Source organism: Plectonema cf. radiosum LEGE 06105 (assembly GCF_015207665.1).
Classification (GTDB): Bacteria; Cyanobacteriota; Cyanobacteriia; order Cyanobacteriales; family Nostocaceae; genus Rivularia; species Rivularia radiosa_A.
Genome location: NZ_JADEWL010000048.1, coordinates 1 through 45,692 on the forward strand (window position 1 = coordinate 1; position 45,692 = coordinate 45,692).

Below are 45,692 nucleotides of genomic sequence, written 5' to 3' on the forward strand. Positions count from 1 at the left end.
ACTGTCAACTGTCAACTGTCAACTGTCAACTAACTCCTAACTCCTAACTCCTAACTCCTAACTCCTAACTCCTAACCCCTAACTCCTAACTTTCTATCACCGTCCAAACACCTGTGGCTTTATCCTGTTTGTAAGAGGATAAATAATGTTCAACTTTGTTGCGAGCTATCTGTGAAATTGCATCTAAAAAGCGATCGCAATCTGTAAAAGTATTGTAGACGGCAAAGCTGGCTCGAATAATGGTAGGAATGTTGCGGGTAATTCCGTTTTCTACTTCGGCAGCAATTTCTAAATCTCGTTGATCGGAAATATTTTTCAGTTTGCGGATGTATTCGTAAGTGCAGAAAGCTCCGGCTCTAACTCCAATTCCGTATTCTTGAGCGAGAATTTCTGCTACTAAACGTCCATCAAATCCATCAATATCAAAAGGAATAACATGGGCTATATCCTCTCCGGTAATATGTACCCTGACACCTGGAATCTGCCGCAGTCGTGAGAATGTGTAATCAACCAAAGAATGCTCGTACTCAGCAATTCGTTTACGTCCGATTGATTCGATAATTTCAATCGCTTTCGCAATGGCGATCGCACCCATGGCGTTGGGTGTTCCGGGGTCGTGCGCTCTTTCGGTATAAAAACGCTTAATTTCTAAATTCCTAGTGATGTATGGTAAGTTACCACCACCAATTTGATAGGGATAGCAATCATCAAAAAATTCTTTTGGTCCTAATAAAACTCCGGTACCGTAGGGAGCATACATTTTGTGTCCGGAAAAAGCCACGAAATCCAAATGACTTGGGTCATCATCCGCACGCATATCTACTTGTTCGTGCTGAATTAATTGACACACATCAGCAAACATCTTCACTCCGTAACGATGTGCTAAAGCTGCTAGCTCATAAATCGGTGGTCTGTACCCGGTGATTGTAGAAGCTCCCGTCATGGTCAGCAACTTAATTCGCTCAGTTTGTGATCGCGATTGGTGTGCTTGCAGAATATTTTCAATTTCGGCTAAATCAACACTTCCATCCGGTCGGGTTCTGTATTGAACTACCTCGTCTCTAGTTACCCAAGGCAGCAAATTTGAAGAATGCTCTATATCCGAGACTAATATTTTACCTGGTCTTTTAGCCCAGAGCGTAGCTGCTCCATTAATAGCTTCAGTGGTATTTTTGGAAAAAATTACATAATTATTTGCACTGGAGCCAACAAAATTCCGGATAACGTCTCGACTAGAATCGTATTCTTGCGTCGTAATAATAGACTTTTGCCCGGAGCCTCGATGTACGCTACCGTAAGAATCTAGCTTTTCGTTAACATACTGCTTGAGTTGTGCAAAGGGATTGGTTGTAGCACCATTATCTAAATTAACGTAGTTAACATAGTTTCCATCTAAGGTCTTAACCCTAAAAAACAAAGTCTCTAAATTAAATAACGGTCTAATCTCTCTTTCCCAAAAATTGTCAACATCATTCCGCAATGGCAAACCAACAACTTCTTGCAATACTTTCTCATTCAATGCAAGGACTTCTGCCATTTTTATTACCCCATTAATGACTGTTTATAGCGACATTCACTCTTGTTACCTTTGTTAACAATGGTTAAGGTATTTAAAAGTATTTTGTCGTTAATTTAACTATTTGAATCTGCAATGATTCTTTAATAAAAAATTAACATTTTAAACAGGAATCATACTGAACTATATCAAGTTAACAAATTAACTTATACAACGTATCTAAAATTACAAATATTAAATTAAATTTTTTGCAAATCTGAAACTAGCTGACTTGGAAAAATTTTAGTAAAAGTAAAATAAAATTTGTTGATTACAAATAGTTTATAGATAAGTTATTCTTTCTAATTAATTATATAACTTTATAATCAAAAATCAAAAATGCAACTTATTAGTACTTAATAAGCTTAAGAATTATCCGTTAAATTTAAGCATTATTTACTAAGTTATTTCACGGAAATATATTGAATTATTGACTTTTTCTGCTCATAAAAACAGTGTTTTATCTGTTGAATAAAAGTAGCAAACAACCTGAAAGTTTTACAGAGTAAATTATTTTGCAGATACGAATACAAACAAAACATCAAGTAGTAAATAAAACACTAGATGCTTATCAACATAGATTGACATTTAAATACTTCTTAAGGAGGATGTAATTTTAACATTTTTATATTTTAAGTAAAAACCGATAGAAATAGAGACTTGTATTTGTTTCCTTCTGTAGAATTACTTATCTCTATCTCTTTCCTAGGTGTTAATAGCTTCTAATTAATCCTTAAAAGTAAAAAATAAGCAGCCTGGGTGTCACACAGCAACGCCCCCCAGAAGACAATCGCGTAAACCCTACAAGCAGCTTCCTAAACGTAGAAAAAAATAAATTTTCTTTTTCCAGAGTGTGAGTTGACGGGGAAAATTGGGAATCATTGAATAATCTTGAAAATTATTAACTCAAGCGCTTCCCCAAACTATGTATTATTCAGATTCAATCAATTTACAAAACTTATAATACAAATGTTATTCTCAAAACATTTTTGGGAATTATAAAACCAAATAAGCTTAAAAAGTATTGTCATTACACAAAAACGTAATTATTGAGAGAACTTTCCGATTTTTCTTAATGACGTTAATTGCGTGAGTTGTTGTTTAGAAAAAAGAAAATACAAGCAATTATGAATCAATCTACAGTTACAGAAACCCCAATCAATGCTTTAGAGCTTCCATTAGAGCGTGAAGGATTTTTCGGTACCTTAATCCGAGAATTATCTGGTACGTTACAGGATTTAGTTGGGTTAGAAGAAGCTTCTGGATTTATTAGCGTAGTAGGTCAAACAATGAGTAGACAGATAGGTAAAGAATATAAATCTGCTCTCAAAGTATCTAATCTTTCTCGCAAGCAAGTTGCTGAAGTTTTAGTTGATTTAAAAAAACGGATTAAAGGTGATTTTTATATCATCGAAGAGAGCGATAAAAAAATTGTTTTTGGGAACCGTGTTTGTCCCTTTGGTGAAAAAGTGATTGGTCGTCCTTCAATGTGTATGATCACCTCCAATGTATTTGGTTCCATAGCTGCTGATAATCTTGGTTATGCAAAAGTCGAATTACAAGAAACTATTGCCAATGGAGATTATGGATGCAGAGTTGTAGTTTATTTAGAACATAGTGAGGAAGGAGAAGAAGCTGTTGGGAGAGAGTATTTTAAAGGATAACAAGCTTTAATCAGAAAACAGGAAACAGGGAACAGGGAACAGGGAACAATAAATACTAGTAAAGGGTAGTAAAAAGTAAATGTTTTCATGAAATTAAATAAACTATTTAGCTTGATGAAAATGTCGCATCACGGTTTTAACTTATTTTGAATTCCGTGATGTAATCTCTTTTAAAAACCTACTGAATACTAGATAAAAATAAATGTTAAAAGAAAAGTCTTTAATAACTATCGACAAATTTATTGAGATTGCCAGTGTTTTACCAGAACCGATGTTGCTTGTTGATAGTGAAGGGGAAATTATAGCTATTAATAAAGCCGTAACAAAACTGCTGGGTATAGTTAGCAAAAACCTACAAAACACAAAAATATTTGATTTAGTCTCCGAGTCATTTGATAAAGTTATTCAATATTTGAAAGCTTGTTCGAGAAGTCGGCAAATGGTTCTTGGTTGTTTAACTTTTTATCAACATGATGGAGAAAAAAAAATAATTTGTCGTAGTGAAGGTGCGCTGATTCAACCATCTTCTTCCTCTGCTAAGGCTCTGATTCTTTTACGTTTAAAAAATCGCGCTTTAGCAAGTAATAATTTTGTTTTACTCAATCAAAAAATAGAGGAGTCGATGGCAGAAATTGCCTTGCGACAATCGGAAGCTTTATTAAAACAAAAAGCAAAAGATTTGGAAGTAACTCTTGACGAACTTCGATCCACTCAATCAAAACTAATCCAAAGCGAAAAAATGTCTGCTCTCGGTAAAATGGTTGCAGGTATAGCTCATGAAATCAATAATCCAGTTAGCTTTATTTATGGTAATATAATTCCTGCCAGTATCTACGCTCAAGACTTAGTTAGAATCATCGAACTTTATCAAAAACACTATCCTTATCCAGTAAAGGAAATAGAAACAGAAATCGAAGCCGTTGAACTAGAGTTCTTAAAAGAAGACTTTGTTAAATTACTTAGTTCCATGCAAAATGGAACTCAAAGAATTAAGGAAATCGTTTTATCACTACGGAATTTTTCTCGGCTCGATGAATCAGAATTTAAAAAAGTAGATATTCATCAAGGAATTGATAGTACCTTACTGATATTACACAATCGCTTAAAATTGAAACCTAATCATCTTGAAATTGAAGTAATTAAGGAATATTCTTCATTACCAAAAGTTGATTGTTATCCGGGACAATTGAATCAAGTATTTATGAATATTCTCGCTAATGCTATTGATGCTTTAGAAGATGAAGTCAAAAAAAATCAGGATTTTATTCCCCAAATTCGTATTTCTACAGAATTATCTGGTAATAATAATATTGCCATTCGTATCGCTGATAATGGTTCGGGAATTCCACCATCAATTCAGTCTAAAATATTTGACCCTTTCTTTACAACTAAAGATGTTGGAAGAGGAACAGGATTGGGTTTATCTATCAGCTATCAAATTATAGTTGATAAACATCATGGTAAGTTATTCTGTAATTCTTCATCAACTCAAGGTACAGAGTTTATTATTGAAATTCCGATTAATTGGGGCTGCTGAAAATCAGTTATCAGTTATCAGTTTAGGTTTAGAAGTCGGGTTTTTTATTATAGATATCTGTAACACTCTTAACATATTTGTAAAAACCCGACTTCTCAGCTAAATAAACATCTAAACTATCAAAGCTTGTTTCCGCAAACTTTCAACTGTGGAAATAAAATGTTCTGCAACCCTGTTAATTTCCTCAAATGTATTGAATCTTCCTATACCAAATCGCACGGAAGCATGAGCTAGTTTTTCGGAATGACCTAGTGCTGTTAAAACGTGAGAAGGTGCGGTACTTATTGATGAACAAGCTGAACCAGAAGAAACTGCCATTACTTGCTGTAATCCTAATAGTAATGCTGAACCGTCTATTCCCTCAACACTAACATTCAGGTTCCCTGCTAATCTTCGGGTAGGATGTCCGTTAAGATGAATTCCTCCTAATTGGGAAAGCTGTTCCCACAAGCTTTGTCTGAGTTGGGTAAGATGTGCGTTTTCTGTAACTTGGGTTTCTAGTGCGATTTCTATTGCTTTACCGAATCCAACGATTTGCGGTGTATATAATGTACCCGAACGTATACCCCGTTCTTGTCCGCCACCATGTTGCTGGGAAGCTATGCTAACTCTGGGGTTTCGACGACGTACATATAAAGCACCAATGCCTTTCGGTCCGTAGATTTTATGTGCTGTTAATGACATTAAATCAATATTCATTTTTTGCACATCCAAAGCAATTTTACCAATTGCTTGAGCGCTATCTGAATGAAAAATAATATTATGTTCGCGACACATTGCACCAATTTCTGTTAGCGGTTGCAAAACGCCAATTTCGTTATTAGCTGCCATGATTGAGACTAAAATAGTATCATCGCGAAAGGCTTTTTCTAAATCTTTGAGATTAATAATTCCATCTTTTTGTACAGGAATAAAAGTAATTTCAAAGCCAAGAGTTTTTAAATAATTACAAGGATCAATAATTGCATTATGTTCCGTTTGTACAGTAATAATATGTTGACCTTTGGAAAAATAAGCTTCTGCAACACCTTTAATAGCTAAATTATTCGCTTCTGTTGCACCACTTGTAAAAATGATTTCTTCGGGAGTTGCATTAATAGCTTGTGCAATGATTTCCCGCGCTTTTCTAACAGCAGCTTCCGCTTCCCAACCATAAATATGACCGATACTTGAAGGATTACCAAAATGTTCGGTGAAGTAAGGTAGCATTGCATTTACTACTCTTTTATCAACGGGTGTCGTAGAGTGACAATCAAGGTAGATGGGACGTTCAGACATGATCAAAAAATGTAACTATCGTTGTCAACAAAAAACAAGGGAAATAATATTCTATCCCCTCAACTCTATTATTAACTGATTATGCTACCTAAATTTTTCAGAATACTCAAAACCCGATACAATTCGTTTTGTCTTCTAAATAATGTAAATTCATCAGACGTTGCGTACACAGGTTTATCTTGAATCGTTAGTTTCAAGAAAGTAAAATGGCTACCATTCGTCACTAATCCAAATACAAGTTTCTGTTTATCGGAATTATTCAACATATAAGTTAGCGCTTGGGGTATGGCTTCTAATAAAGAAAAACTTGCTTTTTTCGATTCAACTACCAATAACCATAATTGTTGTTGAACTACTAAAATATCGATTCTACCCCGAACAATTTCATCTTTATCTTGGACAGCAAGTTCGATAGCTTTTTCAGTTGCGAGATAGAATGGATTGTTATAAAAACCGGCTAAATCTAATAAAGGGGATAGAACTACCATTTTTAACGCATTTTCTAAAAACGGTGGTTGCATAATTAGATGTAAAAAATTTGCTTTAACTCTATCTAAAATTGTTTTTTCTGAATCAGTTATTTCAGGTAAATTTAGTAACCATTCGCTGAAAAAATCTTCGCTATCGGATTTTTTTAATTTAAAATTTTCTTGGAGATAAGCAAGATTTATATTTTGAGCTTGGATAACTTGAACCATAGTTTATTCAACCCAGCGATATTAACCATAGTAATTTAATAGTAACGTATAAATTACTTTTTAATCACTATGGTTTTCGCTAACATATCGTGAACACCCTGTTTTTTGGGAGTAAACATAATCGTCATAAAACCAATCATTAAAATTAGAATTGAAATCAATTTGCTCCAATATCTCAAGTTAGCTTGGATGAAGGAGATTTTTTGATTATTTAAATCGGCAACTTTGATACCTAAGAGCAACTTTCCTAAAGTAGCTTTGAGTTGAGAACTTTCTAAAACTGTGAAGTAAAGCCAATTAAAAATTAAATTTATCACTAAAGAAATTTTAGCTATAACTGACATATCAGGAACAAATAAAAATAGACCACCAGGAATCCAACCCGATGCACCAAACCATCCTGCTGCAATACTTTCCCCAATCAAATCAGAGTTGAAACTTAGAATAGAACTCAGAAAACCACCGATAAAACTACTTGTAATTAATAAAAATATCAAATCAATTTGATAAGCATAAAACCTTTTAATAAAACTTACATAATGATGAGAATTTGTGATGACTCCATAATTGGTTGTAATAATTGTAGATGCAATTTTTGCTTGTGATTGATTAACTGGTTTATAATTATTAAGTTCTGCGATTTTGTCTAAAATTTCTTGAGTATTTTTAGGTCTTTTATTCGGTAAATGTTCCATCATTTGGTCGAGGAGCGATGCAAATTCTGGTTTGACATCAATTGTCGATTCTTGCCATATTAATTCTCCAGTTTGTGCATTATAAAAATCACCCGGTTCCCTTCCAGTCAGGAGAAAAACAAAAGTACGTCCTAAAGCAAAAAAATCTGATTGTTGAATTGCTTGTCCATGCATTTGTTCCGAAGGACTATAACCAGCACTCATAATTCCCGTAATTTGTCCTTGAACTTGTTTAGCAATATAAGTTTGTGTAACTTGTCTGGCGCTACCAAAATCAATTAATGACAAACGACCATTTGGCCTTAACATAATATTTGATGGCTTAATATCGCGATGAAAAAAGTTTTGACTGTGGACTTGTTGTAAAATATTTACAATTTCAGTTAACCATTGAATTGCTAATTTTTGATCAATAGGTCGCTGCTCTCGCTGTTTAATATATTCCCATAAATCCAACCCTTCAATTTTTTCCATTACCAAACAATGAAGGGGTTCGGTACTACTTCTAGAAAAATAGGCAAAATAGCTGTCAGATTCGACTTTGGGAATACCGGGATGATTCAACGACTTTAAAACTTCCGCTTCCCGTTGAAACAATTCCACAGCTTTAGGATGATTGTTAATCAGAACTTTCAAAACTTTGTTAGTATTGCTTCGTGTTTCAATAACCTCATAGGTTTTACCGAAACCACCACCGCCAAGTTCCTTAATTACCCGATAACGCCCTTCTAAGAGTAATTCCGAACCGCAGCCAAAACAAAATAGAGTATTATCGGGATTTATTGGCTTTTGACACAGAGGATTAATACAGAGGCTCATTTTTACCCATGGAGTTATGGTTTTACGTGCTAGTTTAACTCCACTGCGATGTCAAGTAGGAGTAAATTTGTACAAGAAGCATGAGGAAATTGTGAAGAGGATAGGGATAAGGAGACAATTGTTAGACTTGAAACGTTACCCAAACCATAGTTTTTTTTTACACTTTAATCTAAAATAAAAAAGTCTATGCTAAAGACTGATGTCATTATTTATCAATGCTTTTAAGATATATCAGATTATTATTTTATCTAAACATTGTTACGCAATAAATTGTATTGCTTATTACTTTTTGCCTTTAAATACCATCAGTAAATATGAAAAATAAGCTAAAATTACGTAGTTATAAATATCTTAAAGCAGTAAAAGCAGCAATAATAATTTTGATGCTTGTATTTAGCTTACAGCTTACACAAGCCTTAGCACAGTCTGATCAACTTGCTCCTGTAGACATCGATGGTAGACAAGTTTTTCAAGTTAGTAGTACTAAAGAAAACTCAGCTAAACAAAGGGCTGAAATTATTAATAACATCCTTCAAGATGCAGTAAACTCGGAAAATATACCCGAAATAAAGGTGAAGGAAGGCAATAATATAGCAGAAATTCAAATTGGAGAAAATGCTCAATTTACCGTTATTCAAAATGATGTAGTTTCTGGCAAAAATCCTAACGAACAAGCTTATATTTGGGCCGAATTAATTCGAGAAAAAATTAATCAAGCTAGAGAAGAAAGAAGTGCAGAGTTTATTCGTAATACATTAATATTAAGCTTGATACTTGTTGTGCTAACAATTGCACTTCATTGGGTTTTAGGTAAAGTATGGGATATATTGCAGCGTCAAATTTCTCCATTAGTAACTTCGGAAAATGCTCCCGACCAAAATCAACAGCAAAAAAGCTTAAATATACTGTTGAAAGCAACTTTAGTTTTAGCAAGAATAGCCCTTTGGGCAATTGTAATACTCTATATCACCAATCTATTTCCCTTAACGCGGCAATGGAGTTTTGATATTGCTAGTAGTATACGATTGAGCCTGACTTCACGAATTTTTAAAGACTTTGCAATCACCGATATTTTAGTTTTAATCGGCTTATTTCTGGGATTAATTATACTTTCGGGTGCTGTTACTAATATATTGCGATCGCGAATTTTACAACTACTGCGAATTAGTCGGGGAGCGCAGGAAGTAATCGCGATTATTTTTAAATATACATTAATAAGTATTGGTTCGATTATCCTTCTACAAATTTTTGGAATTGATTTAAGTTCTTTAGCAATTTTAGCCAGTGCTTTGGGTGTTGGTATTGGTTTTGGTTTCCAAGATATTGCGAAAAACTTTGGTAGCGGACTGGTATTATTATTTGAAAGACCAATTCAAGTAGGTGATTTTATTGAAGTAGGAAAATATATGGGAACTGTAGAGCATATTGGCGCTCGTAGTGTAGTGATTCGTACTTTAGATAGAGTTTCAATAATAGTACCAAACTCGCGTTTTTTAGAAGATGAAGTAATTAATTGGAGTCACCGTAATCCCATTTCTCGGATTCATATACCAGTAGGAGTTTCTTATAATTCTGATGTAAATATTGTCAAAGAAGTACTTTTAGAAGCAGCAAAAAAACATTCAGAAGTACTTTCAATTCCTCAATCTCAAGTATTTTTTACTGGCTTGGGTGATAGTTCTTTAGACTTTGAACTATTAGTATGGATAGATGCACCCAGCCATCAAATATCGATTAGAAGTGATTTGTATTTTCTAATTGAAGCAACTTTGAAAAAACATAATATTGAAATTCCATTCCCTCAAAGAGATTTACATCTACGTAGTGGAGATTTACCTCTCAAGCTATCATCAGAATTAGAGCAAGCTTTACTACGACATTCGCAACAACAAAATGGGAAAAGTTAAGAGTTAGTACCACCGGAGTTAGTACCACCTGAGTTAGGAGTTGTAGAGATGTAGCATTGCTACTTCTCTACGGTTGATAGTAGTTAATTGATGATTAACAGTTATTATTTATTTCACTCCATTGTCCATTACCAATTACCCATTACCCATTACCCATTACCTATTACCAATTTTAAATAGTCACTGGTGCTTCAATATAAATATTAGGCTCTTGCATCACAAATTCAATTCCAAACGTATTTAGTTTGTGAGCAACCTTTTCATTTGCTATATTTAATAATTGTTTTCTTAATTCAAAAGAATTTTGATTTGAACCTAAAAGAAAGAAGGTAATTCTAGCTTTTGTACGTTCTAATTGTGGATTATTGTCCGTAGCGAGTACCGTTGTTGAAGGCTTAATTTCTATCGAGTTAGCATCAGAAGAATTATCATTAATAATGACATCCGGATTTAATATTAAATTTTCAAAAATCACTTTTGTACTATCAGGTTCAACCCCAAAGAGTGATTCCATACTTTCTTCTACTACTTGCCTTACTAAAGCCTGTCCTTTATCAAGTAACTTCTGATTAAAATCAAAATATAACAACACCATGACTTTTTTCCCACGAGTCACATTTTCGATTTCTACATTAGCTAAGATAGAATTAGGTACAATTACCAAAGTACTTTTACCAGAACAACGAATTTTTGTAGAACGAAATCCAATAGATTCAACTCTCCCATAAATACTATCTGTAAATTTTCCTGATGGCGGTAAATGAATATATTCACCTGTTACAAAAGGTCTATCTAAATAGATAACAATAGTACCTAAAAATTGCTCCAAAGTCTTTTGCGCTGCAAAAGCAACTGCTAATCCACCAATTCCTAAACCAGTAATTAAACCAATTAAATTGAATCTCTCATTAGCAAAAACTAGAACAGCAATAAATCCTATAGTCACATTAACGATAGTTTCAAGAATTAACAGTAAATCGTCAGCTTGGTAGCCCAATTTCCGAATAATCGCAACACCATATGTTCTAATTAATTGTCGAAAAATACCAGAAGCTAGTATAGCAATACTGAGGATAACTGCTAATTGTACAACATCATTTAAAAATGAATATAATGCTGTATACTGTCTAATGAATCCTAAAGATAATAAAATCCAGATTGAGGTTCCAGACCATTTTAAAGCTTCGCGGTTTATATAGATTAATTTTTCATAGATATCGATTATTTGTGGAGTAAGGAAACGTTTTATAATTGTTTTAATTAGAATAGGAGTGTATCTTCCAATAACAAAAGATGCAATTACGCATAAGATAAATATTTCTAAGTTACGCATATCTTTTCGCAATATAAATTGAAATATTTCATTCACAATATTCATAATTACCTCTAAATTATAACGGGAGCATCTACGTAAATAGTCGGTTCTTCTATCTCGAAGTCAATACCGTAACCTTTCAGCTTTTTATTAACAGTTTCCGTAGCCATTTCAAGTAGTTGACGACGTAATTCCATGGATACTTTACCAGAGCCTAAAATGAACAAGCTTACCTGAGCTTGACTTTTTAGTTCATTGTCTTTATTTATAGTTTTAAAATCGATGCGAGTGCTACGTGAATCCAAACCGAAAATATCTTTTGTGCTTGTTAAAACTACCTGTTCAATTAATGCTTGTTCTTTAGGATCAACTTGATGATTAAAATTTAAATAAAGAATTGAAATAACCTTTTTTGCTCCAGAAAAGTTTTCAATATTCATTTGAGTTAAAGCATTATTAGGAATTATCATCACAGTTCCTTTGCCAGAAGTACGAATTTTTGTAGAACGCCAACCGATAGATTCTACTCGTCCAAATGTACCATCTGGTAAGCCAATATAGTCATCAATATAAAAAGGATGATCGAGATATAGCACAACACCGCCGAGAACCTGCTCTAAGGTTTTTTGAGCCGCAAAAGCAATTGCTAAACCACCAATTCCCAAACTAGCTAATAAGCTGAAAATATTTATTTTATGAGTTTCGGTAAAAAAGATAATTCCACTAAATATAATTACGAAATAAGCCGTAATCTTCACTAAAACTAATAATTCGCTGTTTGCTTGACGACCACTTTTTAAAGCAGTTTCTAAAATATAATCATCTATATATTTTCCTAATATCCGAGAAAATAACCAGCAAGCTTCTACAGTTAGAATTAAACTAATAATAAATTCTATTGCGGGATAATCATCTAATATGGGGATAAATAAAGCGACAATTTCCAAAAATCCTAGCCCAAAAGCAAGTCCAATAAAAAATCTATAGGGTTTCAATAACCTTTCCGATTTTTCACTGATTTCCGAAGAAAATAATGACTTTGAGCAGTATTTAATGATGTCACAAAAAAAGTAACCGATAAAAAATACTATAAAGCTGAGTATTCCCAAAAAGAATGTCAACTGTATTTTAGGACTTAAGAAAATATTATTTGACAAAAATTCCATAATCAACGAAACTCCTTTTCTTAAGGTATTAATTATTGTGGAAGTATTTAAATTAGCCGTAATCATTTGATTCATTTTGTCTGTAAAATGTCTACGTAGTTAGTCTAAATTTTTTAATTGGAAATCGAAACGATACTAGCTACTTTAATTATTTCGTGTTTTAGACTACATAAAATTATTTATTACTGAAAGTTCTTTACAAGTAAACTATAGTTTAAGTTTATTCTTTAATACACCAATGATACATTCCCCGATTTCTTAGGATTTCACTGTAAACTATCTTCTATGTATAAAGCTTTTTTGTCTGCCAACTATATTACTTACCATTGAATTGATTTATACTTTGACTCCAAAAAATAAAACTCAATCCAAATTCATCGTACTTATTCTGTATAAATCCAGCTTCTATGCAAAATAATTGCTTTTACAACCAGATATCGAACAAAACCACAGGGCAAATAAATTAAATAAATAAATTAAATAAATTAAACAAATTAAATAAATTAATATTAAATAATTAATTAAATGCTAATAAAATTTGCTTAAAATAAAAATTACTAAATTTATTACAGTAATTAGACTATTCTCAAACCAGATTATAATATTAAAATTATGAGTGATGCTTACAATAGACTCGCACCATTTATTCAAGAATACATTTACCATAATAACTGGACAGAATTGAGACCAATCCAAACTGCTGCGTGCGAAATAATATTTGAAACTGATGCTCATTTATTAATAGCTGCTGGTACAGCTTCGGGTAAAACAGAAGCAGCTTTTTTACCAGTTTTAACTCACTTGTACCAAAAACCTGCTAATACTATAGGTACAATTTATATCGGTCCAATAAAAGCATTAATTAACGACCAATTTGAACGCCTTAACGACTTATTAAGAGAAGCCGATATCCCGGTATACCATTGGCATGGAGATGTTTCTCAAACTAGAAAAAAACAACTTTTAAAAACCCCATCAGGTATTCTCCAAATTACACCAGAGTCTTTAGAAAGTTTATTAATTAATAAGCATGAGGAATTAACACGACTTTTCGGTGATGTTCGTTTTGTAGTCATCGATGAAATTCACGCTTTTATGGGTACCGAAAGAGGTTATCAGATTCTTTGTCAATTGGAAAGACTCGCAAATTTAACCAAAAATCAACCCCGCAGAATCGGTTTATCAGCAACTTTAGGTGATTATTCCCTTGCAGAAGATTGGCTGAGTTCTGGTACAAATAAAAGGGTAATTACGCCGAAAATTCAAGCAGGAAAACGACAAATAAAATTAGCTTTAGAACACTTTTATGTTCCTGAAAAAACCAATAATTCAGAAATCACTGATTACGACGAATATATTTTTAATTTAAGTAAATCGAGTAAATGTCTGATCTTTGCCAACAATAAATCCCAAACCGAGTCTATCGTCGCATCCTTGCGTCAAATCGCTGCAACCCAAAATCAACCAGATATTTATCACGTTCATCACGGTAGTATATCAGCTTCCCTGCGCCAAGCTGCGGAAAATGCGATGCGGGAACCAGATAAACCAGCGGTGACTGCGGCAACTTTAACTTTAGAAGTTGGTGTGGATATCGGCTATCTACAGCGAGTCATTCAGTTAGAATCACCTGATTGTATAGCAAGTTTTTTGCAACGTTTAGGGCGTACCGGAAGAAGGGGAGAACCTGCGGATATGCGTTTTGTTTGTTCGGAAAAACAGCCATCTTTAGAAGCATCACTTCCCCAACAAATTCCTTGGCAACTTTTACAATCTATTGCGGTTATTCAACTTTATTTAGAAGAAAAATGGATTGAACCCATTCAACCAATAAAATATCCATTTAGTCTACTTTACCATCAGACTATGAGTACCTTGGCAGCAATCAAACAAATTTCACCAACTGTTCTTGCTCATCAAGTTTTAAATCTATCATCTTTTCAACATATTTCATCAGAAGATTATAAATTATTACTGCGTTATTTAGTTAGTATTGACCATATTCATAAAACCGACGAAAGTAAATTAATTATCGGTTTAGCTGGTGAAAAAATAGTCAATAAATTTCAATTCTATGCAGTATTTCCCGAAACTTTAGAATTTCATGTTAAACAAGATGCAACAGACATTGGTACCATTGTAATGATACCTAACGTCGGTAGTCAATTTGGTTTAGCAGGAAAAACCTGGGAAGTTTTAGACGTAGATTTTGCCAAAAAAACAATCTTTGTTAAACAAGTTGAAGGTAAAGCCGGTATTTTTTGGCGTGGTGGTCGCGGAACCATTCATAGTAAAATATTGCAACGTATGCGCCGCGTTTTATTAGAAGATATAGAGTATGGATATTTACAAACTAATGCGAAAAATCGATTGCAAGCAGCCCGTCAATTAGCAAGAGATTTTGAGTTAGATAAAAGTAATATATTCAAATTAGAAAAAGGTCAATGCTGTATTTTCCCTTGGATGGGTACCATTGCTTATAATACTTTGCAGAGATTGTTAAATAACTTTTGTCGAGAATCTTTAGAAATTAAATCCCTAGGTGGTATTAATCCTTATTTTATGACACTAAAATTAGGAAAAGGTAAATTTGAACAGCTTAAAATAGAAATTTTGTCATTGTGCGAACAACGTATTATCAACGAACATTTAGTTGCAGATGCAGAAGCACCAGAAATACAAAAATACGATAAATTTATTCCTCATCCTTTATTACGAAAAGCTTTTGCAAGCGATTATTTGAACATCGAAGAAGTTAAACAGCAAGTTGAATTATGGTAGATTTTTAACATTATAATAAATGTAGAAATATGGGAAGGAAGAAGTAAGAAGTAAGAAGGAAGAAGTAAGAAATTATTACTCTTAACTCCTACTCCTATCCCGCTGTAAGATTTCCTTTCACCCGTAGGGTGCGGTTCATCTCTTTTTACCTCTTTCCTCTGCGCTCTCGGCGTCTAGTAACGTTTTTTAATCGGTAATCTTCTGCCGGGAAGTGAGTAACTCCTAACTCCTAACTCCTAACTCCTAACTCCTTCAAAAAATTAAGATTTCGCACCCATTTCGATCACAGCACTACGCATAAAATTAATCCGCTGCTCAAAGTCCAATTCTTGAATCGAATTTACAAAATCATTTGTGTTAGATGGCAATTCATAATCTTCTGGTACTTGAATAACACTACCATCTTCCATCGCTTGTGCAAGTCTCAACCACACATCAAGCTTAGCGCTAGAACTTAAAGCTGTGTAAGCACTACTAATATCAGTACTAGCACCAGAAACAATATCCCGTTGTGCTTGTAATTGTTCTTCCTTCGGCATTGCCTGGATTTGATCAAACAAAGCTTTAGCAGTTTGCTGTGCAGAATCTTGATTAACAGGATTTAAATTTTCTTTGATATCTAAATAGCCATACCATAGTAAAGCCAATTGAGTATCAGCATCAAAGCTAAGAAATTGTTCTACAGCTTTTCTATTTTTTTCTTCAGTCGTAAAAGTCATAAATTGATTAATTACTAAATAATTGTCTTCTCCTAATTTTTAATCAATTCATACCATTTAATTAACCCTGCCTTCGACATAAATAGGTATTATGGCTTAAGATAGATGCCAAATATATGCTCTGACCAAAGTAATACTTAATAAGTAGTAATTCTGATAAATTATTTTACTTTATGGTTTAATTGTTCGATTCAATCTAAACTAATTGTGACTAATTGTTCAAAAAAACTTCTGTGAAAAATTGATTAGATATTTTCATCAATCATGAGATATCACTAGTTATTTAATATACTACTACTATAATTTGAATTTGATACGCTAAAAGTATTGATGTGATGAGCTTTATTACTATATGCACTGGTTATTGACCGGACCATTAACTGTAGAAAAAATCACAGTTAAGATTCAAGATTTGCCAGCATCGTTACAAGGTATCCGCATAGTGCAAATGACAGATTTTCATTATGATGGCTTACGTTTGTCAGAGAAAATGTTAGAAAAAGCCATAATTGCCTGCAACAAAGCACAACCAGATTTAGTTGTTCTTACTGGTGATTATGTAACTGATGACCCTAGTCCAATCAATCAACTAGTACTTCGACTCAAACATTTACAAAGTCGTTATGGTACTTATGCGGTACTTGGCAATCATGACATACATTACGCTCATTCAAAAGCAGAAATTACATCCGCTTTCAACAAAATTGGAATTGAAATACTTGACAACAAAATTGCTTATCCATTCGGAAAAGAATTACCATTAGTAGGACTTGCTGAATATTGGTCTCCTCATTTTCATCCTGAATTAGTGATGAACCAATTAGACCCAGCAACACCACGTATAGTACTATCCCATAATCCCGATACCGCTGATATATTACGGCACTGGCGAGTAGATTTACAACTATCCGGTCATACTCACGGGGGTCATATTGTAATTCCCGGTGTCGGTCCAGCCATCGTGACTTACAACAATTTTGTTCGCAGTATACCCAGAAAACTGCGCCGTCGGATGCCATTTATCAAAAAAGAATTCTTCAAAGTCGTGAGAAATTGGCAATGGGCTCAGGGATTTCATCAAATCGGAAGCAATCAACTGTATGTAAATCGGGGTTTGGGAACTTATCTACCAGGACGGTTTTTCTGTACTCCAGAAGTCACTGTCATAACCTTAAAGAAAGGTTAAAGGTTAAAGGTTAAAGGTTAGAGGTCAAAGGTTAGAGCTTTGACTAGTAACCTTTTTTGTAGACAAGCAATGTCAATTCGGGACAATTGTCTATATTTTTTTGATGTATTTTATGCTTCGTTTTTTGCTAAAATCTTAGAAAAGCTTTCTTGATTGATATGCAAAAACCGTAGCTACATCAAGATGTTTAACAATCACGCGGATGGCTTAACCGTGTAAGCTTGTTGAGGGTTAACCGCTCCCATGCCCCCGTTGAAACAAGAAATAAAAGTCTAGACTTGTCTAGTTTTTATATAGCAGTTCAAAGGGAACACGACCATTACCAATCACTCAATGAACTCCTAACTCTTAACTCAAAACTCCTAACTCCCAACTCAAAACTCCTAACTCCTAACTCCCAACTCCCAACTCCAAACTCCCAACTCCAAACTCCCAACTCCTAACTCCTAACTCCTAACTCCTAACTCCTAACTCTTAACTCCTAACTTTTCACTCCTCACCGATCGCCAGTCAGATGATAAACTAAAAGCGCTGGTACAATGAGCAGAGTTAGCGCTATGCATTGGTTGTTATCTGGTCCTTTGAGTGTAGAAAAACTTACAGTAAAAATAGAAAATTTACCAGCATCTACCATTGGTACTCGTATAGTACAGCTTTCAGATTTACATTACGATGGCTTAAGGTTATCGTCAGAAATGCTAGAACAAGCCATTATTACTAGCAATGAAGCTGAACCGGATTTAGTTGTGTTGACTGGGGACTACATAACTGATGACCCCGCACCAATATACAAACTAGTAAAAAAACTTAAGCATTTACAATCTCGTGTGGGTATATATGCTGTACTCGGCAATCATGATATATGCTACCGCAACGCTAAAAAAGAAGTTACAGCGGCTCTGACAAGTATCGATATTAAGGTTCTTTGGAATGAAATTGCTTATCCTTTAGGCAAAAAATTACCATTAGTTGGACTAGCTGATTATTGGTCAAAAGAATTTCATCCCGCATCAGTAATGAATCAGTTAGACGACGCAACACCCCGCATCGTTCTATCCCATAATCCTGATACAGCCCAAATATTGAAAAAATGGCGAGTCGATTTGCAATTATCTGGTCATACCCACGGCGGACAAATTGTACTTCCCGATATTGGACCTTTAGTCGTATATTATAAAAAACTTATTCGTAACGTTCCCAAAGAAATACGGCGATTTATACCATTTTTACGCTCAGACTATATTAAGGTTCTCCGACATTGGGAATGGGCGCAAGGTTATCATCGAGTCGGAAAAAATCAATTATACGTTAATCGCGGTTTAGGTACTTATCTCCCAGGACGTTTGTTTTGTCCCCCGGAAGTCACGGTGATTACTTTAGAGTGAGGAGTTAGGAGTGAGGAGTTTTGAGTTAGGAGTTTTGAGTTAGGAGTTTTGAGTGAGGAGTTAGGAGTTTTGAGTTAGGAGTTTTGAGTTAGGAGTTTTGAGTTAGGAGTGAGGAGTTAGTTGACATTTGACCTTTAACCTTTAATCTTTGACCTTTAACCTCTAAAACCGTCTCTACTTACGACCGTAAATGTCAGTAATTAGAGACGGTTTATTAAATAGTTGGTAAATTGAGAAAAGTTAAAGATTAGAATTATTTTGACTAAAATACAGGGTGAACCGGAATCGCAATTTTACTCTTAAGTTATCACCTTATGTACATCCGTTCTTGCGTGACGTACCAACACGCTTATCAGAGATTATAGTGTTGGCTTCTCAGCGACTCGTATGAAGACGACATAAACTGAGCTTTGAGGGCGTGCGTCCCACGCTCCTTGATGTTTATACTGGCATTCAGGCGCGACACAAAGAAATATGACGAACAGGGCAGTTATGCGTTCTTTGCGATAACTGTTTCTTTACTTTGTGACCACAACCAGAATACTCTATTGAAGTACCATTGGGCGAGATTTCGACTACTAACAAACCAGCATTTTCGGCTTTATTTGTCAGAATATTAATAAATTGTCCCCAACCCGCGTCATCGATACTTTTAGAGAGTTCGGATTCATCCCAACACCTCCTTTTCAGGTAAATGTGGGGCTTCTCCGATTTTAGCTAAAACCTCCAATTTTATTCGTCGATAGAGTGAAGACTAAAACATAACATTTCAAGGATGCAACATTAGAGAAACTATTGCGATTAGATTAGAGCCGGAGACACAAACTCCAATCAGAAGATTTATTGTTAGACTTACAACTCGTCTTGTGCCTTATTTATTAAATTAGCATCCATTTTCTGTAAATTAAACTTGATTTTACTCACTGTAATTATTAGTAACTTTTTGCAACATTTGCCGAACTATTTTTATAAAATTAGTAGCGAATACTCATTTATTCTGTTCACAGCTTTACCATAGTCCATCTATATTTATGATGCTGCATCTTCCGAAAAATTTTCCTTCTTCCACCCAAACACCTCATAGCGGCTACCATTGGGACAATAGCTATCGCCGTTTTTTTGAAGGTTGGTATTACCGTGTAACTTTACCGCAGGAAAACCAAACCTTTGCTTTTATGTACTCAATTGAAGATCCAATGGGTGGAAAACCTTACAGCGGTGGTGCAGCACAAATTCTTGGTCCCAATGATGAATATTTATGGCGTACTTTCCCCGATGTAAATAGGTTTTGGGCTTCTAAGGATAATTTGGCTTTAGGTCATTGGGGTAAAACGAGTATAGAAACCCGACCGCTTTATTTACTTCCAGAAGAATTTGCCAGCTACATTCAATCCGGTTATCAAGCTACAACAACCTTAAATCAAGGAATAATTCACGACCCAGGTAGCGGTAATTACTGTCGTTGGGAGTATGAAATTAAGCCAGTATATTATTGGGGAGACCGAGGCAGTATTCAGCAATCAACCGCAGGTTGGTTATCTTTTTTACAAATATTTGAACCCGGATGGCAAATTTTAGTAGCCCACGGTTTGGCTAGCGGTTGGATAGATTGGAATGGTAAACGCTATGAATTTACCGATGCACCTGCTTACAGCGAGAAGAATTGGGGAGGTGCTTTTCCCCAAAAATGGTTTTGGTTGAACTGTAATAGTTTTGATAATGAACCTGATTTAGCCTTAACCGCTGGTGGTGGTAGACGTGGTGTACTATGGTGGATGGAATCCGTAGCAATGGTTGGCTTACATTATCAAGGAAAATTTTACGAATTCGTACCTTGGAATTCCCAAGTTAATTGGAATATCGAACCTTGGGGGAAATGGCAAATGCACGCTCGCAATTCGCAATATGAAATTGAATTGACGGGAACTACTGATAAACAAGGTACCCAATTGCGTGCGCCTACCGAAAATGGTTTAATATTTGCTTGTCGCGATACCATGCAGGGAAAATTGACTTTAGAATTACGCGAATTAAATGGTATTGAATCCAAAACTATCCTGAAAGCAACCAGCAATCTATGTGGATTAGAAACAGGGGGTAGACCTTGGGACAATTCCTGGCAGAACTACTAGAAATGTTATTATAAAATAATAACCAAATAGCCAATTGGGGCTGTAGCTCAGTTGGATAGAGCGAGCGCCTCCTAAGCGCTAGGTCGCAGGTTCAAGTCTTGCCAGTCCCGTTTTCCAAAAAAAAATAACACAAAATAACACAAAGTAGTTAAACATACTTTTTATTTAACCCCTAAAACAGATAAAATCTTTGATTAAATCTGGTATTCCTTATTGCCACAATCTCATAGAGGCTTCGTGTACACTAAAAACATAACTTAGATGTATACGATTCTCTTAGTAAAACAAAATCATATAACAAAGCATCTGCCGTTAAAATAAAAATCTTTAGTGCTATAGGATACATTGCATTTAGCTAAAATACCCATAAGATAGAACTGTTGGGATCAAAACTAGCTTAAAAAAGGGGTCTAACCCCCTGTGCATTTTGCCACAAAATATTTATATTTTGTTGGACATATTAATTATTAACAGTGTATACCTTGCGAGATTTTTTTGAATTGTTTTAGAAAAAATTCCTCTCCAGATAATTTAAGTAATAAAGCCCTGAATAAAATGCTCTTCAAAGGAATTTCTTCTCGGTTAATGCTTTTAATCCTACCGTTAACCTTGTTGTGGGGTTATAAAAAAGTTCAAAGTGTATTTGTACAACCACAAGCAATTTTAGTTTTAGGAGGTTCAACAAAAAGATTAGAACGAGAAAAATTTGCAGCAGATTTTGCAAGTAAATATCCTAACCTACCTATTTGGATTTCGGGAGGTAGTCCCCCAAGTGCGACAAAAAAAGTATTTACCAAAGCTGGTATTGACTCCAAACGTTTGTACTTAGACTATCGAGCTAGTAATACAGTCGAAAACTTTACAACTTTGGTGGATGATTTACACAAAAGAGGAATCAAGAGATTGTATTTAGTTACTTCCGATTATCATATGCGTCGTGCTAGTGTAGTAGGCGAAATAGTTTTAGGTAGTCGGGGAATTGACTTTAAAACAGTATCTGTTCCTTCACAAAGTACTTCTGAACCAATAGAAAAATCTATTCGTGACGGAGTAAGGTCTATTGTTTGGGTTGCTACTGGCTTGGATGTTGAAAAAAAGTATACAGAAAAGTAACGGTTGCTGTTTTAGAAGTCGAGTTTTTATGATGATTTTAAATCTGTTAGAAATATTTTGACTAAAAAACCCGACTTCTTAAAACTAATGCTTATTTGCTTTAGAAGTCGGGTTTTGATCACCGTTGTAAGCATCTTGTATAAAATCTGAATTATTATTAGTTATTATTCCCTCCTCCCTACTCCCTTTATTACACATAGCTATGTAATAATTTACGCAACAGCTTTCTCTTGAACAAGCACAAAAGGCTGTACAATCAAAGTATTAAAACGTTTTTCCCTTTGCATATTCCATTCTCCTACTTGTACGGCTGTTGGTTTAGCAATTAGCGCACCATCAATCCAATTTTGCACTTGTGAAGTTTTATCACTAGCTATGGCTTCTCCCACATCTAATAAATCCAATTCTGTTGCTACTACAATTACAGAATCTCTTTGTACGTGAGGAATCAACCATCCCCATTCCGATTCATCTAGGATTTCATCCAATTGCGCTCTTAAATCTTGATTAGTCATCAGTCATTAATTATTCTTCAATAATTAATATATCGCAAATTATTAATCTAAAATCCAAAATCCACATTTGAAATCAAATAACTAAACTTCAGCTTTCATTTCATCAATTTCAAACAAAGAAACTATGACTCCAGCAATGGGGATAGAGATAAAAATACCTAATAAGCCTGCAACTCTAGCTCCTATTAATAAGGCAAAAAATACTACTACCGGATTTAAATTCAGCGCATCTTGCATTACTCTAGGTGCAATTAAATTATCTTGTATTTGTTGAAGTACAATGCAAACAGCTAATACTTTTAGTGCCAACCAAACACCTTGAGATAATACAATTAAAGTAATTACGCTGATTCCTAATGTTGCGCCAATACCCGGAATCACATCAAGAAAACCAACTATTACAGATAATATTAAAGGAAAAGGTACTCCTAAGACTACAAAAACTATGAAAGTTGATATTGTTAAAAATAATGTTAATAATAATTGACCTCGAAAAAAACCGAGAAAGCTACGTTTCATAATCATCACAAATCTCTTACGTCGAGGCTTGGGTATAATTTTTAAAATAAACAGCCAAAGCTTTTCTCCTTCAAGTAGCATAAAAAAAGCAACAACAGCAATTAAAATAAAAGTCACAAAATTAGTTATAAAACCTTGGAACAAATCCAACACAGTAATTAGTCTAGCAACAGCTTGTTCTCTTAATAACTGTTCCAAGGAAGTTAAATCTATTTGAAGATCTCGCTTACTGAGAATTTCTTCTAATTGTTCTACTAAAGGTACTAAGGAAGTTAAAAACGTTGCTACACTATCAATTAATCTTTGTCCTTGAGATAAAAGTCCCAAGCCTGCTGTTATTGCTAAACCACCAAGAATTACTATACTAACTAAGAAAACAACAACCACTGCTACTGTATGGGGTATAAAACGTTTTAACCATTCAATAGGATAGCTGAGTAAAAAAGCCAAAATTGCAGCAAAAGTAAAAATCACAATCACTGCTTGAAAATAATCGATTAATTGTATAATTGCCCAACCACAAGCAAAGAAAAGTAAAAAGCGAACTAAGGCAAAATTATTTAGTCTAGCTAAAAAATTTTCATTATCTGAATCGTTCATGTGATACCGAAGAAATGGATAATCAGATGCAAAAGATTGATTCACTAAATTTAAGAAATTTTAGTGATTAAGGCTACTTCCTTAAAGCATAGTTCTGAAGATTTTGCGTCTTATCGTCCTAAATCGTGCAGTTGATTAATGGCGATCGCGCATTTTTGGGTTACAGTCTCTAACTCTTCCTTGGTTGTGGAAGTCGGAGCCGGAATTAATTCACCAATCCTGACTGTAACCGGAACTCTACGAGGAATAGCTTTACCTTTTTGCTCAATTTCCTGAGTACCCCACAAACATACTGGTATAATCGGTGCTTTTGCTTTGGCTGCAATTAAGGCTGCACCTCGTTTAGGGTCTGTAATTCTGCCGTCTGGAGTGCGGGTACCTTGTAAAAAAAGACCTACAGCCCACCCTTGTTCAAGATACTCCAAAGCCTTACGAATCGCATTGCGATCGCTAGTTCCCCGACTTACAGGGTAAGCACCGTATAGCTCAATTGCTTGCTTCAAAATCGGGATTTTAAATAATTCTTCCTTGGCCATATAAGATACTGGACGGCGGACGCAATTAGAAACAATCGGCGGGTCATAATTGCTTGCATGATTACTTACTATTACTAAAGGCCCACTAGAAGGAACATTTTGGGCACCATAAATACGTCCTTGGAAGTAAACACGAAGCATCGGATTAACTACCGAGAATTTAAAAGCGTGGTACAGTAAAAGGCTCGCAAACGGTTCGCGATTTTGAGACATATTTTATTAAGAATTGGGAATTGGTAATTGGTAATTGGGAATTGGGAATTGGTAATTGGTAATTGGGAATTGGTAATTGGTAATTGGTAATTGGTAATTGGCGGAAATAACTCCTAACTCTTAACTCCTAACTCCTAACTCCTAACTCCTAACTCCTAACTCCTAACTCCTAACTCCTAACTCCTAACTCCTAACGTTTCCGCCGCAGAACCCACATTTTCTAAACTTAAATCGGAGCAAGTACGCTTGATTAAACCAGTTAACACGTTTCCTGGACCAATTTCTACAACTCGTTGAATTCCTTGTTGTGGTAAAGCTAAACTAATTTCTCTCCAGCGGACACTTCCAGTCATTTGCTCTACCAAGCGTTGTTTTAAAACATGAGCTTCTACGGTAGGTACTGGTTCCACATTAGATAAAACTGGTACAGTAGCTGTCTGAAATTCTACTGAGGCTAATACATCCTTAAATTCAGCAGATGCCCCTGCCATCATCGGAGAATGAAATGCTCCCGATACATTTAAAAGTATTTTGCGTTTTGCTTTGATTTGGGACATGACACTTTCTACAGCTTCAGGAGTACCGGAAATTACCACTTGTGCAGAACTATTATCATTTGCCAATACCACATTATCTGTTTCAGTCAGGATTTGATCTAATTGTTGCCTATCAAAGCCAATTAAAGCCGCCATTTTTCCACCAGCAGCATTTTCCATCAGTTCAGCACGACGTTTTACCAAACGCAAACCCGCAGACCATTCAAACACACCCGCGACATACAGCGCGATATACTCTCCCAAACTATGACCAGCTACTAAATCTGGCTTCTCTTTCTTGCTTATAATGTCGGCGAGAATGGTTTCTACTACATACAAACAAGGTTGAGTATAAAGAGTACGAGCTAACTTTTCTTCGTCATTGTGGCAAATTTCGCTGACACTCCAGCCCAAAATTTCTTCAGCTTGAACAAACTTTTCCTTAGCTTCGGACAAATCTAGTAGATCCATTCCCATGCCCAGAGTTTGGGAACCTTGTCCAGGAAACACCCATGCAGTTTTAGTCATCAGTTATCAGTTATCAGTTATCAGTTATCAGTTATCAGTTATCAGTTATCAGTGAACAGTTATCAGTGAACAGTTAGGAGTTAGGAGTTAGGAGTTAGGAATTGAGGAATTGACGTTGATTAGAGTGGGTTAAACGAAATTTTTTTCTAATCAGCTTTTTAAGATGATTTAGCACTAATGTTAAATCGATCCACCGTCCGTTAAAATATTTCTACTTTGCTAAAAAATATCTCTTCAATTTAGCAGTAGAAACTTTTAACTCATTACTCTTTACTTATCACTCCTAACTCTTAACTCTTAATTCCGGTAATCCTTACCTTCCCCATTTAAAAATTGCTGCACCCCAAGTTAATCCAGCCCCAAAACCAGATGTAACAATGGTATCTCCGGGTTTGATTTTGCCGAATCGCACTGCTTCATCCAATGCAAGAGGTATGGAAGCAGCAGAGGTATTGCCATAATTTGCGACATTACTGATTACTTTTTCCGGTGGAATAGAAAGACGTTCAGCAACTGCATCAAGAATACGTTGGTTTGCTTGATGTAATAGCAGCCAATCCACTTGTTCGACAGTTAAATTGGCACGAAATAAAGCTTTGTCAATAACTTCTGGTACTCGCTTTACAGCAAAACGATAAACCTCTTTACCGTTCATAGAAACATTGCCAAAATTTCCTTTAGAGATATTTACACCTTCAACCAATTCTTTTGATTGGGGTGTATAGGCAAGGTTCAGACAGCTATTGAGCGTTCCATCACTTTTGATTTCAAACCCTAACAGATGGTCGCAATTATTCGCTTGCAATACAGCAGCCCCAGCACCATCACCAAATAATATGCAGGTGCGTCTATCTTCCCAATCCACCCAACGGGAAAGGATATCAGCCCCAACTAAAAGTACATTTTGAAATACACCCGTTCTAATATATTGAGCAGCTGTTACTAACCCAAAAACAAAACCAGAACAAGCCGCAGTCAAATCAAAAGCCACTGCTCTGCTTGCTCCCAATTCAGCTTGAATTGCAGCAGCACTACCAAACAAGTCATCGGGAGTCGAAGTTGCTAGCAAAATCAGATCCAAATCTTTTGCTTCGATTTGTGCCATTTCTAATGCTTTCAAACTAGCAGCAGTACCGATACTAGTAACCGATTCAGCCGCTGTTGCCAACCTTCGTTGACTAATTCCCGTTCTTGTGGTAATCCATTCGTCCGAAGTTTCAACCAGCTCGCTCAGCCCCTGGTTATCCAGGAAAGTTCCTGGCACTGCCGAGCCACTTCCTGTAATTGCGATTCCTAAATTTTGCACTCATTCTCTCCACAGCTATCCGCTAAAAGGACTGTAGCCAAATCATTACAATAAAAATCATTAGCCTATAGCCAGTTTCAAACTACTGACTATAGACTAGTAATATAAACTGCCCCTCTGACTAAATCATAAAACGCCTTTTTCGCTGAGATTTTGGGAGTTAATGCGTTGTAATACCTGATTGTCTACAGCTTCTTTTGCCAGACGAATGGCATTGAAAATTGAAGGAGCTTGGGAGCTACCGTGACCAATTACACATATGCCGTTTACGCCTAAAAGTAAACCGCCGCCATGTTCTGCATGGTCAATCCGCTGTTTAAGTCGTTTCAGGTTTGGTTTTAAAATAGAACAGCCAATTTGACCGCGCAATCCTTGGGGTAATTCCTCGCGAATAATTTGCAGCAAAATTTCCCCGACTGCTTCAGCAAATTTTAATAAGACATTACCTACAAAACCATCACATACAATCACATCAAAATCACCGGAAAGTACATCGCGTCCTTCGGCGTTGCCAACAAATTTAATGTACGGATTTTCACTGATCATTTGGTGAGCGCGGATGGCAGCATCATTGCCTTTACACTCTTCTTCACCGATATTTAATAAACCTACTTTGGGTTCTGTAACACCCAAAACATACTGAGAATAAGCCGAGCCTAAAACGGCAAATTGCTCCAAAAATTGAGGACGACAATCTACGTTAGCGCCAACATCAAGTATGAGGACTTGTTTGCTAGCCACCATCGTAGGGAATACCGCGCCGATTGCCGGACGGTCAATACCCGGAAGTCTTCCTAAACGAAGCAAAGCTGCTGCCATCGCTGCACCAGAATGACCGGCACTAATTACAGCATCCGCTTGTCCCTGCTTAACCAAACTCATCGCTACGTTGATAGAAGCCTTTGGTTTGCGTCTAATGCCGCTCAAAGCTTCCTCATCCATGGCGATTGTACCTTCTGCGGGGACAATTTCTACTTGTTCCGATTTTATTGATGAGGGCAGTATAGGTTCAATATCTTGGGGAGAGCCTACCAAAAGCACTTTTACACCCAATTCTTCGACAGCTCGCAGTGCGCCAGCCACGATTTCACCGGGTGCATTATCTCCTCCCATTGCATCAATAGCGATTCTTACGCCAGTCGATCCCATTGCTCAGAGCTTCCAGAAACCTTACAAATTTTACCAGATGCCTCTGCTAGTCGCAGCTTTATTTTTCGCTACCAAATCTTACTTTTATCAAGTAAGGCATCAACTTCTACTTTTGCTCAACATAACATGAATTTGCCTCTATCAGTCTACTATCGAGACCCTAGGGGTAGATGTTTGGGGCAATAAGTACTTAAGCCTTCATTATTTATATAATTACTACTCAGTTATATTGCTGTTCCCTATTGCCTATTCCCCCCAACCCTGCCTAGAAGAAATGTCTAATTAATCAAGGCACAGGTACTTATTTAGAAGATTATTAAAACAAATATTATGATACCCGTGATTCAAAATAAGCTTAAAATCATCGTCGGAATACCAGGACTGATTATAATTTCGATCCTTGTATTATCAGCCTACAGCATTTGCTCGGTTGTTCGAGACGCAAAAAGACTTGCTAAAGATACGCCATATTGCATTCAAATTAGTGGCGGTGATCGGACTGATTATAGACCTGCCAAAACTCTGCTAGATTTATCAATACAAAGAATGCAGGGAAATAAATATAGTCAACACCATGCAATTCTTGTTTTAGGTCAAAAACCATCAATGCTGTACCACTGGTCTTATTGGAACAGTCAATTTAAACTGGATACCTTTAATCACCGAAGTGGAAACTTACCAGGCATCTACTGTCATCCCAAACGGTATTTTGTCAACAATCTTCCTTTTCTATTTCCTAAAATAAATAAAAATAAAAACTTATATGTCCGCTTTAGTCAGCAAGAGTTTTCAATTCCAAAAGCCTATCATCCAAGAGCTAACGGTGGGCAAAATCCAAATTTTAGTATATTTTTATCACCTAACTTTGAATCCCTCGGTAGAACGGCGAAGATTTACGAACAAATTTACATTCAAGTCGGAAAAAAACAAGTGAGCTTTATAAAAAAATTTATGGAATCAATTTCTCAAGGAAAACAATTGAAAGAGTTAACAGTCGAAAATCAATGTATAAAACCTATGATTAGGAATGGTAAAGTTGATTCCGAGTGGATGTACTATACCGTAAATGATGCGAATGAATTCACTACTTTAATCGGGTGCTATTCCAAATCTTGTCAGCATCGCTTTATTTACAATGATATGCATATTCTTTTTTACCATTCACCGCAGCGTCTTCCTCAGTGGAAACAAATGCAAAACGATTTGAAAAATCTACTTGATTCTTTCGCTATTGAGAGCAATAAGTAGTACTAAATACAAAAATATAGTAGTATATTCGCTAATTATTCAAACGAATCGCTCTTTGTTGTCAAAAATCAAAAAATTAGTGAAATTTACCTGATTTACTGCTGGATATCCAGAAGATATTCACAGCTATAAATCGATTTATCCCTTGAATTGGGTTGAAAACACTCAACTTAAACTGGTCTTTTTTATCCGTAGATTTAGGGCGATGGCAACGAGAAGTGTAATAATAATCGTTGCGCGAAAAATTCAAGCAAACTTGAGATTAATAGCAAAAATTTGTTATATTACCCTCTTCACGTAAGCAATAATCAACGGCTATGATTACGAGCATGAATAATGGGTTTGCAATGCGTGCGTAGTATTACAGCAGCAATGATAGCTACAACTTGTATAGGAGTAAAGGATGCTGGAATTATTTGGTTCGGGTTTAATGTCTTTGTGGTTAGATATGGCAGGAGTCAAAGTTCAGCCAATGCAGGCTTTTGATGTTTTGGCTTGGCAAACGGGTCCTGGATTAGTTCTCACACCCGATCCAAATCCAGGCAGGAATAATATGATACAAGAATATTTAAAAGAACTAGAAACATTAAAATTAATCAAACCCGAACAAACTACCCTCCAAGGTATTTGGATACAGTCAGGTCCGATGCTGATGGCTAATCATGAAGCTACCAAACCTCTACCTGCTGCGTCTTTAACAAAAATTGCTACTTCACTTGCTGTACTCAAACATTTGGGTCCCGACCATAAATTTGAAACTTTGATCGGTGCCACTGGACCAATTAAAAATGGTGTTTTAGAAGGAAATTTAGTCATTAATGCTACCGGAGACCCTTTATTTGTCTGGGAAGAAGCAATTACTATTGCTAATATGCTCAACAAAATGGGCATCAAGCGAGTTAATGGCAATTTAATTGTTGTTGGTAAATTTGCGATGAATTTCCAGCGCAATCCCCAATTAGCAGGAGAAGCATTCAAAAGCGCCCTCAATTTTGCCACTTGGCCTCGTCAGATCAATATGCAATACTCCCGTATGGCTAAAGGTACTCCCAAACCCCAAGTTATAATTACTGGCAAAGTTGAAGCGGCTGAAGAGGTGGAATCCTCTCAAACTCACCTCATACGTCATTACTCCTTACCGATGACACAGTTAATTAATGAGATGAACGTTTTTAGCAATAATGAAATGGCTGAAATGCTCGCAGAATCAGTCGGAGGAGCAAGGGTAGTCCAGTCAACTGCGGCAGAACTTGCAAGAGTACCGCAATCGGAAATTCAATTGATCAATGGCTCCGGACTCGGACAAGAAAATCGAATTTCTGCACGAGCTGCTACTGCAATGTTAATGGCAATTCAACGTTTAGCAGCCCCTCACAATTTAACCGTAGCTGACTTTTTCCCTACTTCCGGGTTAGACTATCGCGGCACAACTTACGCTAGACGCATTCCTAAAGATACCGCTTTTAAAACTGGCACCTTAAGTGATGTTAGTAGCTTAGCTGGAGTCATGCCCACAAAAAATCGCGGTTTAGTTTGGTTTGCTATTATTAATAAAGGTACATTTGTACCTGGTTTTCGTTCCCAACAGGACAAGTTACTGCAAGCAATGCTTAAAGAATTAGAAGTCCAAGCAACTGATTCAACTGGTATTAGTCCGACTTCTGGGAAAAAAGTCATACCGGAATTCGGTAAAAATACTCATAATGAAGTGTTGTATAAAAGCTGAATTCAATTATCAATTTGGAAATTGAGGATTGGGTAAGCTTGCTTTTATTTGACAAAAAAGGATAAGCAATGAATATTCAACTCAAACCAGAACACGAGAAATTTATTCAAGCACAAGTAGCTATGGGTAGATTCATTAGTGCAGATGATGTTATCAATGAGGCTTTTAAACTTTTAGAAGAAAGAGAACGAAAATTAGCAGAATTACGGCAAAAAATAGCGCTTGGGACTGAACAAATTATCCAAGGTAAAGTTACCGATGGGGAGATAGTTTTTGCACGGTTTCAAGAAAAGATACGTCAGATTGCTGAGGAATCAGAAGAATGAGTAATTATTCATTTTCTGATGAGGCAATCCAAGATTTAGATGAAATTTGTGAATATATTGCTCGCAGTAATGCTAAAGCTGCGAGCAAGCTTTTTGATGATATACGTAAAAAGTGTAAATTAGTAGCTGGTTTTCCTAATATGGGTAAAAGTTATGAAAAACTAGCACCAAATCTACACGGCTTTATTGTGGATGATTATGGCGGTTTTCACTTGGATGCAATACAAAATTGACCTCACCCCGCCCTCTGGGCACCCCTCTCCTTATGAAGGAGAGGGGAAGGGGGTGAGGTTTTAGTGTATTGGACTCAACTGAAATTTGCTATATGTTGTGTTTTACTACCCTAGAGAAGATGGAATTGATATAACTCGTGTGATAAGTGGTTGTCGAGATTTAGAATCACTATTTTCTGATGACTAAGAATGTGATGAAATTATTAGAACAGGGGTAAAATTTTGACATTATGAACATTCCCAATTACCTATTACCCCCGAACCTTATTACCTACTTCCTAATTTAATTCTTTAATTGTGGAATAATTTCTGTAATTACTCTATCTCCCGAATTTCCTCCTTTAACCACCACATTTTCGGTTTGCAAATTACCAGTAGCCGTTTCACCTTTAAAAGTAAATCGAGGACTTGTTTGACTGTATGTGACGTTTCCAGAAGCTTCTACTAATTGTTTGTCTAAATACCAAGTTAAATTATTCGATTGGATTGACTGACCTTTTTGTCCAACACCTTTAACATCTCCTTGGACATATACTGTTTTTTGAGGGATTTTTAATTCACCCCGATTCCCACTTACAGTTACATTTTCAGTACGATGTACCACTTTCAAAGGTGCATTTGTTTTTACTCTTTCGGCTTTGATATTCCAAGTCATAGAGTTACTAGCTATTTGTACCAAGGGGTCTAGTAATTCAATGAAGGCGTTTTTTGTGATATTCACAATTTCTGTTTTCAAAAAAACCGACGCAGCATCTCCCCTACCACGCTGAGTAACTTTATTATCCTGGAAACGGTCAATTTGCATTGGGCGATCGCCAATTAATTTTTCCTGTTTAATCATCCAGGTTAACTGCTCGGTTCGCATTTGTAATTGGGGTTCTACTGATTTTGCTACTACTCCCCCAAAAAAATCAATCCGCTGTTCGCGAGTTTTAACTTTTGCTTCTTGAGCTACTGCTTGCAATTGTTTATGAGTACCGTTAAGTTGATTACGAACAATAAGTAAGTCTTCTTGTGGTCGCCATTCTAATTCATTACCGCGCAATACAACACCGTTCTCCGGGTCTGTAGCCACAATTTGACCTTTGAGAAACAATTGCTTTCCATCTTGTCTAATATCAGCTTTTTGTGCGGTGACTTTATAAACTATTTTACCGTCTTGATATAATTCACCATCTGGATTTTCAGCTTCACCAATTTGTTTTTCTTTGGTGTATTTAGCTTGTTTGGCGTTTACTTTCCAAATTGGTTGACCTTTTTCATCAAACTGTTCTAAAGCTACTCCTTGAAAAGTAAATTTACTTTCCTCTTCTTGGACTGATGCGGTTTCATCTGGTTCTTCGTTAATACTAGGCTTGTTAGTTCCACAGCTAGCTAATGTCAATAGAAAGAAGGCACATAATAGAAAATATAGATTAAAAACTTTGTAACTTAAATTTTTCATCCTGTTTATATTAGACAGTTGTTTGCACCATACTGCATTCACAGACGTAAAAATTTAACGTGAGTACCCCCGAAGTAAAAATAAACTACGACGATAATCATAGAAGTCGGGTTTTTATGAGAATTTCTGGTGTTACGGATATTCAGATCGTAAAAACCCGACTTCTTAGTGATTAAGTTTTACAAGTCGGGTTTTTGCCTTACATATCTCTAACACAATATAACTGCGATCAAAACCCGACTTCTCACCGCACAGGAAAGTTAAAGACAAAAGGTATTGAGCTTTATTCCTGAACTTCTAAACGAGGATTTAGCATTTCAGGTGATTGTTCCAAAAAACTCATTTCGGGTAATGGTCGATAGGGATATCCTTGACGAGGAGTCTTTTGAATATCGTCTTTGACCGCTTCTAAATCAATATAACGGTCGGAAACGTTAATTAAACTGTCGCTGGTCATCGATCGCAAACTAACTACCTCTACCCTAACACCACGATAGCTAACCGAATTGACTGCATATGCTAAATCCCCATCACCACTAACTAAAACCGCAGTGTCATAAGAATCTACTAAAGCCATCATATCTACTGCTATTTCCACATCCAAATTAGCTTTTTTCGAGCCATCTGGTAACTGTACCAAATCTTTCGCAATCACCCTATAACCATTGCGTCGCATCCACAACAAAAATCCTTGCTGTTTCTCATTTGTTCGGTCTACACCTGTATAAAAAAACGAGCGCAACAATCTAGAACCACCTGTTAATCTAGAAAGTAACTTGGTGTAATCAATTTCAATTCCTAGCTGTAACGCCGCATAAAACAAATTTGAACCATCAATAAATATGGCTACACGACCTCGATTCTCTAAAACTTGTTCTGGCGTAAATATTGATTCTTCTTGTATATTATTCAACATTGTTCTGATACCTCTTTTTTTATTTTTGCAATTATTTTTGTTATTTTTGTAATCATTTAAACCTATAACTTACATATATACGTAAGTTACGGGGATTTATGGCGATTTTTCAAGGCTAATATTTATAATGTTTATCGCCGCGATCGATTAAATTTCTCTAAATCGATTTTGGATTTAAAATTAACGATTAGATCGGTATTTGAGATTTTGCTGTTTGTAGCTGGAAATACAATCTATCATTCAAAATCCAAAATCCTTTCATGGAAATAATCTTTCTCAATCCAATTCAATACTTTGAAAGATTGGCTTTGCTTCACCTAATTGTTGTTCGCTACTCAACAATCCCCAGTTTCCATGTACAGCAAAGGGTAGGACACTTGCAGCTTCTGTTTGATTATTAAAATCAATTTCAAAACCTAGCTGCTGGTATATATCGCTACTAATGTTAGGAATTACGGGGGAAAGTAAATAAGCCGCCAACCTTACTGATTCTAGAACAACGTACAAAACTTGTTCTAATTCTTGCTGTTGTCCTTGTTTATATAATGACCAAGGTGCTTGTTCGTCAATATACTTATTACAAGCTTGCGACAACCTCAAAATAGCTTCACAGCCTCGATCAAAAGCTAAAACTTCGTAGCTAGTTTTAACTTGTTCGCCTAATTGCAAACCAATTGCTTTGATCGGATTATCTTGAGGAATATTTTCGTTTGCAATTGACGCTAAATTTCCTGCACAGTATTTTTTGACCATTTTTAAAGTGCGATTCAGCAAATTACCTAAGTTCTTCGCCAAATCTGCATTCAGAACCTCAACAAATCTAACTTCATTAAAATCTCCATCTTTACCAAAACCGATTTCCTTAATAAAGTAATAACGAACTGCATCTGAACCATATTTCTCTACTAAGGCTATGGGGTCGATGGTATTACCCATGCTTTTACCCATCTTCTGACCATCTTTGGTTAAAAAACCGTGTCCAAATACTCTTTCTGGTAAAGCTAAATCGGCACTCATTAACATTGCTGGCCAATAAACTGCGTGAAAGCGTAAAATATCTTTACCTATTAAATGCAAATTTATCGGATACCATTTAGCCAAAGCGTTTTCTAAAGTCGGCTCGTCGTCGGGTTCTAACAGCGCCGTGATGTATCCGAGTAAAGCGTCAAACCAAACATACAGGGTATGCTTTGGATCGCTGGGTACGGGAAAACCCCACTCAACATTCACCCGCGAAATTGAAAAATCCTGCAATCCTCCTTTGACGAAATTAACAACTTCATTTCGCCGACTTTCTGGTTGAATAAAATCTAGTCTCGACTGATACAATTCTTCGAGATGGTTTTGATATTTTGATAACCTAAAGAAATAATTTTCTTCATCTCGCCATTCAACTTCTTTATTCGTATGAATCGGACAGCGATGTCCTTCTAATAATTCCCTTTCTTCTTTGAATTCTTCACAGGCTACGCAGTACCAACCTTTTTGCTGTCCGAGGTATATATCACCTTTTTGCAAAACTCGATTATAGAATTCTTTAACTATGAATTCATGACGAATATCGGTAGTGCGGATAAAACGGTCGTATTGAATATTAAGCAATTTCCACAAAGATACGAATTCAGCAGAAATTTGGTTGCTAAATTTTTGAGGCTCGATACCTTTACTTTCTGCGGTTTGCTGAATTTTCTGTCCGTGTTCGTCAGTTCCCGTAACGAAAATTACCTGACGACCCAAAAGCCTTTGAAACCTTGCCATCACATCTGCCGCCATCGTTGGGTAAGCACTACCGATATGAGGCAAACCGTTTACATAATATAGCGGTGTCGTCAGTGCAAATGTATTTTTTGTTTTATCCACTAGACTCATGCACAAATAAAATTACTTTAAAAAAAAACTGTTTTCTATCCAACATTTTTAGGCAAAACCACGTAATTATACAACATTGCCTATGTTTTTTCAAGTCGCATTTTAATATTAACAAATTAATTTGCTTTCGGTTTATTTAAAAATGAGTATCAATTAAACTGATTATAATTGATTATAATAATTAATTATCATAGATTTATATCATAAATTTATTGCTCAATTATTGATCAAATTTTTTCCAAATGATTGTCAGTCTGAATACAAATAGTTTTTATGCATGATATTTTTTGATATTTTTTATTTATACAAAATATAAAATTTTCTGTATTTAGATATCAAAATAGTCAAAAAATCATCAAACGAAGCTGAAATATTCTTGTAAAATTTATATTTAAAAATTATGATTCTGAATAATCTGCTGCTAATTTTTTGCTCGCGAGCAACTTTGCTATCTACAACAAGATTTAGCTACTATCAGAATCCCATCTCTATTCATATATCTTTGTGACTATATTTGTAATTGCCTTTGGACAAAATCACTCACTCATATTTATGATGTCCATATCAGCAAAAAGTGGCAACAATTATAGTAAAATAATTAACCCAAAGTTGTGAATCAGAAATCACAGACTTATTTTTATCTAAGTACCATCGCTCAAATGCTTTTTCAATGATTTTTATAAATTAACTATTGACAATTAATAATTAATAAATAACTAATGAATAGACCAAAAGTTGGACTACAGCCGTGTTTCCTTGTTCCGCGAACAATACACTCAGAATATCCACTATTTATATATTTACCTGGGATGGATGGTTCTGGTCAACTATTGCGAACCCAAACAGATGGTTTAGAAACTGCTTTTGACGTGCGCTGTTTAGCAATACCGCGAGATGATCTCACTAGCTGGGATGAACTTACCAATAGTGTATTAAAGTTAATTTATGCCGAACTCAAGACCACAACTCAAAGGTCAGTATATCTTTGTGGAGAATCATTTGGGGGTTGTTTAGCGCAAAAAGTTGCCATCGCAGCACCGCATTTGTTCAAGCGGATAATTTTATTAAATCCAGCTTCTAGCTTTCGGATTCGTCCTTTTTTTGACTGGGGTTCCCAATTTACCAATTTAGTGCCTAACTTTTTTTACGATATAGGCGCTTTAGGGTTATTACCTTTTTTAGCTTCATTGCCAAGAATGAGTAGTGGCGATCGCCAAGAACTTTTGAAAGCAATGCGCTCAGTTCCACCCGAAACCATTCGTTGGCGCATATCGTTACTGCGGGAATTTTATATTGATGAATATAAATTAACTCAGCTAACTCAACCGATTTTATTAATTGCTGGTGCTAATGATAGACTTTTACCTTCTACAACAGAAGCCTTAAGATTAGCCAATATTTTTCCTAATTCCAAAATTATGATACTTCCAGAAAGCGGACACGCCTGTTTGTTAGAAAAAGACATCAATCTTTATGAAATTATGCGTCAGAATGACTTTTTAGAATTCAGTAGCAACATTGAATATACAACTTGAAGCCTCGATTAACAATTACCCATTTCTGAACACGGATTGAAATGGATTGCACGGATTTCACTGATTTAATTCGCGATTAACAATTACCCAGTCTCTACCCCCTACTGAATTGTAAGTGAGTAGGGAGTAGTGAGTAGTAAAAACGCTTACATTCATGGGGATGAAAAAAAGTTTTCATGTTGAGTGCCTAATTAACTGTTGACCACAAAAAAATAAATTGTAACTAAATCTACTAGTTTGTTCCTATAGTTGATGGTTAAACTTTGCTCTACGGGTTCTTGTATTGATACATACAAGTTCCTGATTTTGATTGGATATACATAAATTTCAGAGAACAAACTTTTATGAATATTGTAGGGATTTTATTTTTTGCTTTTGGTATATTATTTATTTTGTTTGGAATTTCTCTGTTTACTCCGTTTTTATCATGGTTTGGAAGAAGGTTCAATAGTTCAAATTCTAGTTCTATTAACTATAATCAACCCAATTCAACACGGGCAGCTAGTTTATTTATTGGTATTTGTTGTTTTGTTTTCGGAATATTCATTGCATTTGCCAGCGCGGCACTTTTAAATGTCGGCAATATACAAAACAATCAGGATTTAGAACCAAGAGAAACAGGGGAGCAACAGAAACCTCAAATAAATTATTCAACTCCTTCTATTACAACTAACTCAATTTCATCTCAATACAGATTAAATTGCCCGCCAAATACAGATGGTTTGAATATGCGTCAAGCAGCAAATTTAGATGCACAAGTAATTAGATTAATTCCATGTAATGCAATTGGAATTAAAGATAAAAAAGAAAGATATTTTCAAGATGGAGTAGAGTGGTTTCTCGTAGAATATCAAGAAAATACTGGATGGGTTGCAGGTAAATATTTGAAAATACAAGCGACTCAACCCAATCAAAATACCTTTTCTCCCAAATTAATTACAAAAAAAAGACCCTGACTTCAAGCCAGAGTCCTATCATGGTGCATCTACAGTTTTTATATTCATCATATATATCTTATTGTCCGTATACTCAACCAGAGGGTTTTATATTTTCAATAAAAATTTATATAAACCGAACCTTTTTAAAGTTTCCACGAGGAACTTATAACTAAAAAAGAGATGAGAAAGTAATATTTATGCATTTGGTCATAGCTAAATTGCGCTTTTAGGAGGATGTTTGGATAATCGCCGCTCAGTTATAGATTAAATAGAAAGACTTATATGTATACTAGGTATTTTTAAATGTCAGATCAAGCCTCTGAAAAGAAATTAGAAACACCATCAGAAAAAGATTCTCATACATCCCCCTTAGAATGTCTAGCTAAAACCGTAGGTGAAGTCGGAGAAACCATTACCGATACAGCTTTTGGAGCAGGTATTATTGTTGCTGCTGGTGCAAAAGATGCCGGTTCAGCAGTTGTTTCAACCGTGGGATCTGTAGGAGAAGCAGCAGCAAAACAAACCCACAAAGCCATCGAACAAGCCACCGAAACCGCAGGATATGTAGTCAGTCATATTTCTAATAACTGGCTGATTCGCAAACTAGCCGGAGTCTTAAATTTAAACTGGCTTGTCGGTGCTAGTGATAAGGTTGATTTGGTAAAAGCAGAAGCCGCAGTTAAACACCTCAAACAAAAATATCCCACCGAATCATCCAGTCAACTTGCTCACCGTATTATGGTAGATAAAGCAGTCAAAGCCGGGGGAATTGGCTTAACCACAAGCCTTTTACCAGGTGCTGCTGTAGCGTTGTTAGCAATTGATTTAGCCGCAACCACTGAATTGCAATCGGAAATGATTTATCAAATTGCATCTATCTATGGGTTAGATTTACAAGATGCCGCCCGCAAAGGTGAAGTATTGGCAATTTTTGGTTTAGGATTGGGTGGTGGTCGTCTGTTAAAAACAGCAGGACTGAATTTATTGCGAAATATTCCTTTTGCTGGTGCGGTAATTGGTGCTAGTGCTAACGCGACAATGATTTTTTCTTTGGGATATGCTGCTTGTCGGTTTTACGAAACCAAATTAGATACATCCAAATCTTTAAGCAACGAAGAGACAATAGAGAAATTACAGCAGCAAAGCCAAAAATATTTAGAAACTGCGATCGCGCAAGAAGCGGTAATGGATCAAATATTAGTACATATGATTCTTGCTAGTCATCCAGAACAAACTTGGTCAGAAATATTACCGCAGTTGCAAGCATTAAATCTCAGTTCTAAATCTTTAGAAGCAATCGAGCAAAATATTAAATCTCCCCAACCCTTGGATACATTGCTTAACCAATTAAACCGTGATTTTGCCGCACCTTTATTAGCCCAGTGTTACCGAATTGCCAAATTAAACAACGAAACTTCCTCACTCGAACAAAATATCATTAACGCTATCACCAACAAATTTGATATTGATACAAATTCGGTAGAATGGTCAAAGGTTAAAGGTTAAAGGTTAAAGGTTAAAGGTCAAAGGTTGGTAATCAACAACTGTCAACTGTCAACTTTCAACTGTCAACTGTCAACTAACTAAATCGCTGAACTATTGAATCTGTCAGTACAAAACGCAAATTTTAAGCAATACTGGTACAAGTAAAGTCACTTGTTGGATACGAAATGAATATTCGAGCGAGTAATACACCGCTTTCTGATTGGTCTGGAGATGGTTTAGCGGTAGGATTATTTGAAGATAGATTGGAATTAACTGGCGATTTCGCTGCTTTGGATCAAAAATTAGCCGGTGCTTTAAAAGAATTAATAGATGACGAAGAATTTAAAGCAAAACCTAACAGTACTGCTTTCACCCGTATCAGTGGTGGTTCTATTCGTAAAGTTATTTTAGTCGGTTTGGGTAAAGTCGAGACTTTCAACGCTGAAAGTTTAAGATGTGCAGCGGCAGCAGCAGCTAAGTTAGCTAAAAAGCAAAAATGTAAGTCCTTAGCCGTCAGTTTACCAGTTTGTAATGATGACGCAGCAAAAACTGCTCAGGCGATCGCTGAAGGCATACAGTTAGCGCTTTACCAAGATAACCGCTTTAAGTCTGAGCCGGAAGAAAAAGAAACACAAGTAGAAACCGTAGATTTACTGGGTTTAGGTGGACAAGAAGCTGCCATAACTTGCGCTGATCAAATAGCTTCGGGAGTCATGCTAGCGCGGCAATTAGTGGCAGCCCCAGCGAATGAAGTAACTCCGGAAACTATGGCAGAAATTGCTCAAGTTATTGCTTCTGAACACGGTTTAGAAATCGAAATTCTGGAAAAGGAAGATTGTGAAAAGTTAGGAATGGGTGCTTTTTTGGGAGTAGCACAAGCTTCCGATTTGCCTCCGAAGTTTATTCATCTTACCTATAAACCTCAAGGTACACCCAGACGTAAGTTAGCAATTGTTGGTAAAGGTGTAACATTTGACTCTGGTGGATTGAATATCAAAGGTGCTGGTAGCGGTATCGAAACCATGAAAATGGATATGGGTGGTGCTGCGGCTACTTTGGGTGCTGCAAAAGCAATTGGTCAACTCAAGCCAGATGTGGAAGTTCACTTTATTTCTGCCGCCGCTGAAAACATGATTAGCGGACACGCTATGCATCCTGGTGATGTCCTTAAAGCTTCTAATGGTAAAACTATTGAAGTTAATAACACCGACGCTGAAGGGCGTTTAACCTTGGCTGATGCCTTAGTGTTTGCTGACAAGTTAGGAGTAGAAGCCATCGTCGATTTAGCAACTTTGACAGGAGCTTGTATCGTTGCTTTAGGAAATGATATTGCTGGTTTGTTTACCCCCAGTGATGAATTAGCATCCGAATTGCAAAAAGCTTCCGAAAGCGCTGGGGAAAAATTATGGCGAATGCCGATGGAAGAGAAGTATTTTGAAGGGTTAAAATCTGGTATTGCCGATATGAAAAATACCGGGCCTCGTGCAGGTGGTTCGATTACTGCATCATTGTTCTTGAAGCAGTTTGTTAAACATACCCCCGCTTGGGCGCATTTAGATGTTGCAGGTCCGGTATGGACGGATAAAGAAAACGGTTACAATCCCTCCGGTGCAACGGGTTTCGGCGTGCGGACTTTGGTTAATTGGGTTTTGAGTTAGCTAAAGCAGCATTCATCCCCACACCGTAATATGCAGATTCGGTGTGGGATGAATGCTCGCGAGTTGACGATTCCACAAAGCAGTCGAATTCCAAGCGCAGCGTGGAACAGCGCCGGGGTGGATGAGGAAACAAGCAGTCTCTTGTGGTACGATTGAATCATCTTGACCCTCAATGCCATAAGCGAAAACCAAGCGGTGGAGGTACAGGTTGCAAGAAAAAGTATGTGTCTTGGGAACCAGGACTCCTGCCCTTGGAGGGAATGTAAGACCCTCATGAACTACGGAGTTCTGGCGGCAATTCCCGATGAATTGGGAAGCCCACACTGTACCGTAAGGTCAGTGTGTGGTAGTTCACTTCCTTTCCGGATGTTCAGTATCTTCAATCGAAGGATGTCCCATGAGGTTAATCGCTGCAATCATTTGATATAAGCGTCCTAAATCCCTTTGATTAAAGTACAGTAGCAGTCTCGGAAGTCCAACAGCTTCGTCTGTGCCTTCTTGAGGTAAAGCTTGACTTTTCTCGATTTTTCCTTTTACCAAAATATCGCTGAATTCAGTATTTAGCTTGTCTACTTCAATATCAGATAACTCTGACTTTAAGCGAATCACTAGGCGATCGCCAACGTAACGACTGGAGTGATAAACTTTGTAAAAATGGGTTATGGCATTACAAGCAACTTGTAAATTGTCCGTAACTGTATATAAACTAGGGTCTTCCGGACTTACTAAACCTTTTGCAACTAACTGTTTATCAATATATTCACTCCAAGACTTCCAGTAATCACCACCGGGATGGTCAATTAAAATTAACGGAACTGGTCCAAATTTACCAGTTTGACTCAATGTCATACACTCAAATGCTTCGTCTTGAGTGCCAAAACCACCGGGAAACAAAGCTACTGCATCACTTTCTTTAAGCAAAAATAGCTTACGAGTAAAGAAATATTTAAAATGAATTAGTTTATCGTCACCCTGAATAATTGGGTTTGCTTCTTGTTCAAAGGGTAACTCGATATTCAAACCAAAAGAATTTTCTCGTCCGGCTCCTTCATGTCCAGCGTGCATTATCCCACCACCACCACCAGTAATTACCATAAATCCTAGCTGAGATACGCAGCTGCCAAAATCCCTTGCCATTTTATAATCTGGTGTTTCTGGGGACAAACGCGCCGACCCGAATATGGTAACTTTACGAACGTGTCGGTAAGTATGAAATAATTGGAAACCCCGTTCCATATCCGCCAAAGATGACGATAATATTTTCCAATCTAGTCGGTCAATTTCATCGCCAGCAAGTCGCAATACTGTATTTAAAGTCTGCTGGATGTATTTCCGATTTTTTAATTTCGGTAATTTTTCGATTAACTCAACAATTTCCTTTTGAAGATGCTCTGATGTCACAAAATCATTGGAGGTCATAACAGTTGCCGCCAAAATAACATTATAATTTACTTAGGTTTTTTGTAGAATTTCTTCGCCTAAACAGCGGCGTTTTTAGTCCACAGTCTATTATTTTTAACTTTTCTAACCCTTACAGGGGATGGTATTTCCACTTATTAATTTATAACCAGTAGCATTAAAACCGCAATTATTAGCTAACAATTAATAAATAGGAATTACTATTGAAAAAAGTTGGATTACTTTTTCACACTAAAAAGCACCTCTGGTTAATAAACCCAAGGCGCTGGTGACGGTTGCCGCCGCCAACCTGTGCCGGTGGAGCTAAATAAATTAATGTAGATTTTTATTGAAAAGTATAAAATTGGCTCATCTTAGTATGCCTTGATTAATAGAAATATTTTCTAGCTCCAAAAGTTGCATTCTAAACTTAACTCAATTTGTACCACCGACGCAAGCAGTAAATAGGGAATAGGGAATAGGGAATAGGGAACTGTCAACTGTCAACTGTCAACTGTCAACTGTCCACTAATCCGTTTCAGGAAAAGCTTGTACTTGACCATTCGGTTTAAAGACTGCACGCACTCTGACATTTTGTCCGTTTCGACTAGGAGAAACAAAAGGCTGACCAATTTCTGGTATTCCAGCCTTTTCAACATTATCTCTTGCAGCTTTTCCTAAAGGAAGAATTTGTTCTAAGGCACCATCGACACCTACTGTCAAACTGTATTGTAAAGGCTCTGTTAAACCTCTAGGTGGCTGCCAGCGTTGTTTGAAGTAATTTCTTACCTCTGCCACTTGATTAGTATCGAATAATGTTTCGCTGTTGGCTGCGGCTGTTGTTGTTGATTTGCGCTCGTTATTGGCTGGAATTGCCGTGCGATTGTCTCTCAATTGTGCAGCTAAATCGCTATCAAGTTTAGCAGTATTTGTCAGGGAACTTGGTTGATTATTATTTTGAAGAGATGCAGGTGACTGTTTTGAAGGAACTATGGGAATTATCGGAGTCGATGGGTTCGTAAGTGAGGGTAAACTGGTTAATGGTCTCGTTGTCGAAGGCAAATTAGTATTACCTGGAGAAATTAATGTCGAATTATTTCCCCCTGGAGTTTTAGCAGTAGGAGAATTGGAATTAAAAGAAAGTGTTTGTCCTCCAGTTTGCGGTTTTATTGCTGTACTACCGCCTAAATTACTGCTATCGGGTAGTAGGGGAATATTCGATAAACTACTGTTAGGATTTGTAGAAGCTGGGGGCAAAGTGCTACCCGGAGTTGTACCCAATCCCAAAGTCGGATTAGGTGATGTCAATGAAGGTAAAGAGGCATTAGGCACGGTTAAACCAGAACCTAAAGTTGGTAGCGGTGATGCATTCGGTAAAGGCGTAAGTACAGAATTGGGTGTTGGCAATAGGGTAGGAGAAACATCATTACCTATTTCTTGGTTTGCTGTCGCCACCGTTTCACCAGTCTGCCTTTGTTCTCGAAGCCGATTAGCGTATTGATAGGTTAATGGCATTAAACCTAAACCTAATACTAGTACCGCTGCAACAGGTGCCCAAGCAGGGATTGCCAAGCTATTTCTACGTCGTTGAGTGACGGTAGGCATTGCCACAACATCAGTCGTATATTCATCTAAAGCTGTTGCCAAATCAAATAATTGCAGCAAACTCAGTTGAATTGAAGAATTACCAACTTGCGAAGCTAAGGAGCCAAGAAACAATTGATGAGTCAAATGGCTGCTTGGTTGTAAATAAATATTTCCATTTCCCCTAGAAGCAAATTCGTTTCTAAAACTAGAAATATCTGGTTCCGAGTTAGAAACATCTTCTACTGCTCTGGTTTCAGAGGTATTATTCACAGAATCTGCCTTAACTCTTGAAGCCCAGAAATTTTCTGGTGACTGTTGTAAAATTTCCTGTACGTAACTTGAGACTGCTGTATATAAAGCTTCCAACTGGTCCCGGTCACCTTGGACTACGACTTTTTCCTTTTCTGGTTGTCGCGGATCATCAAAACTGAGATTAAATCTGACCTGCTTGATAACGGATTTACCCATCCAACGCGACAAAGGAGAACTTTGCGCCAAGACTTCTAACGTGCAGGTAGGCGGCGTATACCGACGAATTACTGAATTTGATAGAGGCATGGCAGTAAATGCGTCTTGGACATTTCAAAATTTGGTTGAACGATCTATAAGTGCTAGCCACAGACGGCGATGTCCACCGGAACCACTGTAGAAAACTAAATCTATCAGCAGTTTGAGCGCTAAATTGGTAAGTACGTCTGTGGAGATTTTTTCATCCTCTTCCATCCGCTCTTGATAAGTATTGCAGAAAGCATCAATGTAGTCTCCTAATAAAGCAGAGAAATGAGGCTCACGATTGTTCTTAGCTTGCTGCTCTAATAAGTCAACAGCACGACGAATTAACTCTTGGTGCTGTTTGGCAAGATAGCAAGTAATCAAAACTAGCGATCGCGCTTCTTCTACATCTAATTTTTTTCTGCCTCCTTGACCTTTACGTATGGGGTTAGATTGGCGTAGTCGCCACAGCGCCACCCGGTCTGGCACTCTTGATTCTAAATTAAGATTAATTGCCGCAGAGAGCATTGCCTCGGAACCAATGCCAGTCAAAGCTTCTAGCGCCAACAGTACCAAATCAATCTGGGCTTTAATATCGTCCCATTGAATGGATGTTGGGGCGGCAATGTGATTTAAATCATCCCACTGGGAACTAATAGTGGGTGAATCGCCAGCAGAGTGCATAACTTTAAGCATAGGTGATCGGGCCTTTTGGGACTGTTGCTGTTACCCATTTTGAAACCAGACTCCCAACATTTTATATTGGTTTCCACAAGCTTTAGCAAAAAAAATGCAATTTGGCAAGCTTTTTAGTTGATTTGGGTCAACAGCAATTTGTCTTTCACCTACTTTAGAATCAATTTCTATTTTATTAAAGAGCAATTTTAAATTAAAAATGTGGAATTGGTAATTAGTAATTGGTAATTGGTAATTGGGATACCTTCGACGAAAATGTGAGTCATCATCACCCCATCCCCTTGTCTCC

General features: G+C 36.4%; 37 protein-coding genes and 1 tRNA gene. 17 read left to right on the forward strand and 21 right to left on the reverse strand.

Features of this window, described 5'->3' with window-relative positions:
* Positions 1 to 85 precede the first annotated feature (85 nt).
* Positions 86 to 1,537, reverse strand: a complete 1,452-nt coding sequence (locus IQ247_RS15385; RefSeq protein ID WP_193921419.1) for an aminotransferase class V-fold PLP-dependent enzyme — start codon at positions 1,535 to 1,537, stop codon at positions 86 to 88.
* A gap of 1,145 nt (positions 1,538 to 2,682) precedes the next feature.
* Between IQ247_RS15385 and IQ247_RS15390 the strand changes: the two genes are divergently transcribed.
* Together IQ247_RS15390 and IQ247_RS15395 are read left to right on the forward strand one after the other, a co-directional pair.
* On the forward strand, positions 2,683 to 3,219 hold the full coding sequence (locus tag IQ247_RS15390) for a methanogen output domain 1-containing protein (protein WP_193921421.1): 537 nt from the start codon (positions 2,683 to 2,685) through the stop codon (positions 3,217 to 3,219).
* Positions 3,220 to 3,421: 202 nt separating this feature from the next.
* Positions 3,422 to 4,756 (forward strand): ATP-binding protein, encoded by a 1,335-nt coding sequence (locus IQ247_RS15395; RefSeq protein WP_322745510.1) that lies wholly within the window; start codon positions 3,422 to 3,424, stop codon positions 4,754 to 4,756.
* Positions 4,757 to 4,867: 111 nt separating this feature from the next.
* On the opposite strand, the gene IQ247_RS15400 is transcribed toward IQ247_RS15395, so the two are convergent.
* The 3 genes from IQ247_RS15400 to IQ247_RS15410 all read right to left on the reverse strand — a co-directional run bounded on the left by IQ247_RS15400 (position 4,868) and on the right by IQ247_RS15410 (position 8,246).
* The gene (locus IQ247_RS15400) at positions 4,868 to 6,034 is read right to left on the reverse strand and encodes a cysteine desulfurase family protein (protein WP_193921424.1); all 1,167 of its coding nucleotides are present in this window, start codon (positions 6,032 to 6,034) and stop codon (positions 4,868 to 4,870) included.
* Between the two features lie 71 nt (positions 6,035 to 6,105).
* The gene (locus IQ247_RS15405; protein ID WP_193921426.1) at positions 6,106 to 6,732 is read right to left on the reverse strand and encodes a type I restriction endonuclease; all 627 of its coding nucleotides are present in this window, start codon (positions 6,730 to 6,732) and stop codon (positions 6,106 to 6,108) included.
* 53 nt (positions 6,733 to 6,785) lie between these two features.
* Complete coding sequence (locus IQ247_RS15410) at positions 6,786 to 8,246, reverse strand: protein kinase domain-containing protein (protein ID WP_193921427.1); 1,461 nt, start codon at positions 8,244 to 8,246, stop codon at positions 6,786 to 6,788.
* Positions 8,247 to 8,560: 314 nt separating this feature from the next.
* Here IQ247_RS15410 and IQ247_RS15415 point away from each other — a divergent pair, with 314 nt between their 5' ends.
* Positions 8,561 to 10,153 carry a mechanosensitive ion channel family protein gene (locus IQ247_RS15415; RefSeq protein WP_193921428.1) on the forward strand — a complete coding sequence of 531 codons (1,593 nt, stop codon included), beginning with the start codon at positions 8,561 to 8,563 and terminating at the stop codon, positions 10,151 to 10,153.
* A 172-nt stretch (positions 10,154 to 10,325) separates the two neighbouring features.
* Here the strand turns inward: IQ247_RS15415 and IQ247_RS15420 are convergent, their stop codons facing one another.
* Both IQ247_RS15420 and IQ247_RS15425 read right to left on the reverse strand, forming a co-directional pair.
* Positions 10,326 to 11,531, reverse strand: coding sequence for a mechanosensitive ion channel family protein (locus IQ247_RS15420; RefSeq protein WP_193921429.1), 1,206 nt, complete (start codon positions 11,529 to 11,531; stop codon positions 10,326 to 10,328).
* Between the two features lie 8 nt (positions 11,532 to 11,539).
* Positions 11,540 to 12,709 (reverse strand): mechanosensitive ion channel family protein, encoded by a 1,170-nt coding sequence (locus IQ247_RS15425; RefSeq protein ID WP_228059772.1) that lies wholly within the window; start codon positions 12,707 to 12,709, stop codon positions 11,540 to 11,542.
* A gap of 537 nt (positions 12,710 to 13,246) precedes the next feature.
* Between IQ247_RS15425 and IQ247_RS15430 the strand changes: the two genes are divergently transcribed.
* The gene (locus IQ247_RS15430) at positions 13,247 to 15,415 is read left to right on the forward strand and encodes a DEAD/DEAH box helicase (protein ID WP_193921430.1); all 2,169 of its coding nucleotides are present in this window, start codon (positions 13,247 to 13,249) and stop codon (positions 15,413 to 15,415) included.
* A gap of 260 nt (positions 15,416 to 15,675) precedes the next feature.
* On the opposite strand, the gene IQ247_RS15435 is transcribed toward IQ247_RS15430, so the two are convergent.
* Complete coding sequence (locus IQ247_RS15435; RefSeq protein ID WP_193921431.1) at positions 15,676 to 16,134, reverse strand: orange carotenoid protein N-terminal domain-containing protein; 459 nt, start codon at positions 16,132 to 16,134, stop codon at positions 15,676 to 15,678.
* A gap of 352 nt (positions 16,135 to 16,486) precedes the next feature.
* Here IQ247_RS15435 and IQ247_RS15440 point away from each other — a divergent pair, with 352 nt between their 5' ends.
* Both IQ247_RS15440 and IQ247_RS15445 read left to right on the forward strand, forming a co-directional pair.
* Positions 16,487 to 17,320: a metallophosphoesterase gene (locus IQ247_RS15440; RefSeq protein WP_193921432.1), complete on the forward strand. Its 834-nt coding sequence runs from the start codon at positions 16,487 to 16,489 to the stop codon at positions 17,318 to 17,320.
* Positions 17,321 to 17,877: 557 nt separating this feature from the next.
* Complete coding sequence (locus IQ247_RS15445; RefSeq protein WP_193921463.1) at positions 17,878 to 18,705, forward strand: metallophosphoesterase; 828 nt, start codon at positions 17,878 to 17,880, stop codon at positions 18,703 to 18,705.
* 453 nt (positions 18,706 to 19,158) lie between these two features.
* On the opposite strand, the gene IQ247_RS33615 is transcribed toward IQ247_RS15445, so the two are convergent.
* Entirely contained in the window at positions 19,159 to 19,401 is a 243-nt protein-coding gene (locus tag IQ247_RS33615) for a zinc ribbon domain-containing protein (RefSeq protein WP_375341231.1), read from the reverse strand.
* Between the two features lie 335 nt (positions 19,402 to 19,736).
* Between IQ247_RS33615 and IQ247_RS15455 the strand changes: the two genes are divergently transcribed.
* From IQ247_RS15455 to IQ247_RS15465, 3 genes are all read left to right on the forward strand, one after another.
* Entirely contained in the window at positions 19,737 to 20,837 is a 1,101-nt protein-coding gene (locus IQ247_RS15455; protein WP_228059773.1) for a tocopherol cyclase family protein, read from the forward strand.
* Positions 20,838 to 20,873: 36 nt separating this feature from the next.
* Positions 20,874 to 20,947, forward strand: a tRNA-Arg gene (locus tag IQ247_RS15460).
* A gap of 385 nt (positions 20,948 to 21,332) precedes the next feature.
* The gene (locus tag IQ247_RS15465) at positions 21,333 to 21,950 is read left to right on the forward strand and encodes a YdcF family protein (protein WP_228059774.1); all 618 of its coding nucleotides are present in this window, start codon (positions 21,333 to 21,335) and stop codon (positions 21,948 to 21,950) included.
* A 212-nt stretch (positions 21,951 to 22,162) separates the two neighbouring features.
* Here the strand turns inward: IQ247_RS15465 and IQ247_RS15470 are convergent, their stop codons facing one another.
* The 6 genes from IQ247_RS15470 to plsX all read right to left on the reverse strand — a co-directional run bounded on the left by IQ247_RS15470 (position 22,163) and on the right by plsX (position 27,852).
* On the reverse strand, positions 22,163 to 22,465 hold the full coding sequence (locus IQ247_RS15470; protein ID WP_193921433.1) for a DUF2288 domain-containing protein: 303 nt from the start codon (positions 22,463 to 22,465) through the stop codon (positions 22,163 to 22,165).
* Between the two features lie 81 nt (positions 22,466 to 22,546).
* Positions 22,547 to 23,584: an AI-2E family transporter gene (locus IQ247_RS15475; RefSeq protein WP_193921435.1), complete on the reverse strand. Its 1,038-nt coding sequence runs from the start codon at positions 23,582 to 23,584 to the stop codon at positions 22,547 to 22,549.
* Positions 23,585 to 23,694: 110 nt separating this feature from the next.
* Positions 23,695 to 24,333: a lysophospholipid acyltransferase family protein gene (locus IQ247_RS15480; RefSeq protein WP_193921436.1), complete on the reverse strand. Its 639-nt coding sequence runs from the start codon at positions 24,331 to 24,333 to the stop codon at positions 23,695 to 23,697.
* 176 nt (positions 24,334 to 24,509) lie between these two features.
* The gene (gene fabD / locus IQ247_RS15485) at positions 24,510 to 25,397 is read right to left on the reverse strand and encodes an ACP S-malonyltransferase (protein ID WP_193921437.1); all 888 of its coding nucleotides are present in this window, start codon (positions 25,395 to 25,397) and stop codon (positions 24,510 to 24,512) included.
* Between the two features lie 313 nt (positions 25,398 to 25,710).
* Positions 25,711 to 26,703 (reverse strand): beta-ketoacyl-ACP synthase 3, encoded by a 993-nt coding sequence (locus IQ247_RS15490; RefSeq protein WP_193921438.1) that lies wholly within the window; start codon positions 26,701 to 26,703, stop codon positions 25,711 to 25,713.
* Between the two features lie 126 nt (positions 26,704 to 26,829).
* Entirely contained in the window at positions 26,830 to 27,852 is a 1,023-nt protein-coding gene (plsX, locus tag IQ247_RS15495) for a phosphate acyltransferase PlsX (protein WP_193921439.1), read from the reverse strand.
* Between the two features lie 339 nt (positions 27,853 to 28,191).
* Here plsX and IQ247_RS15500 point away from each other — a divergent pair, with 339 nt between their 5' ends.
* The 4 genes from IQ247_RS15500 (at position 28,192) to IQ247_RS15515 (ending at position 31,385) form a co-directional block, all read left to right on the forward strand.
* Positions 28,192 to 29,100 (forward strand): hypothetical protein, encoded by a 909-nt coding sequence (locus IQ247_RS15500; RefSeq protein WP_228059775.1) that lies wholly within the window; start codon positions 28,192 to 28,194, stop codon positions 29,098 to 29,100.
* A gap of 403 nt (positions 29,101 to 29,503) precedes the next feature.
* A complete protein-coding gene (locus IQ247_RS15505; protein WP_193921441.1) occupies positions 29,504 to 30,826 on the forward strand; it encodes a D-alanyl-D-alanine carboxypeptidase in 1,323 nt (440 codons plus the stop codon).
* A gap of 68 nt (positions 30,827 to 30,894) precedes the next feature.
* Positions 30,895 to 31,152, forward strand: coding sequence for a type II toxin-antitoxin system ParD family antitoxin (locus IQ247_RS15510; RefSeq protein ID WP_193921442.1), 258 nt, complete (start codon positions 30,895 to 30,897; stop codon positions 31,150 to 31,152).
* Positions 31,149 to 31,385 (forward strand): type II toxin-antitoxin system RelE/ParE family toxin, encoded by a 237-nt coding sequence (locus IQ247_RS15515; protein WP_193921444.1) that lies wholly within the window; start codon positions 31,149 to 31,151, stop codon positions 31,383 to 31,385. The genes IQ247_RS15510 and IQ247_RS15515 overlap by 4 nt, the downstream gene beginning before the upstream one ends.
* Positions 31,386 to 31,668: 283 nt before the next feature.
* On the opposite strand, the gene lptC is transcribed toward IQ247_RS15515, so the two are convergent.
* The 3 genes from lptC to metG form a co-directional block, all read right to left on the reverse strand.
* Positions 31,669 to 32,829 (reverse strand): LPS export ABC transporter periplasmic protein LptC, encoded by a 1,161-nt coding sequence (lptC, locus tag IQ247_RS15520; RefSeq protein WP_193921446.1) that lies wholly within the window; start codon positions 32,827 to 32,829, stop codon positions 31,669 to 31,671.
* 283 nt (positions 32,830 to 33,112) lie between these two features.
* The gene (locus IQ247_RS15525) at positions 33,113 to 33,745 is read right to left on the reverse strand and encodes a LabA-like NYN domain-containing protein (protein ID WP_193921448.1); all 633 of its coding nucleotides are present in this window, start codon (positions 33,743 to 33,745) and stop codon (positions 33,113 to 33,115) included.
* A 276-nt stretch (positions 33,746 to 34,021) separates the two neighbouring features.
* Complete coding sequence (gene metG / locus IQ247_RS15530) at positions 34,022 to 35,614, reverse strand: methionine--tRNA ligase (RefSeq protein WP_193921450.1); 1,593 nt, start codon at positions 35,612 to 35,614, stop codon at positions 34,022 to 34,024.
* Positions 35,615 to 36,333: 719 nt separating this feature from the next.
* On the opposite strand from metG, the gene IQ247_RS15535 reads away from it, so the two are divergent.
* From IQ247_RS15535 to IQ247_RS15550, 4 genes are all read left to right on the forward strand, one after another.
* Positions 36,334 to 37,149, forward strand: a complete 816-nt coding sequence (locus IQ247_RS15535) for an alpha/beta fold hydrolase (RefSeq protein WP_193921452.1) — start codon at positions 36,334 to 36,336, stop codon at positions 37,147 to 37,149.
* Positions 37,150 to 37,493: 344 nt separating this feature from the next.
* On the forward strand, positions 37,494 to 38,105 hold the full coding sequence (locus tag IQ247_RS15540; RefSeq protein WP_193921454.1) for an SH3 domain-containing protein: 612 nt from the start codon (positions 37,494 to 37,496) through the stop codon (positions 38,103 to 38,105).
* A 285-nt stretch (positions 38,106 to 38,390) separates the two neighbouring features.
* On the forward strand, positions 38,391 to 39,593 hold the full coding sequence (locus tag IQ247_RS15545) for an EcsC family protein (protein ID WP_193921455.1): 1,203 nt from the start codon (positions 38,391 to 38,393) through the stop codon (positions 39,591 to 39,593).
* 164 nt (positions 39,594 to 39,757) lie between these two features.
* Positions 39,758 to 41,230 carry a leucyl aminopeptidase gene (locus tag IQ247_RS15550; protein WP_193921456.1) on the forward strand — a complete coding sequence of 491 codons (1,473 nt, stop codon included), beginning with the start codon at positions 39,758 to 39,760 and terminating at the stop codon, positions 41,228 to 41,230.
* Between the two features lie 351 nt (positions 41,231 to 41,581).
* Here the strand turns inward: IQ247_RS15550 and IQ247_RS15555 are convergent, their stop codons facing one another.
* The 4 genes from IQ247_RS15555 to IQ247_RS32620 all read right to left on the reverse strand — a co-directional run.
* The gene (locus tag IQ247_RS15555) at positions 41,582 to 42,649 is read right to left on the reverse strand and encodes an LOG family protein (protein ID WP_193921457.1); all 1,068 of its coding nucleotides are present in this window, start codon (positions 42,647 to 42,649) and stop codon (positions 41,582 to 41,584) included.
* A gap of 507 nt (positions 42,650 to 43,156) precedes the next feature.
* Positions 43,157 to 44,773 carry a DUF4335 domain-containing protein gene (locus IQ247_RS15560; protein ID WP_193921458.1) on the reverse strand — a complete coding sequence of 539 codons (1,617 nt, stop codon included), beginning with the start codon at positions 44,771 to 44,773 and terminating at the stop codon, positions 43,157 to 43,159.
* Positions 44,774 to 44,797: 24 nt separating this feature from the next.
* Positions 44,798 to 45,403: a DUF3038 domain-containing protein gene (locus IQ247_RS15565; protein WP_193921459.1), complete on the reverse strand. Its 606-nt coding sequence runs from the start codon at positions 45,401 to 45,403 to the stop codon at positions 44,798 to 44,800.
* Positions 45,404 to 45,433: 30 nt separating this feature from the next.
* The coding region (locus tag IQ247_RS32620) for a hypothetical protein (RefSeq protein ID WP_228059776.1) at positions 45,434 to 45,692 on the reverse strand (259 nt) is incomplete at its 5' end.

Bases quoted from the DNA above. Each gene is read 5' to 3' on its own strand.
- IQ247_RS15385 (WP_193921419.1), bottom strand. From the start codon at position 1,537: ATGGCAGAAGTCCTTGCATTGAATGAGAAAGTATTGCAAGAAGTTGTT.
- IQ247_RS15390 (WP_193921421.1), top strand. From the start codon at position 2,683: ATGAATCAATCTACAGTTACAGAAACCCCAATCAATGCTTTAGAGCTT.
- IQ247_RS15395 (WP_322745510.1), top strand. From the start codon at position 3,422: ATGTTAAAAGAAAAGTCTTTAATAACTATCGACAAATTTATTGAGATT.
- IQ247_RS15400 (WP_193921424.1), bottom strand. From the start codon at position 6,034: ATGTCTGAACGTCCCATCTACCTTGATTGTCACTCTACGACACCCGTT.
- IQ247_RS15405 (WP_193921426.1), bottom strand. From the start codon at position 6,732: ATGGTTCAAGTTATCCAAGCTCAAAATATAAATCTTGCTTATCTCCAA.
- IQ247_RS15410 (WP_193921427.1), bottom strand. From the start codon at position 8,246: ATGAGCCTCTGTATTAATCCTCTGTGTCAAAAGCCAATAAATCCCGAT.
- IQ247_RS15415 (WP_193921428.1), top strand. From the start codon at position 8,561: ATGAAAAATAAGCTAAAATTACGTAGTTATAAATATCTTAAAGCAGTA.
- IQ247_RS15420 (WP_193921429.1), bottom strand. From the start codon at position 11,531: ATGAATATTGTGAATGAAATATTTCAATTTATATTGCGAAAAGATATG.
- IQ247_RS15425 (WP_228059772.1), bottom strand. From the start codon at position 12,709: ATGAATCAAATGATTACGGCTAATTTAAATACTTCCACAATAATTAAT.
- IQ247_RS15430 (WP_193921430.1), top strand. From the start codon at position 13,247: ATGAGTGATGCTTACAATAGACTCGCACCATTTATTCAAGAATACATT.
- IQ247_RS15435 (WP_193921431.1), bottom strand. From the start codon at position 16,134: ATGACTTTTACGACTGAAGAAAAAAATAGAAAAGCTGTAGAACAATTT.
- IQ247_RS15440 (WP_193921432.1), top strand. From the start codon at position 16,487: ATGCACTGGTTATTGACCGGACCATTAACTGTAGAAAAAATCACAGTT.
- IQ247_RS15445 (WP_193921463.1), top strand. From the start codon at position 17,878: ATGCATTGGTTGTTATCTGGTCCTTTGAGTGTAGAAAAACTTACAGTA.
- IQ247_RS15455 (WP_228059773.1), top strand. From the start codon at position 19,737: ATGATGCTGCATCTTCCGAAAAATTTTCCTTCTTCCACCCAAACACCT.
- IQ247_RS15470 (WP_193921433.1), bottom strand. From the start codon at position 22,465: ATGACTAATCAAGATTTAAGAGCGCAATTGGATGAAATCCTAGATGAA.
- IQ247_RS15475 (WP_193921435.1), bottom strand. From the start codon at position 23,584: ATGAACGATTCAGATAATGAAAATTTTTTAGCTAGACTAAATAATTTT.
- IQ247_RS15480 (WP_193921436.1), bottom strand. From the start codon at position 24,333: ATGTCTCAAAATCGCGAACCGTTTGCGAGCCTTTTACTGTACCACGCT.
- fabD (WP_193921437.1), bottom strand. From the start codon at position 25,397: ATGACTAAAACTGCATGGGTGTTTCCTGGACAAGGTTCCCAAACTCTG.
- plsX (WP_193921439.1), bottom strand. From the start codon at position 27,852: ATGGGATCGACTGGCGTAAGAATCGCTATTGATGCAATGGGAGGAGAT.
- IQ247_RS15505 (WP_193921441.1), top strand. From the start codon at position 29,504: ATGCTGGAATTATTTGGTTCGGGTTTAATGTCTTTGTGGTTAGATATG.
- IQ247_RS15510 (WP_193921442.1), top strand. From the start codon at position 30,895: ATGAATATTCAACTCAAACCAGAACACGAGAAATTTATTCAAGCACAA.
- IQ247_RS15515 (WP_193921444.1), top strand. From the start codon at position 31,149: ATGAGTAATTATTCATTTTCTGATGAGGCAATCCAAGATTTAGATGAA.
- lptC (WP_193921446.1), bottom strand. From the start codon at position 32,829: ATGAAAAATTTAAGTTACAAAGTTTTTAATCTATATTTTCTATTATGT.
- IQ247_RS15525 (WP_193921448.1), bottom strand. From the start codon at position 33,745: ATGTTGAATAATATACAAGAAGAATCAATATTTACGCCAGAACAAGTT.
- metG (WP_193921450.1), bottom strand. From the start codon at position 35,614: ATGAGTCTAGTGGATAAAACAAAAAATACATTTGCACTGACGACACCG.
- IQ247_RS15535 (WP_193921452.1), top strand. From the start codon at position 36,334: ATGAATAGACCAAAAGTTGGACTACAGCCGTGTTTCCTTGTTCCGCGA.
- IQ247_RS15540 (WP_193921454.1), top strand. From the start codon at position 37,494: ATGAATATTGTAGGGATTTTATTTTTTGCTTTTGGTATATTATTTATT.
- IQ247_RS15545 (WP_193921455.1), top strand. From the start codon at position 38,391: ATGTCAGATCAAGCCTCTGAAAAGAAATTAGAAACACCATCAGAAAAA.
- IQ247_RS15550 (WP_193921456.1), top strand. From the start codon at position 39,758: ATGAATATTCGAGCGAGTAATACACCGCTTTCTGATTGGTCTGGAGAT.
- IQ247_RS15555 (WP_193921457.1), bottom strand. From the start codon at position 42,649: ATGACCTCCAATGATTTTGTGACATCAGAGCATCTTCAAAAGGAAATT.
- IQ247_RS15560 (WP_193921458.1), bottom strand. From the start codon at position 44,773: ATGCCTCTATCAAATTCAGTAATTCGTCGGTATACGCCGCCTACCTGC.
- IQ247_RS15565 (WP_193921459.1), bottom strand. From the start codon at position 45,403: ATGCTTAAAGTTATGCACTCTGCTGGCGATTCACCCACTATTAGTTCC.